37 protein-coding genes and 2 pseudogenes are annotated in these 46,189 nt (G+C 42.0%); 24 read left to right on the top strand and 15 right to left on the bottom strand.

What is annotated here, in order from left to right:
* Window positions 1-283 precede the first annotated feature (283 nt).
* The 3 genes from purD to IM507_RS20915 all read left to right on the top strand — a co-directional run bounded on the left by purD (window position 284) and on the right by IM507_RS20915 (window position 4,709).
* Window positions 284-1,549: a phosphoribosylamine--glycine ligase gene (purD, locus tag IM507_RS20925; protein WP_103113118.1), complete on the top strand. Its 1,266-nt coding sequence runs from the start codon at window positions 284-286 to the stop codon at window positions 1,547-1,549.
* A gap of 198 nt (window positions 1,550-1,747) precedes the next feature.
* Window positions 1,748-2,974, top strand: coding sequence for a glycosyltransferase family 4 protein (locus IM507_RS20920; RefSeq protein WP_287637680.1), 1,227 nt, complete (start codon window positions 1,748-1,750; stop codon window positions 2,972-2,974).
* 178 nt (window positions 2,975-3,152) lie between these two features.
* Window positions 3,153-4,709 carry a CPBP family intramembrane glutamic endopeptidase gene (locus IM507_RS20915; protein ID WP_123231258.1) on the top strand — a complete coding sequence of 519 codons (1,557 nt, stop codon included), beginning with the start codon at window positions 3,153-3,155 and terminating at the stop codon, window positions 4,707-4,709.
* A gap of 46 nt (window positions 4,710-4,755) precedes the next feature.
* On the opposite strand, the gene sufR is transcribed toward IM507_RS20915, so the two are convergent.
* Window positions 4,756-5,394, bottom strand: coding sequence for an iron-sulfur cluster biosynthesis transcriptional regulator SufR (gene sufR / locus IM507_RS20910; RefSeq protein ID WP_287637678.1), 639 nt, complete (start codon window positions 5,392-5,394; stop codon window positions 4,756-4,758).
* Between the two features lie 223 nt (window positions 5,395-5,617).
* Here sufR and sufB point away from each other — a divergent pair, with 223 nt between their 5' ends.
* From sufB to rpsU, 6 genes are all read left to right on the top strand, one after another.
* Window positions 5,618-7,060, top strand: coding sequence for a Fe-S cluster assembly protein SufB (sufB, locus tag IM507_RS20905; protein ID WP_002738588.1), 1,443 nt, complete (start codon window positions 5,618-5,620; stop codon window positions 7,058-7,060).
* A gap of 136 nt (window positions 7,061-7,196) precedes the next feature.
* A complete protein-coding gene (sufC, locus tag IM507_RS20900; RefSeq protein ID WP_002795094.1) occupies window positions 7,197-7,967 on the top strand; it encodes a Fe-S cluster assembly ATPase SufC in 771 nt (256 codons plus the stop codon).
* A 173-nt stretch (window positions 7,968-8,140) separates the two neighbouring features.
* On the top strand, window positions 8,141-9,466 hold the full coding sequence (gene sufD / locus IM507_RS20895; RefSeq protein WP_287637677.1) for a Fe-S cluster assembly protein SufD: 1,326 nt from the start codon (window positions 8,141-8,143) through the stop codon (window positions 9,464-9,466).
* 55 nt (window positions 9,467-9,521) lie between these two features.
* Window positions 9,522-10,784, top strand: a complete 1,263-nt coding sequence (locus IM507_RS20890) for a SufS family cysteine desulfurase (RefSeq protein ID WP_002739176.1) — start codon at window positions 9,522-9,524, stop codon at window positions 10,782-10,784.
* Between the two features lie 33 nt (window positions 10,785-10,817).
* The gene (locus tag IM507_RS20885; protein WP_002739333.1) at window positions 10,818-12,323 is read left to right on the top strand and encodes an RluA family pseudouridine synthase; all 1,506 of its coding nucleotides are present in this window, start codon (window positions 10,818-10,820) and stop codon (window positions 12,321-12,323) included.
* A gap of 382 nt (window positions 12,324-12,705) precedes the next feature.
* A complete protein-coding gene (gene rpsU, locus IM507_RS20880; protein WP_002738938.1) occupies window positions 12,706-12,888 on the top strand; it encodes a 30S ribosomal protein S21 in 183 nt (60 codons plus the stop codon).
* A 168-nt stretch (window positions 12,889-13,056) separates the two neighbouring features.
* Here rpsU and IM507_RS20875 read toward each other — a convergent pair whose 3' ends face one another.
* Together IM507_RS20875 and murD are read right to left on the bottom strand one after the other, a co-directional pair.
* Window positions 13,057-15,684, bottom strand: a complete 2,628-nt coding sequence (locus IM507_RS20875) for a glycoside hydrolase family 10-like protein (protein WP_287637674.1) — start codon at window positions 15,682-15,684, stop codon at window positions 13,057-13,059.
* Window positions 15,685-15,840: 156 nt separating this feature from the next.
* Complete coding sequence (gene murD, locus IM507_RS20870) at window positions 15,841-17,190, bottom strand: UDP-N-acetylmuramoyl-L-alanine--D-glutamate ligase (RefSeq protein WP_002739189.1); 1,350 nt, start codon at window positions 17,188-17,190, stop codon at window positions 15,841-15,843.
* Between the two features lie 171 nt (window positions 17,191-17,361).
* On the opposite strand from murD, the gene IM507_RS20865 reads away from it, so the two are divergent.
* The 5 genes and pseudogenes from IM507_RS20865 (at window position 17,362) to IM507_RS20845 (ending at window position 20,828) form a co-directional block, all read left to right on the top strand.
* A complete protein-coding gene (locus tag IM507_RS20865) occupies window positions 17,362-17,622 on the top strand; it encodes a ribbon-helix-helix domain-containing protein (RefSeq protein ID WP_002739380.1) in 261 nt (86 codons plus the stop codon).
* A 2-nt stretch (window positions 17,623-17,624) separates the two neighbouring features.
* A pseudogene (locus IM507_RS20860) lies at window positions 17,625-17,924 on the top strand (type II toxin-antitoxin system RelE/ParE family toxin).
* A gap of 203 nt (window positions 17,925-18,127) precedes the next feature.
* Window positions 18,128-19,240: a DUF3747 domain-containing protein gene (locus tag IM507_RS20855; RefSeq protein WP_287637673.1), complete on the top strand. Its 1,113-nt coding sequence runs from the start codon at window positions 18,128-18,130 to the stop codon at window positions 19,238-19,240.
* 139 nt (window positions 19,241-19,379) lie between these two features.
* Window positions 19,380-20,505, top strand: a protein-coding gene (gene prfB / locus IM507_RS20850) for a peptide chain release factor 2 (protein WP_193745196.1) whose coding sequence is annotated in 2 segments (ribosomal slippage) — window positions 19,380-19,451 and window positions 19,453-20,505 — 1,125 coding nt in all. Because the reading frame shifts where the segments join, the coding sequence is not laid out codon by codon here.
* A 71-nt stretch (window positions 20,506-20,576) separates the two neighbouring features.
* A complete protein-coding gene (locus tag IM507_RS20845; RefSeq protein ID WP_002739055.1) occupies window positions 20,577-20,828 on the top strand; it encodes a hypothetical protein in 252 nt (83 codons plus the stop codon).
* A 95-nt stretch (window positions 20,829-20,923) separates the two neighbouring features.
* Here IM507_RS20845 and hemH read toward each other — a convergent pair whose 3' ends face one another.
* On the bottom strand, window positions 20,924-22,087 hold the full coding sequence (gene hemH, locus IM507_RS20840; protein WP_002738693.1) for a ferrochelatase: 1,164 nt from the start codon (window positions 22,085-22,087) through the stop codon (window positions 20,924-20,926).
* A 119-nt stretch (window positions 22,088-22,206) separates the two neighbouring features.
* Between hemH and IM507_RS20835 the strand changes: the two genes are divergently transcribed.
* From IM507_RS20835 to IM507_RS20820, 4 genes are all read left to right on the top strand, one after another.
* Window positions 22,207-22,830 (top strand): class I SAM-dependent methyltransferase, encoded by a 624-nt coding sequence (locus IM507_RS20835; RefSeq protein ID WP_002738717.1) that lies wholly within the window; start codon window positions 22,207-22,209, stop codon window positions 22,828-22,830.
* 116 nt (window positions 22,831-22,946) lie between these two features.
* Window positions 22,947-23,501 (top strand): YqeG family HAD IIIA-type phosphatase, encoded by a 555-nt coding sequence (locus tag IM507_RS20830; protein ID WP_069474266.1) that lies wholly within the window; start codon window positions 22,947-22,949, stop codon window positions 23,499-23,501.
* 252 nt (window positions 23,502-23,753) lie between these two features.
* Entirely contained in the window at window positions 23,754-24,509 is a 756-nt protein-coding gene (locus tag IM507_RS20825) for a class I SAM-dependent methyltransferase (protein ID WP_002747785.1), read from the top strand.
* Between the two features lie 298 nt (window positions 24,510-24,807).
* Entirely contained in the window at window positions 24,808-25,803 is a 996-nt protein-coding gene (locus IM507_RS20820) for a LysR family transcriptional regulator (RefSeq protein WP_002747787.1), read from the top strand.
* 40 nt (window positions 25,804-25,843) lie between these two features.
* Here the strand turns inward: IM507_RS20820 and IM507_RS20815 are convergent, their stop codons facing one another.
* Both IM507_RS20815 and IM507_RS20810 read right to left on the bottom strand, forming a co-directional pair.
* Window positions 25,844-26,509, bottom strand: a complete 666-nt coding sequence (locus tag IM507_RS20815) for an ImmA/IrrE family metallo-endopeptidase (RefSeq protein ID WP_002738822.1) — start codon at window positions 26,507-26,509, stop codon at window positions 25,844-25,846.
* 5 nt (window positions 26,510-26,514) lie between these two features.
* Window positions 26,515-26,871, bottom strand: a complete 357-nt coding sequence (locus IM507_RS20810; RefSeq protein ID WP_002738811.1) for a helix-turn-helix domain-containing protein — start codon at window positions 26,869-26,871, stop codon at window positions 26,515-26,517.
* A gap of 175 nt (window positions 26,872-27,046) precedes the next feature.
* On the opposite strand from IM507_RS20810, the gene IM507_RS20805 reads away from it, so the two are divergent.
* From IM507_RS20805 to IM507_RS20795, 3 genes and pseudogenes are all read left to right on the top strand, one after another.
* Window positions 27,047-27,838, top strand: a complete 792-nt coding sequence (locus IM507_RS20805; RefSeq protein ID WP_002756102.1) for a PD-(D/E)XK nuclease family protein — start codon at window positions 27,047-27,049, stop codon at window positions 27,836-27,838.
* A gap of 3 nt (window positions 27,839-27,841) precedes the next feature.
* A complete protein-coding gene (locus IM507_RS20800) occupies window positions 27,842-30,085 on the top strand; it encodes a Piwi domain-containing protein (RefSeq protein ID WP_002738866.1) in 2,244 nt (747 codons plus the stop codon).
* Window positions 30,086-30,155: 70 nt separating this feature from the next.
* Window positions 30,156-30,621, top strand: a pseudogene (locus IM507_RS20795) (IS4 family transposase); the annotation flags it as partial.
* A gap of 178 nt (window positions 30,622-30,799) precedes the next feature.
* Here IM507_RS20795 and IM507_RS20790 read toward each other — a convergent pair.
* From IM507_RS20790 to IM507_RS20755, 8 genes are all read right to left on the bottom strand, one after another.
* Window positions 30,800-31,804 carry a hypothetical protein gene (locus IM507_RS20790; RefSeq protein ID WP_002738824.1) on the bottom strand — a complete coding sequence of 335 codons (1,005 nt, stop codon included), beginning with the start codon at window positions 31,802-31,804 and terminating at the stop codon, window positions 30,800-30,802.
* A gap of 272 nt (window positions 31,805-32,076) precedes the next feature.
* The gene (locus IM507_RS20785) at window positions 32,077-33,099 is read right to left on the bottom strand and encodes a CobW family GTP-binding protein (RefSeq protein WP_069474267.1); all 1,023 of its coding nucleotides are present in this window, start codon (window positions 33,097-33,099) and stop codon (window positions 32,077-32,079) included.
* Window positions 33,099-34,364 (bottom strand): metal-dependent hydrolase family protein, encoded by a 1,266-nt coding sequence (locus IM507_RS20780; RefSeq protein ID WP_069474268.1) that lies wholly within the window; start codon window positions 34,362-34,364, stop codon window positions 33,099-33,101. Before IM507_RS20780 ends, IM507_RS20785 begins: the two co-directional genes overlap by 1 nt.
* Window positions 34,365-34,494: 130 nt before the next feature.
* Window positions 34,495-34,953 carry a hypothetical protein gene (locus IM507_RS20775; RefSeq protein WP_069474269.1) on the bottom strand — a complete coding sequence of 153 codons (459 nt, stop codon included), beginning with the start codon at window positions 34,951-34,953 and terminating at the stop codon, window positions 34,495-34,497.
* A 123-nt stretch (window positions 34,954-35,076) separates the two neighbouring features.
* Entirely contained in the window at window positions 35,077-36,357 is a 1,281-nt protein-coding gene (locus IM507_RS20770) for a hypothetical protein (protein WP_190537200.1), read from the bottom strand.
* A gap of 179 nt (window positions 36,358-36,536) precedes the next feature.
* Window positions 36,537-37,961 (bottom strand): phosphatidylinositol-specific phospholipase C domain-containing protein, encoded by a 1,425-nt coding sequence (locus IM507_RS20765; protein WP_002739270.1) that lies wholly within the window; start codon window positions 37,959-37,961, stop codon window positions 36,537-36,539.
* A 179-nt stretch (window positions 37,962-38,140) separates the two neighbouring features.
* On the bottom strand, window positions 38,141-39,181 hold the full coding sequence (locus IM507_RS20760; RefSeq protein ID WP_002738386.1) for a lipase family protein: 1,041 nt from the start codon (window positions 39,179-39,181) through the stop codon (window positions 38,141-38,143).
* A gap of 226 nt (window positions 39,182-39,407) precedes the next feature.
* The gene (locus tag IM507_RS20755; RefSeq protein ID WP_002738520.1) at window positions 39,408-40,193 is read right to left on the bottom strand and encodes a hypothetical protein; all 786 of its coding nucleotides are present in this window, start codon (window positions 40,191-40,193) and stop codon (window positions 39,408-39,410) included.
* Window positions 40,194-40,729: 536 nt separating this feature from the next.
* Between IM507_RS20755 and IM507_RS20750 the strand changes: the two genes are divergently transcribed.
* The 3 genes from IM507_RS20750 (at window position 40,730) to IM507_RS20740 (ending at window position 44,913) form a co-directional block, all read left to right on the top strand.
* A complete protein-coding gene (locus IM507_RS20750; protein ID WP_287637670.1) occupies window positions 40,730-43,105 on the top strand; it encodes a glycogen debranching protein in 2,376 nt (791 codons plus the stop codon).
* A gap of 79 nt (window positions 43,106-43,184) precedes the next feature.
* The gene (locus IM507_RS20745) at window positions 43,185-43,835 is read left to right on the top strand and encodes a TVP38/TMEM64 family protein (protein ID WP_002739208.1); all 651 of its coding nucleotides are present in this window, start codon (window positions 43,185-43,187) and stop codon (window positions 43,833-43,835) included.
* 70 nt (window positions 43,836-43,905) lie between these two features.
* Window positions 43,906-44,913, top strand: coding sequence for a DnaJ C-terminal domain-containing protein (locus IM507_RS20740; RefSeq protein WP_123231264.1), 1,008 nt, complete (start codon window positions 43,906-43,908; stop codon window positions 44,911-44,913).
* Window positions 44,914-45,297: 384 nt separating this feature from the next.
* Here the strand turns inward: IM507_RS20740 and IM507_RS20735 are convergent, their stop codons facing one another.
* The gene (locus IM507_RS20735) at window positions 45,298-45,642 is read right to left on the bottom strand and encodes a hypothetical protein (RefSeq protein ID WP_002756080.1); all 345 of its coding nucleotides are present in this window, start codon (window positions 45,640-45,642) and stop codon (window positions 45,298-45,300) included.
* Window positions 45,643-46,189: the final 547 nt, after the last annotated feature.

Genomic DNA, 46,189 nt, shown 5'->3' with positions numbered 1-46,189 from the left:
GGGATCCCCCCGCCTATCGGCACCCCCCTTATCAAGGGGGGCAGGGGGGATCCCCCCGCCTATCGGCACCCCCCTTATCAAGGGGGGCAGGGGGGATCGAACCTAAAATCCATTTTTAATTTAATTATAACCAGCTACTTATCTGATCACCTCCGTAGGACTAGGGTTATTGCTCAACAGGTGGGGAGCGAGGATTAAAAAGTTAAGTAATCTCAACTTCTAGCCAATGGCACCCCAGAGCTAGGGGATAATTAAACCATCGTCATTTAGGCTGCGTCTATCCGTGAAAATTATCGTTATCGGCAGTGGTGGTCGAGAACACGCTCTAGCTTGGAAACTCCTACAATCGCCTCAAGTAGAACAAGTGTTCTGTATTCCAGGTAATGGGGGAACGGCAATTTTACCTCAATGTGAAAATATCCCCCTAGCAATGGAGGATTTTGCTGAAATTAGCCGTTTTGCCCAGGAAAATAGCGTCGATCTGGTGGTTGTCGGTCCAGAATATCCCCTCTCCCTCGGCATTACCGATTATCTTCTCGCCCAGGAAATTGCCGTTTTTGGCCCCACACAAACCGGGGCCTTAATTGAATCGAGCAAATCCTGGGCAAAAGAATTAATGAGCGAAGCCGGAGTTATCACCGCCACTTCCGAAACCTTTACCGATGCAGAATTAGCAAAAACTTATATCCGAGAGCAAGGAGCGCCAATTGTGGTGAAAGCCGACGGATTAGCCGCAGGAAAAGGGGTAATTGTCGCCGAAACCGTAGATATGGCCCTAGAAGCGATCGATGATCTTTTTACCAGTGGCTTTACTAAAGTCGTGGTGGAAGAATTCCTAGAAGGGGAAGAAGTGTCCATCCTCACCCTCACCGATGGGATCAGTTTTCGTTCCCTGCTACCCGCCCAAGATCACAAGCGGATCGGTGAAGGCGATACCGGCAAAAATACCGGCGGTATGGGAGTTTATGCCCCCGCACCCATAGCCACCGCCGCCATTATCGAAGCGGTGGACCGAGACATCCTCGCCCCCATCGTCGCCACCCTACAAAAACGCGGCATTGACTATCGGGGAGTCCTCTACGCGGGTTTAATGATTTCCCCCGCCGGAGAGCCAAAAGTTCTCGAATTTAACTGTCGTTTTGGCGATCCCGAAACTCAAGCGGTTTTACCCCTACTGGAAACTGCCCTGGCACCGCTGCTGCTGGCTTGCGCTCAACAAAAATTAACTGATTTCCCCTCTTTACAATGGCGATCTGGTAGTGCCGTTTGTGTGGTGGCTGCCTCTGCCGGTTATCCCGACCACTACGAAAAAGGCCAGTTAATCACGGGAATTAAGGCAGCTGAAACCGAGGGAGCGATCGTTTTCCACGCTGGCACGGTTTTAAAACACGGCGATATCTTCACCGATGGCGGCCGGGTTTTGGGTGTCACGGCGATGGGAGCCAATTTTAATCAGGCGATCGAACTTGCCTATCAATCGGTGAACAGGATACACTTTCAGGGCATCTATTATCGTCGCGATATCGGCCACCGGGTAAGGGAAAAATAAGGGTCAGTATTGAGGCAGGGGTAAGGGGGTTTTGAGGATTAATTTAGCAGCCAATTGCCCCTTTTTTCCGCATCTCTCACCGCTAATCCTCACATCTTTCTAGGATAATCCCTGACAAAAGCCAATCTGATTTGTCAAAAAACCAGTAACTATTGATAAAATCATGAAACTGAATCGCCTAACCAAATTGCCATCCCTATGCGAATTTTGCTCTATTCTTATAACTATTACCCCGAACCGATCGGCATCGCTCCCCTGATGACAGAATTGGCGGAAGGATTGGTTAAAAGAGGTCATCAAGTCAGGGTTTTGACGGCTTTTCCTTGGTATCCTAATAGTGAAATCGATCCCGAATACCGAGGAAAAATCTATCTGGAAGAAGAACGAAATGGTGTTAAAATTCAACGTTCCTACGTTTGGGCGCGCCCCGAAAGAAGTTTAAAAAATCGAATTTTCTTTGAATTGAGCTTTGTTTTTTTGAGTTTCTTTCAGGCTCTCAAAGGTGAAAAACCCGATCTAATTTTCTTAACTGTACCCGGATTACCCGTTTGCGTTCCTGCCGCTTTATTGAGTAAATTATATGGGATACCGATTATTCTAAATTTACAGGATATTCTGCCCGATGCGGCAGTTCATGTGGGATTATTAACTAATCAGAAAATGATTAAGGTTTTTAGTAGTCTCGAAAAATTTGCCTACAAAACTGCCAGTAAAATCTCAGTTATTGCCGATGGTTTTACCAAAAATCTCCTCACTAAAAATGTGCCGAGTCAGAAAATTATTGAGATTCCTAATTGGGTGGATGTGAGCTTTATTAAACCTCTGCCGAAAAACCATAATTATTTTCGCCAAGAAAATCATCTTGAGGGCAAGTTTATTGTTTTATATTCTGGCAATATTGCCCTAACTCAACCCTTGGAAACTTTAATCGATGCCGCAGTTCACTTAGTTAATATTCCTGAGATTCAAGTGGTAATTGTTGGTAAAAAAGAGGCCCTTGATCGCCTAGAAAAGTATCGCCAACAACAGGGGGCCAGTAATGTGCTTTTATTACCCTTTCAACCCCGGGAAAAATTACCAGAAATGTTAGCCGCCGCTGATGTGGGTATGGTGATGCAAAAACATAACGTGATTTCCTTTAATATGCCGTCCAAAATTCAGGTATTATTAGCTAGTGGCCGTGCTATTATTGCTTCTGTTCCCGCCGCTGGAACTGCTGCTAGGGCGATCGAGCGTAGTGGTGGTGGTTTGGTGGTTAATCCTGAAGATCCGGAGGCATTAGCTACGGCTATTTTAAAGCTATACAAAAACCCAGATTTAGCAAATATACTAGGAGAAAAAGGACGACAATACGCGGAGGAAAATTATGCCTTTGAAAAGACTTTGGATCAATACGAAAATCTTTTTTCTCAAGTAATTAGTTAATAATTAGGGTAAGTAGTTATAATTAAATTGAAGATAGATCCCCCCTTAATCCCCCCTTGATAAGGGGGGTATCTGACAATTTTTAATACCTACCTATAGGGAATGGGGGAATTTCAACTAAAACCCTAAAACCCTAAAACCCCATCAGCTAACCTCTAACTCCCACTTAACTATTTTCATGTTTGATAATTTCTCAAAAAAACTCCCCTGGCAAAGTCTCAAACAAGCGATCGCTTTTGTCTTAACAATTATTGCCTTAACTCCAGTAGTTACAGCTTTAATTTCTAGCGTTAATCAGCCTCAAATCCAATCGAATATTCAACTATATCAAACCAATCTCAACCTACAAGTCACGACTCTCAGCAGCGATGCTGACCCTAATAGCGAGGAATTTGCTAATCTTAAATTAATGCAAACTTCCCTGATCGGTGAAGCTCCTTATACCACTGCCGAGGAACAGTATTTATCAGCCCAGAAAAGTGCCAAAAAAACAATCACCGAACTAGAAAAATCAGCAGTTAATCCCGAACAAAAAAAATCTCTTGAGCGCGAAATCAATTCCTTAAAAGATTTAGAACTGAAATTAAGTCTCATTCAAGCTAGTCAAGGTGACTTGGATTCGGCACGGAAAATCTGGCAAGAGATCAAGGAAAAATCAGCATTTGAGAACTATAAACCTGCTGTTTTAAAAAATGCGCTGCTGTTAGAGGGATTGTACAGTGAACCCCCCCAAATTGCTGCCGATGCTGAAGCGAGAATCGAGCGCAATTTTCAAGGATGGTTTCGTTATACCATTCTGGAAAAATTATATAGTCTCGAAAATCGTCAAGAGGATTTACTCGCTTTAGAGGAAGAACAGAGTGAAGTGGCGGCTAATGCCTTAATTAAACTAATTTTAGTGGCTTTGTTGCCTCTTATCGGCGGTTTAATCGGTTTTGTGCTGTTGATATTTTTATTAGTGCAGTGGCTGCTCCGTAAACAGCGATCGCTGCTCTTTTTAGATGATAGTCTCGCTTGGCAAACTAAGTGGGGAGGAGAAACCCTCTGGTGGGGAATAATTATCGGTTTCTTTTTCGTCGGACAAATTGTTTTACCGGTAATTTTCGGGATTTTATCGAGTTTCTTGAGTCTCAATCCCGAACAATTTAACCTAGAAGCTAAAGCAATATACGTTGTAGTTAGTTATTTAGCCTTAACATTGAGCAGTTTATCGGTTTTATACCTAGCAATCAAGCCTTTTCGCCCTTTACCTCCCGATTGGTTTCGTTTTAAACTCTTTAGTCCTTGGCTTTTCTGGGGATTAGCCGGCTATTTTGTCGCTTTACCCCTGGTTATTATCATTTCTTTGCTCAATCAACTAATTTGGCAAGGACAAGGAGGCAGTAACCCGCTGCTGACTTTAGCCCTAGAATCCCAGAATACCTTCGCTTTAATCTGTTTTGGCTTTACTGCTTCCCTTGCCGCTCCTTTTTTCGAGGAAATTGTCTTTCGCGGCTTTTTACTAGCTTCTTTGACTCGTTATCTGCCTGTTTGGGGTGCAATTGCGCTTAGTAGTTTGATTTTCGCCCTTGCTCACCAAAATTTGTCAGAAGTGCTGCCTTTAACCGTCCTAGGTTGTGTTCTTGGCTTTGTTTACACCCGCTCGAAAAATTTATTATCCTCGATGTTGGTTCATAGTCTCTGGAATGGTGGCACCCTGTTAAGTTTATTTTTATTGGGCAGCGGTGCGGGTTAGGTGAGGTAAAAAGTCTCTTAGTCTAGAGATAACTAATCTTCCCCTTTCAACCCTTGCACTTAATTAGATAACCACATCGTTGCTCACCTTGATTGATCCAGTGAGTCCGTTCGATCGTACAATCGGGAAGCAGCAGCGCAAACATTTCTAATTCATGGCCACAGATACTGGGATAGGAACCAGCCACCTCAGCAATAGCGCAATGATGCTCGGCCAGGATATAACTATTTTCTGCTTCCAGTGCCACTAATTCTGCCATATAACCCTCCTCTTGGCGAATTTCCAGCAATTTTCTCATTCTTTCCCCTAAAGACCCCTTCCCGAGGCGCAATTGATATTCTGCCGCTTTGCGTTGCCACTGTTTTTTGAGAATTTCCCCCACCTGTTGCTCTCCCACCGTCTCCACGAGAGTATTGAGGAAAGAAACGGCGAAATTATCGTAATTATGGGGAAAACGGCCACGACCTTGACGACTGAGACGATAAATGTGCTGGGGCCGTCCTATCTTATTTTGTACGGCAAAATATTCTATCAGTCCTTCCTCCTCCAAATCCTTAAGATGGCGGCGCGTCGCTTGCGGACTAATACTTAACTCTTCAGCCAAGTCTTGGGCGGTAGATTGACCGTTTTTGAGCAAATATTGCAGAATATCGTCTTTCGTCGAGGCGGGTTGAGTCGTGGTCATGATACCAAAAACAGAGGCTTTAGCGTACAATTGCTGAGGGTCAAGGAGCGGCCGATTACCCCTACAGAGTAACTTGAATAACAGAGGTTTATCAGCATCCTCTCAAATTTTCCCTGACTTTGACAACAGCTTTGTTGTTAATCTATTATATAATCAATTTAAACAACTTTATTGTTGTTTAACTGCCTCCCCTGCCTACCGCGTAGAGAGAACACTAACCCCCATGAGTGCAACCACCGTTAAAAACCTCGTTAACCAACCCTACAAGTACGGTTTCATCACCGATATCGAATCGGAAACCATCCCTCGCGGTTTGAATGAGGAGATTATTCGTCTAATTTCAGCGAAAAAGAAGGAACCGGAATTCATGCTCGATTTTCGTCTTCGGGCCTACCATCAATGGCAAAAGATGACCGAACCCAGTTGGCCACACGTTTCCTATCCTGCCATTGATTATCAAAATATTATCTACTACTCTGCACCCAAACAGAAAAAAGCAAAACTCAACAGTCTTGAAGAAGTTGACCCCACTTTAATCGAAACCTTTGAAAAATTAGGCATTCCTCTTTCGGAACAAAAACGCCTTTCTAACGTCGCTGTCGATGCTATCTTTGATAGCGTTTCTATCGCCACAACTTTTAAAGAAAAACTAGCAGAACAAGGGGTTATTTTCTGTTCTATTTCGGAAGCTTTACAGGAACATCCCGACTTGGTGCAGAAATATCTCGGTACTGTGGTTCCCGTGGGTGATAATTATTTTGCCGCTCTTAATTCTGCAGTTTTTAGCGATGGTTCCTTTGTTTTTATCCCCAAAGGTGTCGTCTGTCCGATGGAATTGTCCACCTATTTTCGGATTAATAACGGTGAGACAGGACAATTTGAAAGAACTTTAATTGTCGCTGAAGAAGGGGCATCGGTAAGTTATTTAGAAGGTTGCACCGCTCCGATGTACGATAGTAATCAACTTCATGCCGCCGTCGTGGAATTAGTCGCCCTCGATAATGCGGATATTAAATATTCGACCGTACAAAATTGGTACGCTGGCGATGCCAATGGTAAGGGAGGTATATACAATTTCGTCACTAAACGGGGTCTGTGTAAAGGAGTTAATTCTAAGATTTCTTGGACGCAGGTGGAAACCGGTTCAGCAATTACTTGGAAGTATCCCAGTTGTGTCTTAGTCGGCGATAATTCCGTCGGGGAATTCTACTCAATTGCCCTAACTAATAACAAACAACAGGCCGATACAGGTACGAAAATGATTCACATTGGCCGCAACACCAAGAGTACCATTATTTCTAAGGGGATTTCTGCGGGTAACTCCCAAAATAGCTATCGCGGGTTAGTGAAAATGGGGCCGAAAGCCAAGGGAGCAAGAAATTACTCCCAGTGTGATTCTATGCTGATTGGAGATAATGCCGAAGCTAACACTTTCCCCTATATTCAGGTGGATAACAACAGTGCTAAGGTAGAACACGAAGCTTCTACTTCTAAAATCGGTGAAGACCAATTATTCTACTTCGCACAACGGGGTATTTCCGAAGAAGATGCTGTCTCTATGTTAGTCAGTGGTTTCTGTAAGGATGTCCTCAGTAAATTACCGATGGAATTCGCTGCTGAAGCTGATAAACTCCTCAGTCTCAAGCTAGAAGGAACCGTCGGATAACAGTTATCAGTTATCAGTAAAGTAGGGTGGGTTAGGCGATAGCCGTAACCCACCAAAAGCTAAGACAATTTATCCATCAATTGATGATTCGCCGTCAACCACCAAAACTAATATTTTTGTTCTAGAAAAACATCTCATGAGTGAAGTAATTTTATCGGTAAAAAATCTGACCGCTAGTATTGATGGAAACCAGATTCTTAAAGGAGTTAACCTCGAAATTAAAGCAGGGGAAACCCACGCAATTATGGGGCGCAATGGCTCAGGAAAAAGCACCTTTTCCAAAGTAATCGCTGGACATCCCGATTATGAAGTAACTGGGGGAGAAATAATTTATAAAGGTGAAAATCTTTTAGACAAAGAACCCGATGAACGAGCGCTTATGGGTATCTTTCTCGCTTTCCAATATCCCTTAGAAATCCCCGGCGTTAGTAACCTTGATTTTCTTCGCGTTGCCTATAATGCCCGACAAAAATATTTAGGTTCGGAAGAATTAGATAGTTTTGACTTTGAGGAATTAGTCGAGAAAAAACTAGAAGTTGTTCAGATGAATCCTAGCTTTCTTGGTAGAAGTTTAAACGAAGGTTTCTCCGGTGGTGAGAAAAAACGTAATGAAATCCTCCAAATGGCTTTATTAGAACCCACTTTAGGAATTCTCGATGAAATTGACTCCGGTTTAGACATCGATGCTTTGCGAATTGTTGCCCAGGGAGTCAATCACTTAGCTACTCCCGATAACGCTTTTTTACTTATCACTCACTATCAGCGTCTGCTCAACTACATTGAACCCGATGTTATTCATGTTATGTACGATGGGCGCATTGTCACCAGTGGCGGTAAAGAATTAGCTCTCGAATTAGAAAGAACTGGCTACGATTTCCTCGACGAACAAGTATTAGCCGTTAAGTAATCTAGCTATCAGTTATCAGTAGTCTGGGGAGTCAGGAGTCAGGAGGCAGGAGTCAGGAGATTATTTTTACTTATTCTCCCCACACCCCACACCCTACACCCCACACCCCACACCCCACACCCCGCACCCCACACCCTACACCCCAACCCCCAACCCTCCAACCCCTCCTACCAATGACAGCCATAATCACGAAACCTGAACAATCAGGAGAATTATTGTTAAAATTGTCGCGAGAAACGGTTCCCACTATCGATAACGGTAAAATTCTCGAATTAAGAGAATCGGGAGCCAGTAAAGCTCAAGAATTAGCCATCCCTGGCAGAAAAGATGAAGAATGGCAATTCACCGATTTAAGTCAACTCTGGGCGATCGATTTTCGCGCCCCCCAAACCGTTACAATCGATAAAAATGCCCTCGCTACTTTTTTACTGCCCGAAGCCAAAAACAGCCGTATAGTCTTCGTTAACGGCATTTATCAGCCTGAATTGTCCGATATCTCCGCTTTACCCCCCGGTGTCAGCGTCAGCAATCTCGCCAATGCACAAAAAGATGTTCTTGTCAACTATCTAGGGAAAGAAAAAACCCCCGAATTTTTTACCGCACTCAACCAAGCTGGTTTAAGCGATGGGGCAGTAATTCACGTCACCGCTAACACCGTTGTCACAACCCCGATACATCTCCTATTTATCACCGTTGTGGAGGAAATTCCCCGCTTTTATCAGCCCCATAGCCTAATCGTGGCGGAAACGGGAGCCAGTGTCAATATTATCGAGAATTACGGAGCTTTAGCCGAATATTGCTCCGATTTACCTGTAAATTACTCTTATTTCACCAACGCTGTCACGGAAATTTACCTCGAAGCCAACGCCGAGGTCATCCATACCAGAGTACAACGGGAATCGGGAGATGGTTTTCACATCGGACGCACGATAATTGAACAAGCGCACGATAGCCGTTACACTCTCAACGAGATAAATCTAGGAGCTAAACTCTGCCGTCATAACCTCGATGTCCTGCAAAAAGGAGCACAAACCGAGACAAATCTGTACGGATTAGCCATGATTACCGGACAACAAACCGCCGATACCCACAGCGCCATCTATCTCAACCATCCCCACGGCATCGCCAACCAACTGCATAAATGTATCGTTGATGGTAGCGCTCACGCCATCTTTAATGGTAAAGTGTTTGTTCCCAAACCTGCCCAATTAACCAACGCCTCCCAGTTAAATCGGAATTTGTTAATTTCTAACAAGGCACGAGTCAACACCAAACCGGAATTACAAATTACCGCCGATAACATCAAATGTTCCCACGGGGCAACCGTTAGCCAACTGGAAGCAGATGATTTATTCTATCTGCAAAGCCGGGGCTTAAGCGCCGACACCGCCCGCAGTTTGTTAATTGATGCTTTCTCGGCCGAGATTTTAGCTAAAATTCCTCTAGAATCCCTCCGCCAAAGATTGGGGCAATGTGTCGCCTGTCGCAGTGTGGAATAACTCTGCCGGGGTGGGTGTCAACCTGCCCAAAGTACCCCTCTGACTCCTGACTAAAATGACAATTATCCAAGAAAAAACCCTCGCCCAAAAAGTCCGCGCCGATTTCCCTATCCTCCATCAAACCGTACACGATAAACCCCTTATCTATCTCGATAGTGCCGCCACTTCCCAAAAACCCATTCAAGTCTTAGAAACCCTGCGAAACTATTACGAAAAAGATAACGCCAATGTGCATCGGGGGGCGCATACTTTAAGTGTCCGGGCAACGGAAGCCTACGAAGGGGCCAGAGATAAGGTGGCTAGGTTTATTAATGCCGCTTCTCGTCAGGAAATTGTCTATACTCGCAACGCCACGGAAGCGATTAATTTAGTCGCCTACAGTTGGGCATTAAATACCCTGAAAGCAGGGGATGAAATTATTCTCTCGGTGATGGAACACCACAGTAATTTAATCCCCTGGCAAATTGTCTGCCAAAAGACGGGGGCGGTGATTAAATATGTGCCATTAACCAGCGACGAAAGCTTTGATTTAGAACAATATAAATCCTTGTTATCTGAGAAAACTAAATTAGTGGCTGTCCTCCATGTTTCCAATACATTAGGCTGTATTAATCCCGTTGCCGAAATAGTCAGCCTTGCCCATCAAGTCGGGGCGAAAGTATTAATTGATGCCTGTCAAAGTGTCCCCCATTTAGCCATTGATGTGCAGTCCATAGATTGTGATTGGTTGGTGGCTAGTGGTCATAAAATGTGCGCCCCCACCGGTATTGGATTTTTGTACGGCAAAGAGGCGATTTTAGAGGCAATGCCGCCCTTTTTTGGTGGTGGCGAAATGATTGCAGAAGTCTATTTAGACCATTTTACCTGTGCGGAACTGCCCCACAAATTTGAAGCGGGAACCCCCGCTATCGGCGAAGCGATTGCTCTCGGTGCTGCGGTAGAATATTTAATGGGTTTAGGTATGGATAATATTCATGCCTACGAAGAAGAGTTAACCGCCTGTTTGTTCAAAAAATTAGGAGAAATTGAGGGTTTAAGAATTTACGGGCCATCACCTAGTTTAACGGGCCAAGGTCGGGCTAGTTTAGCCGCCTTTAATGTGGAAGGGATTCATGCTAGTGATTTAGCTACTTTATTAGACCACGAAGGAATCGCTATTCGTTCCGGTCATCACTGTACCCAACCTCTACACCGCCTTTTTGATGCTTCCGGCAGCGCGCGGGCAAGTCTATATTTTTATAATACCCGCGAAGAAATTGATAGCTTTATTGTCGCTTTACAGGAAACTATCGATTTCTTTGCCAACTGTTTTTCTTAGGGGTATCTCTAGCCCTTTTCCTGTTCTTAAAGAGTGAAGGAAGTTACCTATTATTATCAAGGAATTTGTCCCGAAACGGGCGAGTTATTGCGCTTGCCCCGCACTCTTTTGGCTGAAAAAATTGCCCGAGATTTGATGACAACTATCACCAATCCTGAAGGCAAAATGTATGGCATTTTGTTAGGAGAAAATGCCGCTGGCGAAATAGAAATTTTAAAAGCTTTTTCTGGACAGGGAGAAGCCACCGGCTGGGTTCCGTCCCTAGTGGGCAGAGAAAAAATTGTGCTGGAAGAAAAGCGAGTTTTGCAACTTTTAGAAACAATTAAACAGGAAATTATCACTTTAAAATCAATTCCCGAACATAATTTATATCGACTCAATCAAGCAAATTTTGAGCGCAAAATACAAGCTTTACAGCAACAACATCAAAACCATAAACAGGAACGAGATAGATTAAGAAATTTAGGTAATTTAAAACCAGAAGAATTAGAAAATTTAAATAATCTCAGTCGTCAGGAAAAAAGAGCAAGAAAGCAATTAAAACAGGAACAAAAACAAGTTTTAGAACCCTTAATTGAGAAAATAAACTTAGCCAATCAGAGAATTATTGAACTTAAGCAACAGCGTAGAAACCTCTCCAAACAGTTACAGGAATTGCTGTATCAATCCTACTGTTTAAATAATTTTTCTGGACAATCTCTCTCCTTAGCTAAATTGATGGGCAGTAATTTGTTACCGACAGGAACAGGGGAATGTTGCGCCCCAAAATTATTAAATTATGCCGCTATGAAAGGATTAAAACCTGTCGCCATGGCCGAATTTTGGTGGGGAGAATCGAATCGAGATAGAAAACAGGGAGAATTTTATGGCGCTTGTCAAGAAAGATGTCAACCTCTCATGGGTTTTTTACTCTCTGGTTTACGTTCATCTCTAGAAATTATCTACGAAGACGAGGGAATAATTGCTATTAATAAACCCCCAGGATTATTATCGGTAGCAGGACGTTATCAAGATAGTCAAGATGCTGTGGTTAATCGGTTTCGTCGTCAGGGAAAAAATGTCATTCCCGTTCATCGTTTAGACCGAGAAACTTCTGGTATATTATTACTAGCTAAAAGTTTAGATATTTATCGTTGTTTATCCCAACAATTTCAACGGCGACAAGTGGAAAAAATCTACGAAGCTATATTATCAGAAATTATTGAGCGAGAATCGGGTATAATTGACCTACCTCTCTGGGGAAATCCGCAAAATCGACCCTATCAAACTGTGGACTGGCAAAGGGGAAAACCTAGTCAAACCTATTTTAAAGTTATCGGTAAAGAAGGCAATTATTCTCGCCTCGAATTTATTCCCTACACGGGAAGAACCCATCAAATTCGTGTTCATAGTCAAGCGGGATTAGGGATAGGAATTTTAGGCGATCGCTTGTATAATGGTAAGCAGTCCGACCGTTTGTACCTACACGCTAAACAATTATCTTTTCGTCATCCTCAGACCGAAAATAAACTTGATCTGATCATTCCCACTCCCTTTTGAGAGCTATAAAATCTCAACTTCTTGCGGAGCCAAAAATTTGCTGGCTCTCTTCGGTTTGGTGGGTAAAATGTATTCTAAGATGCAGTTATCCTGGCGAGCGAGTCGAACAAACCACAAAGACACAAAGGACACAAAGATCGCTCTCTCCTATATAAGTTAAACTGATCACACAAAGAATAAGAGAGCCATTTGCTGGCATTGACAATTATGAACTTGCTTTAGGCTATCATCAGGTGGCTGAATAAGACTTTTGCAGGATATCTCTTAAGATGCCTTCGCCCTAATTAAAGGCGGCCTTGATCGCTTTTTACGCTAGATTGTGCTATAATGAGAAGTTGGCATTTTTTAGGCAGAGAGCAGTTACAGGAGGTGAATTAGGTTAATGACCCAAGTGGTAGTTGGTCAGAACGAGGCGATCGAATCAGCCCTACGTCGTTTTAAGCGACAGGTAGCGAAAGCGGGAATTTATGCGGATATCAAAAAGCATCAATTTTTTGAAACCCCTCAAGAAAAGAGAAAGCGTAAAGCAGTAGCCCGAAGACGACAAAGAACCCGTCGTCGTTAAATTCCACCAGTCAGAAGCTGAATAAAGGCTTCTGGCTGTCTTTTATTTTGATCGGGTTTTGGGGGTTGGGAAACAGATTAGGGAGTGGGGGAGTAGGGATAAAACAACTGATGGCTGTCTCTTGCCAGAGTGCCTATCTCTACTGGGAAATTAATTCTGCACGACTACTTAAAACTCAACCCTTTGACCATAACTTAGGAGACTTTGTAGGGTTGCGAGGCGATTTTCCCAGACTTGTATTTGATAGGCAGATAAATCTTTTTGTCTGGACATCACAGATTTAAATTGATAGCTAAATCGCTTTAGAGCATTTTGAGTTAAAGTCAAATTGCGAGGGCTGGGATTATTAGCTAATTGCTCTAATAGATTAGCCATTTCGTCCACTTCTTGCCCCCAAGTTTTTAAGGTTCGCTCCTCCATTGCCCATAAATTATTAACTATTAAAAAACTCCACTCTTGACGCAGAGAATTAAACCGCGCTGCTGCCGTTTTAAAGGGTTGACGGTGGGGTAAAGGTTCAGCTTTTTTCGTAATTATCGATCCCTGAATGCGATTAAGAATTGTTTGCAGGTTGGGATTGAGATTTTCTGTGGCAAAAAGAGCGAATCCCGAAGTGGGAAGATTGCGAATAAATTGTAGTTGATCGATGGTGACTTGATCGGGTACTTTTAACAGACGGATACCGGGTATAATCAGAGCATTTACTGCAATTTGGCGATCAAATAAAGACTGGGTTTTATCTTCTAAAGTCCCAGTATCGAGAGCATAAGTCATTAAAAATATTATATCTATCCATTGATTTTGTCCCCATTCTTCCCAGTTTTGCTGAATACGATATAACCGTTCTTTTTGTTCTAGGGGAAACACCGCCGCCGACATTTTTAATTGGGGGCGAATCTGTTTTAAACGAGTAGAAACCTGGGAGACAAAAGTATCAACCTGACGGATTTTAAAGCTAGTCCATTGTTCCCATAAAGCACCCCGGGGATTTAAAGTAATGGGATCAACTCCTGTCATTTGTTTAAATAACCAACGGCTGGATTTACCATAACCATAGGTTTGATTAGAATCTTGACTCTGGAAAGGATAACGAATATAATCTAACTGCAAGCCATCCACATCGTAATTCTTGACAATTTCCTCGTAAAGAGATAAAAGATAGTTCTGTACTTCGGGATTAGCAGGATCAAAAAAGGCCTTTTTTGTGCCTTGACTGTAATCAAAAGAACCACCACTTTTATTAGTTGCACCCCAATCGGAATTACGCGATAAAACTGGACCGAGATAATTTAATGGTTGCTCTAATACTTTATTATGAGCTTGATTAGCCGCCGCAAAAACCCACACCCAGGCGTGGATTTCCATATTGCGTTCATGGGCTAATTTAACGGCAACTTTGAGGGGATCCCAACCTCTAGTTAAAGGGTTTTGTTCGGGGGCAACTTGACTGGGATAAATAGTATAACTAGCATTAACTGTCTCGAAAAAGACCACATTAATACCCGCTGCCGCCATGCGATCGAATACTTTAGCTAAATCCTCCTCGTTTTTAGCTTGTACGATCGTGCCTCGATCTAACCACATTGCTCGTATTTCTGGTTGGGCAAATTGTCGATTAGTGGGATAATTATCCCAAAGATTTCGCCGCGCTTGTAACCAATATTCCCGCGCTTGGGTATAGTCCCCCTGAGCGATTAAATTCTGAAAATTATTTAAGGTTCCTTGGGCATTTTCTAGGGCTAAACGGAATCGTCTCGCCCCATCCGAGGTGGGGGAATTTTTTGCCCGATTATGAAATGCTTGTGCTAGGGATTTATCGGTAGTTAAAGTGTTATTATTACTGGCTTCTAAAGCTAAGAGAGTCGCCCCATAACGCCCGATTAATCCCTGCAATTCTGCCGTCATCTGGCTAATTTGTTGAGAAGTTAGGCTCGCTCTGGGGGGAATTGCCTCGGTACTCGGACTTAATCTCGCCGTTTCCCTGGGGGGATTTTCTGCAATCTGGGGTAGAGGGCGACGGGGTGCGGTCGCCATTGGTGTATTATTAATATTATTAACTATTGTTGATTGCCCTTGACAATAGGGCGCAATTGTGCTAGGAGAAGAACTGCGATTAATGCCGTAGCGTTGCAGAGCGGTTTCTAGCCAAGCGCTATCGAGGGCGAGATTAGCCACGGCATCGCTGCCCCAGCGCCAACCGAGAAAGATCGAGTTATTATTGAGGACAACGGCAGGGGGATTATTGCGTGCCCCCCAGACGGCAACGGTTTGGCTATTAATTCCCGTGGGGATAACCACACCACCGAGGAGACTGCTGGCTAAAGGTTTTTGGTTTTTCAGTTCACCTAAATTAGTCGGCCGCAGGGTGTAAGCTTGGGAGTGAGGATAAGCCCAGTAAGCCCCAAATAGCGATCGCAGTTGATTCCGCACAGCAGGTTCCGAAAGATTTCCCGCCGGACCGGTGACGATAATTTTACCACCGCGATTCAGCCAACGACTCAAGACATCAGCTTGTAAACCGGAAATAGTCTCGACGTTGGGGATGATTAGAACCTTAATTTTATTCAAATCCGCGTCGCTTTGCCACTGATTACTCTGGAGAATACAGTAATTAACCCCGACATTTTGCAAACGATTGGTTATATCTGTCCATTGATTGGCATTTTCTTGACTTTTTAACACTGCCACCGGTGTCGCTAAAACTGGGATTGGTAGCAAGACACTCACACAGGACAAAAGACAGACAATTAGGGGCTTGTTAAAAAGATGATCACGACGGAAGGACGATCCCAGCACGTTTTTTTCTCTTAATTTTTTTGGTTAACTCCTCCTGATCTTACCCAACTTAGCCAAAAAATAGTATCTTTGGCAACAAAAATTACGTCTTAGCCGTCCGCAACGGGGTTTTAGGGTTTTAGTTGAGTTTCCCCACTTCCCCATTCCCCCATCTCCCTACAACTGTAAGGACAATTGCCGAAAGTGATCGCCGCGATGTTCAAAACTTTGGTATTGGTCAAAACTAGCGCAAGCTGGGGATAATAACACCACTTTAGCCTCTTTTGCCAGTCCTAATTCAGCCGCACGTTGAACTGCCCTGTCCATCGTCTCTACACATTCATAATCTTGATAACCTGCTGACTGTAAACGACGGGCAAAATCGGCGGCAGCGTCACCAATCAGCAGCACAGTGGCGACTTTTGCCTTAATTTCAGCGATCCAAGCCCGATCATCCCCTGCTTTCGCTTCTCCTCCCGCGATTAAAATCGCTGGACTAGGGACTGATTGTAAACCCACGGCGGCGGCATCGTAGTTAGTTGCTTTACTATCATTAATAAAGTCTAGTCCTTTATAAGTACAAATGTACTCTAGGCGATGGGCAACCCCGGGGAAAGTGGCGATCGCTTCGGTAATGGCTTTTTTCTCGATTCCTGCCAATCTAGCGGCGGCCACAGCCATAAGCAAATTCTGCTGATTGTGACTACCCACCATTTTCAGGAGATTAACCGGGGCAATTAACTCCCCAAAAGCCACGATCCAGTTATCTTGCAGATAAACACCACGACTAGGATCGCCCAAAAGCGCCTCTTTGCCTTTCACAGAAGTCCAGTAAGCTTGTTGCCATTGACTAACACCGATTTGACGCAGATAGGGATCATCACCGTTGAGGATTTGGCGATCGCTTCTTTGCAGTAAAGAGGCTTTAATCTGATAATAATTTTCTAGGGTTTGATGACGACTGAGGTGATCGGGGGTAAAAGTTGTCCAGATGCCGATTTTCGGCGCTAAATCCCGACTGGACTCGATCTGATAACTACTAATCTCCGCAATAATCCAATCGTATTTATCGGCTTTTAAAGCCAATTCACAGGCAGCATAGCCGATATTACCGCAGGAAGGGGCATTTAACCCCGCTTTTTGAAAAATAGCGGCACAGAGGGCGGTGGTGGTGGTTTTACCGTTAGTTCCCGTAATCCCCAACCAAGGGGAAGATTGCAGATAACGCCAAGCTAATTCTAATTCTCCGATCGTCTCGATGCCTTTTTCTCTGGCAGTAATTAAAATCGGGGCATCCCAAGGCACACCGGGGCTAACCACGATAAGATTAGGCAAGTCTGAAGCCTCTAGACTGAGATTTTGACCAAGATTGACCATAATTCCTTCTCTTTCCAGATTGGTTTGCAGTGCTTGTAAACTGGGAGAATCAGAGCGATCGCTTAATGTCACCTGCCAACCATCCCGTTTTAAGCATCTTGCCGCTGCTATTCCCGATCTTCCCAATCCAATAATCGCCGCTTTCGCCATCTTGTTGCCACTCTACTCAAGAGTCAATTTTTCGCAATCTCTATCCTACTGTGGATTGTTACCTTATTTCTGCCCCTAGATCAGCGATAATCTTAGTCTATTCTGTCTGCTCCTTGCAGTATAATAAAATGGAATGCTTATAATTTAGTCCTTAAACTAACAAAAATTAGTATGAATATTCAACTAAAACCAAATCAAGAAAAATTTATCGAAGAACAGTTAAAAAGTGGCAGATTTGATAATGTAGAGCAGCTCATAGATACCGCTTTACACTTGCTGTCCAACATCAATGAAGATTATTTAGAATGGCGAGAAGAAACCGGTCATCAAATTGATATTGCTGTAGCTGAATTAGACAATGGGGAAGGATTAGAGGTCGAAACAGTTATCAACAATATTTTAAAAAAATTTCAGAAAGAGCGTCAATCCTAATCATGAATCGTTATATTATTGCCCCATCAGCCAGTCAAGATTTAAACAAGATTGCTGATTATTTTTTAGCGGTAAACGTGGAAGCTGGGGAAAAACTATTGATAAAATTTTCCCAAAAGTGTCAACAATTAGCACAATTTCCCAATTGAGGACGTAGTTACAGTCATATTAGACCGTCCTTGAGAGGGTTGCCTTTAGATGGATATATTATTTTCTATCGAGTTACTGATGACACAGTAGAGATTTTAAGAATAGTTAGCGGTCGTCAAGACTTAGAAGCTTTATTCTCCGAGATAAAATAAATCCCTAGCAAAAATCCAGCAGAATTGAGCAGACTCCAAGACCTTTCAATTGGCCTGATTGCCTTTCCTAGCTGATGGCTGACGGCTGACGGCCGACGGCTGAATTATAAAACTATTTCCCCTAGGAAAACAAAATTCTCTGACTTGCGTCTAAATCGATAAAATAAATGCAAGTACGATCCCCATAACAAGGCTCCCTATTTATGAATCTAAAATCATCCCTAAAATTTACCCTACTGTTTTCACTTCTGGGGGGTTGTCTCCTGACGACACCCAGTCAAGCAACTCTCTTTGAACAACGAGAAGTTAATCAAGAGGATTTTATCGCTATTGCCCGTCCCTACGGTAACGGTAAATACGATTTGCTGATTTTGCAACAAATTCCCAGAAAACGCCAATGTTGGGCGGTAAATGGCAGAGAACCGACCATTGTTCAGCCTCTCCTCCTCGATTTCGATTTTACCGGCAGTTGTGAACGAGCCACCGACAGTAACGGTTATTCCCTTCGCATTCAGGGCAAAGATTACGGTTTAGAATACCTGCTGCGTATCGTACAACGCAACGGGGAATTAGTCCTCGTGGGAACTCCCCGCAATCCCAGACAATCAGAGGTAATTATTGGACGGACAAAAGGTTTAGGGACCGGTTTAATCCAAATTTATCTCATCGATGGCTGGCGCTTTACTAAACGCAGTCTAGCCGGTCAAAATCTCAGTCATATCTATCTAACTGCCGATAGTCCCAGTTTCAATCCTCCCCCGGAATTACTCGCGGGTAATAGTTATTCCCCCCCCAGAGAATCCGTCAAAGCAGAAACACCGGTTAATCCTTCCGGTGATCCCGAAGTGCGAGAATATACCTTTACCGCTGCAGAAACAGCAGTAGAGAGCAATCCTCAGCCAGTGGCCACTAATCCAGTACCAGAGCCAAATTTAACCCCACCGTCCCCAGTTACCCCTAATTTACCCCCCCTAACTCCTCCCAATTCCCAGAATACTAATGCAATTGTACCACCACCGCCGCCGCGCAACCTAGGCAATCAGAGAAGTTTATCGGATGTGATTACTTTTAATCGACCGGCTGCTAATCCCAGTAGTGGTAATATGAGCAATAGTGGCCGCCAAGGTTTTAAAGTAGTAATTGAAGCTAAAACCGATAGCGATCGCACTAGGGTTCGTTCTCTCTATCCCGACGCTTTCCCCACTTCCTACAAAGGTCGTTCCCTCTGGCAAATAGGCGCTTTTAGCAGTCGTGATAAGGCTGAAAACGCTTTACAAAGTTTTGCTCCCCTGCGCGGATCGATCGTACCATTTTAGCCGTTAAAAATTGTTAGATGCCCCCCTTATTAAGGGGGGATTAAGGGGGGATCGGCCCCCCGTTTATCAAGGGGGACGGGGGAGATCAAAGGCAAAATCTATCGTCTATTTAATTATAACCACTTACTTAACTGATAACATGGAAATATCGGAACTAAAAAAAGGTATCGAGATAGTAGGATCGCGCCTGGGTAAAACCCAGGACTATCTTTGACTTACCCACTTTAAGGGCTAAAATTAAAGACTTAGAACAGGTGGCAGCCGTCCCCACTTTTTGGGATAATCCCGATACTGCTCAAAAAACCCTGCAAGAACTAAATGAATGTAAATCTTCTTTAGAAACCTATCAGGGTTGGTGTGAACAATTAGAAGATACTAAGGCAATTATCGAGTTATTAGAATTAGAATCCGATCGAGCTTTACTAGAAGAAGCAACGGACAATTTAACTCATTTACAGCATGACCTCGATCGCTGGGAATTGCAACAGCTTTTAAATGGTCCATACGACGCAAAAGGAGCGGTTTTAACGATTAATGCGGGGGCCGGGGGAACCGATGCCCAAGATTGGACAGAAATGCTCCTGAGAATGTATTCTCGCTGGGCCGAGAAACAGGGTTATAAAGTCACTTTAGCAGAAATATCAGAAGGAGATGAAGCGGGAATTAAATCGGTGACAATTGAAATTGCTGGAACTTATGCTTACGGTTATCTAAAAGGAGAAAAAGGCACCCATCGGTTAGTCAGAATTTCCCCTTTTAATGCTAATGGTAAACGTCAAACCAGTTTCGCTGGGGTGGAAGTGATGCCAATTTTGGGCGATGATGCGGTGAGGGTAGAAATTCCCGATAAAGATTTAGAAATTACCACCACTAGATCGGGGGGAAAAGGTGGACAAAATGTTAATAAAGTGGAAACTGCCGTGCGTGTAGTTCATCTTCCCACAGGTATCGCTGTACGTTGTACCCAAGAGCGATCGCAATTACAAAATAAAGAAAAAGCCCTAGCTTTATTAAAGGCGAAATTGTTAATTATTGCTCGGGAACAACAGGCTCAAGCGATCGCTGAAATTCGCGGCGATATGGTGGAGGCCGCTTGGGGCAATCAAATCCGTAACTATGTTTTTCATCCCTATCAATTGGTTAAGGATCTCCGTAGTAATGTGGAAACCACCGATGTTACTGGGGTAATGAATGGGGATTTAGATAGCTTTATTGAAGCCTATTTACGTTTAGGGGGGAACAGTGCGGGTTATACTGATTCCTAAGATGAGAGCAGCTCTATTTTCTTACAAATTCTGTTCTTATGCTATTTGTCCTCTACTAAGAAGAAAAATCAATGGTTATTATCGAGATTACCAATGTGGAAGAAATATTGAGCGCAAAAATTGGCTCTTTCGCTGCTAAAATCGTCCAAGCTCTAGCAGATGATGAGGGGAAAGTGGAAGAGGTTCTCATCAAAGAATTACAGGCTAATTTTCAGGAAAGGGGGATTAAAGCTAATCTGTTTAGCGTCACTGGGTTAGATATGCTCGGCAATGGTAGGCTAGAAGTTAACGTTAATGTTCGTTCTGCGAATATGATGTCCTAAGAGAAGATAAAATCGCCAAAGGTTGGGTTAAATATAGTTAAACCCAACCTTATTTTGGTAGTTACCATCAAAAGCAATGGCAACGAAGCTTGAGGTTATAATAAACCAACAAAATGTAACGGTCCTTGACCGGTAATTAATTCGATAATAATTGCCAGAAAACCGATCATCGCTAATCGACCATTCCACACCTCGGCTGCCGTTGTCATCCCCCATTCCCAACGTTCCTGGGGATACATTTTCATATTCGCTTTCGGATGGGTAATTTGCTCGAAAGTGGTGGGTTTTTCCTCTAGGGATTTGACCACTAACTGGGAGAGAGATTCGATAAACATCGGGTGAGTGTTAAGAGCCGGTACTCGCTGAAAATGTTCAATTCCCGCTTCTTCCGCCACTTCTCGGTACTCTATATCGATTTCTTGCAGGGTTTCGATGTGTTCCGAGACAAAGCTAATCGGCACGACCAATAAATTCTTAATTCCCTGCTCTCCCAACTCTTTTAAAGCATCTTCAGTATAGGGTTTTAGCCATTCCACCGGACCGACGCGACTTTGATAGGCTAAAGTGTACTGATTGGGTCGGTTTAGAGTACGCATGATCGCCCTAGTACATTCTTCAATTTCCCTTTGATAGGGATCTCCCGCTTCCTCCACATAACTTTGGGGGACACCATGGGCGCTAAAAAAGATATGTACTTGGTCAGGATTAGCACACTGTTCTAACTCTCGCGCAATCAGATCGGCCATAGCACTCAGATAAGTGGGATGATCGTACCAAGAGGGGATGAGAGTATATTCCGTTAAACGCAGATAGGGATCCTGCTGCCACATTTCCTCCAGCACACGAAAACTGGAACCACTGGTGCTGATGGAAAATTGGGGATAAAGGGGGAGAATAACTAATTTTTTGATATGGTCTCGTTTAATCCGCTCGATCGCTTCTTCGGTGAAGGGATTCCAGTAACGCATCCCAATATAAACGCTCACCTCGCGGCCCATTTCCGCGAGACGTTGTTGCAGTGCCGTGGCCTGTGCTTCCGTAATCTTGAGTAAAGGGGAGCCACCACCAATCTGACGGTAATTTTCCTGGGATTTACTCGCTCTTAGCGTCGATATTAACCAAGCTAACGGTTTTTGTAATCCTTTGATCGGTAAACGGATGATCTCTGGGTCAGAAAAAAGGTTAAATAGAAAAGGACGCACATCCTCTAACCGCTCTGGCCCACCCAAATTTAATAATAAAACCCCAACGCGACCCATAGTGTTAACAGATAATTTTTAAATTTTCAGATTCTTTACCAAGTTTAACAATATATCGGTGGAACCGTTAAAACAAATTACAGGCTACAGAGAACTTAATCAAATTTTGGAGGTTGATCTTGGCTACTATTTTACGTCCCCTCAGTTATCAATATCAATGGCTTTACGATGGTATCTCCCGTCTGGCTGCCCTAGCAGTGGGTGGGGAGTCCTGTTTTCGGCAATTGGCTCTAGAAGGTTTAAAAATCGCTAAAAATGACCCTATCCTCGATCTCTGTTGTGGTGCGGGTCAAACCACCCGTTATTTAGTCCCCCTATCCGATCACTGTACCGGTTTAGATGTCTCTCCTGTGGCTCTGGAGCGAGCTAGTTTAGCGGTGCCGCAAGCGCATTATGTGGAGGGATTAGCCGAAAAAATGCCCTTTAATGCCGGAGAATTCGCCTTTGTGCATACTAGCGCCGCTCTCCACGAAATGGAACCAGAGCAGTTAGAGGAAATTCTTAAAGAAGTGTATCGAGTTCTCAGACCGGGGGGAATTTTTGCCCTCGTGGATTTTCATCGACCCACTAACCCGCTTTTTTGGCCTTCTTTAGCCCTATTTTTGCAATTATTTGAAACCGATACCGCTTGGCAGTTTATCGATCGGGACTTGATCCGATCTTTACAGGCGATCGGTTTTCGTGATTGTCAACAAAAATTATACGCTGGTGGCAGTTTACAGGTGATTCAAGCGGCCAAGTGAAGAGATAGGCCAGGCAAGATTTTCAGGGGCAGTCGGTCATTTATACTAAATAAGGCAACGGTTTTTTAATCAAGCTGAGTTCGATCGACTCGCTGCCAGTTATTTTTGAGAAGTTAATGACTAGAGCAAAAATTCTACAACCCGATTTAATTTTAGGGGATACGATTCTCGGTCTCACTCTGGAGATTTTGAGTCAGCATCAGATTAAGGGATTGATTCTCGATGTGGACGATACCCTTGTTCCCCTTCAGGAAACGACGGTTTCTGACGATTTACAGCGTTGGGTCGATTCCTTGCGTCTTTATCTACCGATTTGGTTGGTAAGCAATAATCTCAGTGAAAATCGCATCGGTGCGATCGCTGATAATTTACAACTTCCCTACCTTCTCGGTGCGGTGAAACCCTCTCGACGCAAACTCCGGCAAGCGATGGCAGCCATGGGACTCCCCCCCCAACAAATTGCTATGGTTGGCGATCGCTTGTTTACCGATGTTTTAGCGGGAAATCGTCTGGGAATGTTTACCATTCTGGTGAAACCAATGGTAAATCCCTTGACGGGGGGGGCAGCTTATCCAATCCACGATTTTGAGGTGTGGATATCACAAATTCTCGGCGTTTCCCTCCATCCGCAGCATTACTTCATAAAACCTGACCAATCCTCACAAAAGTAAATATTAAAAAATACTTAAGTATAGAGGTAAATGGCGAAAAGTAGAAAATACTATATATGATTTGAAATGAGGTCAGCCGAGATAAAGACCTTAAATATATGAAAGTCAGTAGATAGACGGTGCCAGTTTTTGCGGATATACGCCAAAAGCTGGCACTACTGTTTTAACGAAAACTTGCTGCTATAATTTGGCCAAACTGTGGGATAATGAGAAGCTGTTTCTCAGTTAATTCTCCCCGCCCTCACTGTATATATGAATCTAGATTCTTCCCTGCTATCATCCTCCTCGGTCGCGGAATTCGAGCGCAATTGCTTTGATTTGGAGTCACACCTACAAGACTTTTTACAATTAGACCAAGAAATTTTACAAGCAAAACTAGCAACAGCAAAAGATTCCTTAGCGGCCTTAGCTCATCAAGACTTTTCTTGGACAGATCCAGATTATTTCTATCAGGAAAAAGTCAAAGAAAACTATTTATTTGAATTATCGGCTTGGCATTTATCCAGTCAAGAATATATCGGGGAAACCCTGAAATTAATTGACAATTACGGTAGCGGAAAAGTCTTAGATTTTGGTGGCGGAATCGGTACTCATGCCCTGGCTGCCGCAATGAATTCTAAGGTTGAACAGGTGATCTATTGTGATCTTAATCCCCTACATCATCAATTTGTGCGCTTTCGTGCCAAGCAATTAAATCTCGATGCTAATAAGCTCTCATTCTATACAGAAATACCCGATCAGCTAAAATTTGACACGATTATCTGTTTGGATGTCATCGAGCATTTGCCCTCACCTAAAGCCCAACTCAAAAAGTTTTATGACTGGTTAAAACCCGGAGGAAAACTAATTATTAACTGGTATTTTTTCAAAGGTTTTAATCAAGAATATCCCTTTCATATCGACGATCCCAAAATTATTGAGAACTTTTTTCAAACCCTACAAAAAGATTTCCTAGAGATTTTTCATCCCTATCACATTACCGTGCGCTGTTATCGAAAAAATCAATAATTGCTTGAAAACAATCAAAGCAGCGGATGATAGAAAAATTAGAATTAACCTTGCCACTATGACCCTAATTATTAATTGGGAAGTGGCGAGAGGGGAGTGGTGAGAATAAATAAAAGCAATCTCCAGACTGTTGACTGTTGACTACTGACGGCTGAGGACTAAAATAAGCGATCATCGAACTAGCTGAAGTATTGATCCCCGTGGTGTGGTACTGTCAATTCAGTGTATTTATCTGCACTGACTTAAGATTTGTCGCTGTTGTCATCCCCTTCTCCTGTCGATGTTTTTGAGGCTTTCTATGACCGACATTCCTTTCACCCTAGACCAACTGAGAATTCTCAAAGCGATCGCTGCTGAGGGAAGCTTTAAACGGGCGGCAGATACCCTGTATGTATCCCAGCCGGCGGTCAGTCTTCAGGTACAAAACCTCGAAAAACAGCTAAATGTGCCGTTATTTGACCGAGGCGGTCGGAAAGCTCAATTAACAGAAGCGGGACACCTACTCTTAAACTACGGCGAAAAAATTATCACTCTCTGTCAAGAAACCTGTCGGGCGATCGAAGATCTACAAAATCTGCAAGGGGGAACCCTAATCATCGGTGCTTCCCAAACCACGGGGACTTATCTTCTTCCCCGCATGATCGGACTGTTTCGGCAAAAATACCCAGAAGTATCCGTACAGCTACAAGTTCATTCCACCCGTCGCACCTCTTGGGGTGTTTTTAACGGTCAAGTGGATTTAGCCATTATCGGGGGAGAAGTTCCCGCCGAATTACAAGAAACCCTGCGGATTATCCCCTACGCAGACGATGAACTGGCTTTAGTCCTGCCTATTTTTCATCCTCTGTCTAAGGTAGAAATGATTCAAAAAGAGGATTTATATCGACTAAAATTTATCACCCTCGATTCCCAATCGACGATTCGCAAAGTCATTGATAAGGTTTTAACTCGTTGCGAGATCGATACCAAACGCTTAAAAGTGGAGATGGAACTGAACTCGATCGAGGCGATTAAAAATGCCGTACAATCCGGTTTAGGGGCGGCTTTTGTCTCGGTGACAGCGATCGAAAAAGAACTACAAATGGGCGTGATCCACGCTACCAGAATTAAAGATGTGGAGGTACGTCGCACTTTGTCGGTAATTATTAACCCGAATCGTTATCGCTCAAAAGCGGCCGAAGCTTTTACCCTAGAAATACTACCCCAATTCTCCACCTATCCGGAATATCTGGCTGACGACCACAACTTTGAACCGATTCCTAACTCACAAACCGCCGAAATTATGAGTAAATAAGTCGATCGAGATGGGCAAAATCTTCCTCGGAACATTGAAGCTATTTCTTGGGAAAATTACTGCCGGGATAAATTACTTTTTTATCGACTTTGATCCAATGGAGACTTTCTAAACGACTTCTAAGATTAGTAATAGTTACTCCCAACTCGTCGGCGATCGCATACAGATGTCCCCATTTAGTCAAGTCACGGCCCTTGATGGCTTTCTCTAACTCACTCATCGCCATTAGTAAACAACTGGCAAAATATTGGGCTTGCCATTCAATTCTTTGGCTAGAATCAACTGTCCGACATAGAAAAGGTTGAATTGTCTCTAGGGAATCTCCCTGATTGATTCGATCCAAAAAGTTAGAGACGGCTGTTTGATTAATATGAAGGACAAAATGACCAATTTCATGGGCTAAACTCGAATTTTTAAAACCTTCTTTTGCTAGGGATGAATTGTGAGAATCTTTTAAGAATTTTACATCTTCATTGAGAATAATTTTCTTTTCTGTGGGAATAATCATTGCGGCGATTTCTCCCTCTTGATCTGGCTTTATGTCCGTCCATTCAATAGCCAAATCAAAATAATCAGCCACTGCTTCCGCAATATCGCAATTTCTTAAGGGACGACGACGATTAGCTTTTACTTTCTTGAGAATATTGTCTGCCTGAGCTTCAATCACTGTTTTGGGAATAAAACTATAGGGTTTAATAATATCCAAGATATTTACTCCTCTGGTTCTAATTTTGTCGCCTCAGAAATAATTTTTTGGGCAAAATTGGGATTGTCTTTCATGCGACGCAATAAAATTGGCATTTGCTGGTATTTTTGAACTAACTCTTTGAAGACTTTTTGATCATCTGAACTCAGTCGTCCTGCTAATTCTCCTAGAGTTTGAGCATTTAATTTTAAATGAGTCGCTAAGGACTCAATAACCTGCTGACTAGGAGGATAACCCGCATGATCATTTTCTAGCTTCGATAGATAGGTATAGTCCACCCCAATCAACTTAGCTAGTTCTCTCTGACTATATTCCTCCTCTCGACGAGCTTTGCGGATAACCTGTCCAAATGTTTCTGACACTGCTTTTCTCCCAACCGCTCAAAAAAATTATATCAAGGGTTGACTATTTCAGTCAACATAGGCTAAAGTTAGTTCATTGGCGTTGATTATTTTAGTCAATGTCATCCTAGCATTATCCTGACCGAGGGAAAAAATCTTGTCCTGCCAGTCCCCCAAAAAGCCTTGGTATCCTCCGATGAGCTATAGTCTTTGGCGATCACTAAAACCAGCGATTGGCTATGAGAATTGGCATTGTCAGACAAAACGGGGGTTTGAAAAAGCGCGAAACAAAGAACCAGAAGTCCAAAGATTATTATCAGAAGATAATCAACCGCAAAAAATTGGTAAGTTGGCACAAAGGGGAGTTTTTGAGTTTCATCAAGAGCCAGTGAGATTATCAGGTTCTCATGGGGTGGAACAAGTGGCAAAAATCCTGCAATTAAATCAAGAATCGCCAGAAATTCAAGCTAGGGTTTTAGTAATTTTAAACAATTACTATCAACAACCAATTTTATTGAATCAAGAGATTATTAATTTATCTAGAGGCGATGAAGGTTATCCAGAACCTATTGTTATCGAGCAAGGCAAATATCGGTTTAATTTGTCCGCTGCCTTTGATTGTATTTTCAGAGAAGCTGATGACACTATACATATTTTAGATTTGAAAACTGGTCAATCTAATTTTGATCGTCGTCAGGCTCATGTTTATTTACTGGCGGCTAGTTACCGTTATCCTCAGAAAAAAATTGTCGCTTCTTTTTACAATTTAGAAACCCAAACAAGCTCAGAAAAAATATCCCTGTCTTCTGAGGCAATAGAAGCAGTTAAAATCGAACTAGCTTCCCTGGCCAAAAAACATCAGCAACAACTACAAAAATATAAAGATCACCCCAAAGATTTTTATCATATTTTTCCGCCTCAAAGTGGCTATGTCTGTCGTTATTGTCCGTTTACATCGATTTGTGATTATGCAAATAAGGAGGTTTAGATCATGAATTACACAGAAACTAAAACAGCCAACTCTCCAATATTTTTGAGTGAAATTAGTTCCTTAACTCTCAAGAATAATTGTTTAAATTGTTTTAAGCTTAATCATCAAGTTACTAGAAAAATAGGTAATCGTTTTGGTTGGCAATTCAGTCGGAAGTTTCCTGCTGTGGTGGTTATTTTTGAAGATAATTGTTTTTGGGTATTAGCTAAAGATGAAAAATCTCTTCCCTCTCCACAACAGTGGAAAGAAGCTTTATCAGATATTCAAGAGGTTTTACGAGAAGATATTGGCGATCACTATTATTCTATTCATTGGCTAAAAGACTTTCAGATAACAGCTTTAGTTACAGCACAATTAGCAGTTAGAATTCTGAAAATATTTGGTAAATTTTCCTATCCAATAGTTTTTCCCAAAGATAGTCAGATAAGTGAAAACCAAGTACAGGTAAGGAGAGAAGTTAACTTTTGGGCAGAAATCATCAATGACACCGATCCAGCTATTTGTTTAACTCTTGAAAGTAGTATTGTCTATAGTGGAGATTTAGAACAGTTTTATGAAAATCATCCCTATAGACAAGATGCGGCTAAATTATTAGTAGGTTTAAAGGTTAAAACTATAGAAACTAATGGGACAGCTAAAATTATTAGAATAGCGGGTACAATTGGGGAAAGAAGAGAATATTTATTAAAAAAAGCTACGGGTTCAATTAGTCGAAGAAAATTAGAAGAAGCTCATCTTGGGCAGCCAGTGGTGGCGGTACAATTTGGCAAAAATCCCAAGGAGTATATTTATCCATTGGCAGCTTTAAAACCCTGTATGACAGATAAAGATGAGAGTTTATTTCAAGTCAATTACGGAGAGTTATTAAAGGAAACAAAAATCTTCTATGCTGAACGACAAGAACGATTAAAATTGTATAAGCAGGAGGCACAAAAGACTTTAAATAACTTTGGGTTTCAGTTAAAAGAAAAAAGTATTAACAGCCAAGAATACCCCGCATTATTTTGGACTCCTTCTATTTCTCTTGAGCAAACTCCCATCTTATTTGGTAAGGAAGAAAGGGGAGAAAAAAGAGAAACTCTCAAAGGATTATCGAAGGGGGGTGTATATCAACGTCATCGAGAATATGAGGATCCTGCTCGTAAAATTCGTTTAGCTATTCTGAAACCAGCTAATTTGAAAGTGGGAGATTTTAGAGAACAATTAGAAAAGCGATTAGAACTTTATAAATTTGAGACCATTTTGCCAGCAGAGAATCAAATAAATTTCTCTGTTGAAGGTGTAGGATTTGAAAAAAGAGCTAGACTGGAAGAAGCAGTTGATCAATTAATTGGAGGAGAAATTCCTGTAGATATTGCTTTAGTATTTCTTCCTCAAGAGGATCGCAATGCTGATAATACTGAAGAAGGAAGTTTATATTCGTGGATTAAAAAAAAGTTTTTGGAGCGTGGAGTTATAACTCAAATGATTTATGAGAAAACTTTAAATGATAAGAGCAACTATAAGAATATTCTCAATCAAGTTGTCCCCGGAATCCTAGCCAAATTAGGAAATTTACCCTATGTCCTTGCTGAACCTCTAGAAATTGCCGATTATTTTATTGGTTTAGATGTGGGAAGGATGCCTAAAAAAAATCTTCCGGGGAGTCTCAATGTTTGTGCAAGTGTGCGACTATATGGAAAACAGGGAGAATTTGTTCGCTGTCGGGTAGAAGATAGTTTAACCGAGGGAGAAGAAATTCCTCAACGTATTCTGGAAAATTGTTTACCGCAAGCTGAACTAAAAAATCAGACAGTTCTCATTTACAGAGATGGTAAATTTCAAGGAAAGGAGATTGAGAATTTACTAGCAAGAGCTAGAGCGATTAATGCTAAATTTATTCTCGTAGAATGTTATAAAACTGGCATTCCTAGACTTTATAATTTTGAGCAAAAACAGATAAATGCTCCCTCAAAAGGATTAGCTTTTGCTTTATCAAAGCGGGAAGTTATCCTGATAACGTCCCAAGTGTCTGAACAAATAGGTGTTCCTCGTCCCTTGCGCTTAAAAGTTCATGAATTAGGAGATCAAGTAAATTTAAAACAGTTAGTTGACACTACGTTAAAATTAACTTTACTTCACTATGGTTCTCTCAAAGAACCCCGTTTACCTATCCCTTTGTATGGAGCGGATGCTATTGCTTATCGACGCTTACAAGGAATTTGTCCTAGTTTATTAGAAGATGATTGTCAATTCTGGCTTTAGAGAGGAAAATTATGTAAATTCTCCTAAGTACAGGACAAAAAGCTGGAAAAGTAGGCGGGAGTAGGGTTTTATCAAAAATAGCACTAATCTTGAAACCCCTAGGAACCAATATAACGCATTGAAACAAGCTCTCAAACCTCCTCAAGGGATGGCACGGAGCAAGACTCTCTTTCCTCGCTTTCTTCTTACTGGCTCTGTTGAAAGTAAAAACCGTCAACCTCAAGGAATTAGCTCTAGGTTTTGACGGTCCGGTATTGGTAGAGTCCCATTACAAACGATGACAACGCTTGTTTGGGGACTTCGAGAGAGATTACTCTCAAATAGCTCCCATTGTAGTCCAGTGGCTCCATATCTCTCAACCCTGGGTATTGAGTATTGACCGCACCAATTGGTCATTTGGTAGTCATCACTACAACATCCTCACAGTCGGCATTGTCCATGAAGGGGTAGCTATACCCATTCTCTGGTGGATGCTCAAGAAGAAAAAAGGCAACTCAAACAGCGATGAACGGATGCGAACGGTTACTTTCTTGATCTCCGCAATTATTTTGCCCACTGCTGTTAAGTACCTAAGCAAAATTAATTACACATTTCGATAAAGCTTTTGCCTCTTGCCTATTGCCTCTTGCCTGTCTTCACTAGGAAATTTATTTTGCATGACTACTTATTGTATATCTTGAATCCGCAAAAGTCCCTATAATTTAGCCAATAACATTATTTTTCTTTTTCTTCAATTAATTCCGATTCAGTTTTTTTCAGTAAATCTGAGGCAAATCTTTCACTAAATCCCACTAAAAAAGCACAGGAGAAGATAAATAAATCCTGACGGGCTTTGTTTGTTATTAAACTAGAAGAATTTTGATCCTGGGTAATCATAAAATCAATTTTAATCAACGTATCTGAGCTAATTAAACTAAAGATAAAAATACCGAAAATTAGACCAATTAAGGGTCTAAACAAACCAATAAAAAGAGGAATGAGGGGGTCGTCATATTTTTTGTCTGTAAAGTCGATAATTCTGAGTAAAATACTCGCAACACTTCCCAACACTCCTGCTGTTGCCGCATAAACTAAACCATAAAATATATGCCGATTAGGATTTATCGTATCACTCGATGATTTTAACTGTTCTGAATAACTACTAGAAGGAATGGGTACTGGGGAGTTTGCTTGAGGTAATGGTTTTGAAATAAGTGCCTCCTTTTGAGAGGATTTCTGGTGTAAATTATCATCAAATATGTAAATTTCTTGAGCAGAAAATTTGAGGGCAATAATAGATAAAAAAGTTGTAATAGATAAACCTAAAAATATTTTGAATGGGACTGATCTTGTAGAATAGATAGAACTAAATCCATTTAGAATATGTCCCCACAAAAAATAGCGACTATTATTAATTTCCTTTTCTAGATTAACTCTGAATCCTCGAATAGCATCAACCCCGACTTTATTAGTTTTTGCCATGAGCAATATATATTTAATTTCCTCTAATAACAAAATCAATTTAGTTGGATCATTGTTAAAAATAAACCAACCAATTTTCCAGCTATTACTTTTTTTATAAATCAAATAATTCAGATGATGAATCTGTTGAACTAAGTTAGCAATTTCTAGTTGTAATTCAGGAGAAATTATCGGCAAAACCTCTAATAAAACTTCCCGAATATCCGCATTTAAGGCGTTAATATCGTCATTTTTTTTGACTGGAGTGGAAGTTATCATATTTTTTGGGGACTTTTTAGATTGATTAATAGAATGAAAAGGCTATCTCTGCAGCTTCCCCTTACTCGACGTTGACCCTTCGGCTACGCTCAGGGTCAATCCGTTGCAGGACTTTCTCTAGGATAGGGCGGGTTTTCTAGATTACTAAAATTCTAACATAAAGTCCCCCTAGAAGGAGGAGGTTTTAAACCCAGTTTTTTGATAACTTTCTAGCCACTTTCTCGTTGTCACATTAGTAAAACGTTTGACCCTGGATAATTGTGATATATTTGTTACATTTCGTTACTTAAAATAAAATTATCCTTAGTTTGAGTTTTTGAATTTACCTCAAAATCCTCTACTCTTAAACAGCTATCTAATTGATCTTGTAATATGTTTGTATTAATTGCCTCCTTGCTAATTAATACCAATTGGGTAAAGGGTGGATTATTACCCCATTCTTCGCCTATTTCTAAGGTAATTCTCGGCCCCACTTGTTGCAAAATTACTCCTCTATTGGGATGTTCAACAGTAGATAAAATACCCTTGGCTCGCAATACAGTTACGGGTAATTTCCCTAATATTTTTCCCAGGGTTAATAACTGAAAAGGGCGAACACTTTCATAACTCCAAGTATGAAAGTTATCCGAGGGATTAGATTTTAATTGACTAGATACAGAACGAACGGGAAATGAGTCCCTAAATCCTAATAATAAATCTAGGGAAACATCCCCATAACTCCCTTTTAACAAACGCACCCAAGGTGCTATTTTTTGGATAATTTGACTAGCATTAATTTGTGCTTTTTCATCAATCAAATCAATTTTATTGAGAACCACAATATCAGCAGCCGAAATTTGATCAATTAGCAAATCTTGATAGTTAATTTTTCCAGATGGTTCACAAATTTGGGGTAGATAGGTAGCATCAACTAGGGTAATAATGCTTTCCAAGCGAATTATTCTACTTAAAACTGGACGCTTTAGGGTTTGTAACAGGGTATAAGGGTTAGCAATTCCACTGGCTTCAATTAATATCTGATCTGGACGGAGAGATAGGATTTTGGGAAGAGAATTAACCAGATTATTTTGTAAATTACAACAAACACAACCTCCCTCAAGAGTGATTAGATCATCGTCTCTATTTTTAATTAACATCTGATCAATATTAAGACTACCAAAATCATTGACAAGTATGCCGAAACGGCGATCACTTTTACCCTTAAGAATGGAGTTAAGTAAAGTAGTTTTACCCGCACCTAAAAAACCCGTCAGCAGTGTTACTGGTGTCTTCCAGAGATTTGATGACAAAACCATTATACTTGTCCTCCCGATGGTTGTTTATAGATGACTCCCCGTTTCATGACAAAATCAACTTTACCAGTAACATTAATATCCTCAAAAGGATTACCCGGCATAGCGATAATATCAGCAAATTTCCCCACCGCTAACGCACCAATATTCGGCTGCATTAATAATTCAGCCGCTACAGTAGTTGCTGCTTTTAAAGCGCGTAAAGGAGTAATCCCATTTTGAACCATCGCTGGAAACTCTTTCCAGTTATCTATATGAGGAAAAGTTCCCGCATCAGTACCAAAAGCAATCTTAACGTTACTTTTAGCTAAATTATCAGCACAAGCAATCAGTTGAGAGGCATATTTTTGATATTTAGCGTGTTGCCAAGGAGAACGATTTTGCCAATATTCAGGATTATTAGCATTGCGAGCTTTTTCTAAAACAGTGTATTGAGTTGGTACCAGATAAACTCCTTTCTCTTCCATCAATTGCAAAGTCTCGGAACTGGCAAGATTACCATGTTCAATGGAACGTACCCCCGCATTAACAGCACGTTGAACCCCTTCCCCTCCATAAGCGTGAGGACAAGCAGAAATACCGAAATCTTTGGCGGTACTAACCAGAATATTCATCTCCTCTTGGGAATAGGTGGTTTGACTCGGATCATCCGTAGGAGAGCTAAAACCCCCTGTGGCACAGAATTTAATCCAATCTGCTCCTGAGCGAATTTCTTCCCGTACTATGCGGATAATTTCTGCTGTTCCGTCTGCTACTTCAAATTTTTCTGGTCTGAACTGAAAAGCAACTAAAGAGGTAAAATCACCATGTCCTCCTTGGGCTGAAATCAGGTGAGGTGCTACCAATAGATCTGGTCCAATAATCCAGCCATTGGCGATCGCTTTTTTGAGATCGACGGTAATAAATTCTGGATCGGGACAACCCACTTCCCGTACAGTAGTAAAACCGTTCATTAACAGTATTTTCAGGGGATTTAAGCTATAAAGGGTCATTAATGGCACTGTCACCATATAAGGATTTTCTGGAATTGTAGGATCCCCTTCACAGAAGGTAATATGAACATGACAATCAATGAAACCAGGGGTAACGGTGTGTCCTTTTAGTTCAATAATTTGAGCGTTGCTGTGATCAACTGTTGTAGCGATCGCAGTGATATTCCCATTTTCGACGCGAATTTCCGTGGCACCAAGGGGATTATCAGCCAAACCATCCCAATATTGATCGGTGACGATTACATAATTTGGGCTAGTGGAATTAGTACCAGTCATCGTTGTTTCTCCTGTTGTTAATTTTTTCAGCGTTTTTATTAGTCTTGAGCTAGGCGATCGCTTAATATCTCGACTTCCACTGGATGAATAGGCCAATTCAAGTTGATAGTTAGCGAATCCGCTTTAATGGTTAGTCTTGATAGACATTCATAGTATGTAGCCAAATGGTATCCGTATCCGCGTTTTCTTGTGTACTACCTAACAGAATTTCAAAATAGGAACGACTATTATAGACATGACGAAGGATGTTACAACGTTCGCTGTCTTCAATTACATCAAAACCCGCCGTTTTATTGGGGATTAAAGTAATCGACTGCATCCCATTATCAGCGGCAAAGCAGAGATGAATATCTAAGGGACTTCCCACCCAAGAGGGATCATCAAAACCCAAGACAGAAAACAATCTAGCATTGGCAACCACTAGAGGTATATTGTAGGGTTTAAACTCAAAAGGAATAGCTCCCATATCGGCTTCACCCCGTCTGTCTCCGACAAAATCGCAGGGAAAGTTATTAAAATTCCATAAAAAAGATCCATCCTCATCTTTGACGGTGATGGTATAGCTTTCTTTGCATCGGTATAAAACCATAAATTGATGACCTCCTTGAATATTTGATTAAGTTTTGTTGATTCAAGAGATTGTTAGGTTGGTTGAGGAAAGTTTGTTTTTTTTTCTCACACCAACCAACTGGTACTATAGCGTCCTATTCGCTTAATAACCCGTTTTGGAATCGATTGCCGCAGCATCAATACCTGCAACTGCCCAACCGACAGCAACGGGATCCTCTGTCACCACGCCAAAAACCAACGCGGCGGCGGAAACAAGATCACTGATCCAGGTATGCCCAACACCGCTAGTCACCTGATTTGGTACTAACATTCCATTCTCAGGAATATTTGATTCTGGATTATAAGCTGCCAAGGTACTTAGGAAAACACCACATGAACCAGTTGCACACATATAAGTCAGATTGGCATCAGCAATGATCGCCCAAGGGGACCCTGAGATGGTTGCATCCTGTTGGGCGGCATTGCCCACCGTATTACTCTTGACATCAACAACCCAGATACTGCCCATAGAGGAATTAGAGGGGTTGGACGGAGCCGTGGCAATAAAGATTGCTCCCTCTGGATAATTTCCCGGATCTGCATTACCGGCGTTTGGTGAGTAGGCCAAAGATAAAATGACCTGTCCACTGGGTACTGTCCAAATAGGACTTAACGAGGCATTGAACCCACTATAGGGCTGATAGTGTAAACCGCCAGCCGGGGTTGCCCAGTAAATGCCATTTGGTCCTTTACAAACGTCAGTTGCAGTACATCCGCCGTGATAACCGTAAAGGATAGGAGTTGAAGATGGGTTCTGAGCATTGAAGATAACCCCCGTAGCTTCTTTCACACCGCCGAGTAACAGACAATCGTAATTAGTTAGCGTGTTCGCAGGGAAAAAGGTCAGAGATACGGACGCTCCAGACGCTCCATCTTCGTTATAAGATGTGTTTGAACCCACATAAGACAAGCTCGGCACGCCGTTAGACCAAGTGACTGAATACCAGTAGAGGTTGCCATTAGACGCTGCCACGTAAAGAAGGCTTTCGGGGAAATAATAGAAAAGTCCGGCAATTGGCGCATCGGGTTGTTTTTCCGAAGCGATCTGAGTCGTGACATTACTACTTGTGAAGTGGCTGCCTCCAGTAGCGGGATTAATGCTATTAAGCCAAATATTCTCGTCTTCAGATCCGTAAACAAAATAGTAAGGTGGTGAATAGTCAGTGTTGCTGTAATCAAGCAGAAACTCAATAGCAGTGGTACTGGCACCATTATTATCAAGATTACTCACCCCCCCTAAAGTATAACTTGGTGGGGTTGGATTCGGTGAAAATTGCCCAACCGAGATCCCACTTTGGTAAGCAGCGACGACAAAAGTATAGTTCTTATATTCACCAGCAGGAATAGTGATTGCCGAAATACATTGAGTGTAGGGAAAAGACATGATTATCTCCTTTTGAGTTGAAGTTAAAGAGAATTACTTGAGAGGTCAGAAGTAAATAATTTAATTATTTTCCCTTTCTTTCCCTCCCCATTTAGAGTCGTGCCGATTCCCACTGCCGACTGTATCAGAGATTTAGGATAACTAGGCTCAATTAGGGGCGATCGCCTATCTAATGGCAGTTACCATAGGGGTAAGTTATTTGCCCGTCGATACCCTTTTAAAATGTTTAAAGGGACTCCATTAATGAGAGCAGAAAAATTATTGACAGTGGTTTCTAGTTGACCTGTACTGGTATTGACGCGATTCCACCAATCAGTGGCAATAATGTTAGATTTGATGCCATTTAAACCAGCGAAAAAGCTAGAGAGTTCTTTAGGCACATTAGCTGGTACTCCATAAGCACCTTCATAATTATACTGAGCCATTAATGACCAGAGAAAATTATTAGGTTGGTTGATAGCGTCAATTTGTTGTTGTAAATAACTCTGCACGTCTGACCAAAGAGTTACACTTGTACCACACCAATATTGTTTAATAGAACTGCTCCAAAAGGGTGTATTTTGTGCTAACCAATCAGACATACTATCAGGAAATTCGAGAGAACCAACTACAACTCGGCCAGTAGTTTGCCAAAGGTCTTTTAAGGGTTGAGAAATACCAGAGGGCGGAATTAATTTATCCTGTCCAATAGTGTTGATAATCAGATTAGATAAATCTTGATAGGTTTGGCTTGTCCAATTTCCCTCAAAATCATGTAAGTCAAGAATAACAAATTCTTGGGGATTATCAGCTAAAAATTGCGTTACTTGATTGAGAAAATCTACTAAAGTCAGGGGGAGAGCAAAACTCCCGTGACACATAACAAATTGATTATCCCCTGAGCCACTACTAAGCATTAACCTGAGATCAAGGGCACGAATACCTTGACTAAGTTGCTGATTGATGTTTTGGTATTGAGTTTGTACCCACGTTTGGCTAATACTACCAGCGCAATAAGTTGAGGCATCGTGAGTGCCTGGCAGGGTTAACTCATTGAGACAAAGGTTTTGAATACAAGGGGCAAATAATTCCATCCAATTATTAGCCCAGTGTAATACGGAAGGACGTAACACACTTTGATCATCTGCTAATCCGCCACTGCCATAATTAGGGGTTGGATAGGAACTAATTGGGTTTTGGGTATTACTAGGGAAATAACCAAGGGCGATCGTTACTACTCCATCATGAATCCATCCTACAGCAGATGTATTAGTAGTATCTGGAGTAGGATAAACAAAAAGACCATTGGGAATATTTTGCCATTCAACTAAAACCCCATAACCTGCTTCTGAGGGGACAGGCGTTGATAGTCCGTGAACTCCACTCTTTTTAGCACTAATTGTAAAGTTAAAGTTACTTACCCCCTCAAGGGTATATTCAACATCACCCGCATCATCTATACTGTCATGACCTACTGTTTCTTTAAACTCAGCATAAAATTGAGTAAAGGAATTAGGACTAATCTGAGAAGATGGATCCCACTCCATCTGGTAACTGTGGGATTTTACTTGATTGATGTTATATGGCGTAGCGTTGACAATTTGTATGTGAAATCCAGCACCCATAATAATTTTCTCCTTGATGAAGATGAGTATTGTTGACTTTTTAAAGTCGTTAATTGAGTTACAGTTAAAGATAATTACTTGAGAGGTCAGAAGTGAATAATTTAAATATTAGCCCTTTCTGTTCCTCCCCATTTACAGTCGTGCCGATTCCCACTGCCGACTGTTTAGCGATAGAATAATTAGCTTAACTTAGTGGCAATATCATCTAAATCTTGCTCTGTTAGCGTGAGAGCATTAGCCACATTTTCCGTCAGCGGCCAGTCAATTTCCAGAAGATTGAAATAAGCTTGAATGTGCTGAAAATAGGCTTCTTGCAGAAATTGCTTCAGGGGAGTTGTTTGCGGTTGAGAAAAAACGCCACATTCACCTTTCATGGCAAAAGTGCTGGGATTTAAGGCGAGATAATTACAGTTTTTTACTTTTTGAATTTGACTATCAACTAATAGTGCAATTCTCGAAGATTTAGGAATATTACAAGATTGATACAGGGTAGGAATCTGCTGTAATTGCTGAATATTCCAAGCATGGGGAACAATATCCAAACTATTCCAGAGTCGGCTGCTTTGATTGAGACCTGGCTCCGTATTTCCGTAGTAATCAGAAAAGGTTTGATCCCCTGGGGTTGCTCCCGCAGAAAATTGGGTATTGACGGTGATTTGTTTACCGGTAGGGTTCCAGGTTGCTTGATTTTCGTACAGCCATAATGCCATTACCGGAGATAATGCACCACCTAAACTATGGCCGGTGGTAATGATTTCAATAGGTTGGTCAGATTGGCTGGGAATTTCCTGGGTCAAAAATTCTAACAGAGAACGGTTAGAGGAATCTTTCAGGTTTTGCAGAATAGTAATTCCGGTATTTGTTCCTTGGGAAATTTTTCCGCGTTCGGGGAATTGCGTTGACCAGGAAACCATGTTATGGGTAGCAGCATCCTCCTGTAACCAGTCAAAAACTGATTTGGGATTCGTAGCGGCGATCGCAACTACATATTGAGGGTTATTGGTTTCGGCATTTTCTCCCTTTGCCACATACATAATATTATCCCAGTTCTGATTTTTAGGATCATGATAATAAATAACAGGACCCCAAAGAATTGTCCATTGACCAATTTTTGCTTGAACCGTAGGATTGGCTAAATCAGTAATAACTTTCTCGCTATTACTGATATTAGCGAACATAGAAAGACAGAAAAGCGTTTGTTGTTGATCGTAAGTAGGCATTGAAATTTTCTCCCTCCGATTGTGAATTGATTAGGCGTATCTTAGACAAATCCAGGTAATTGAGTCACCAGAAAATTGTTAATGGTTTGGTCACAAAACAAATTTCACAAAAAAGGGATGACCGCTCTTTTTAACTTGATTAAGTTGACCCCAACTTACCCCATCATTAGAGGTGTAAAAATTAGCACCAGAACAGCTATTGACGGAAAATGTAGGACAAGCATTGCTAAACAGGAAAAACTTTGATCGCTTTTTCGTAGTAAGCTTGACGATCAGCTAGTCCGTTAAGACCACCATTGACTCGTCGGGTGATTTCTTCCACTGTTGCACCGCGATCACAAAGAGCATTCATGTTATTGTTATGCCACCAAAAACCGCCACTGGTAAAAGGATAGGTGGTACTAACATAGTCAACTCCATCCATCACTTTCGGATCATGAATATAATTCGCAAAAGCTTGATAGTTACTGCGTCCCGTTAGTTGAATAACGCCTGCTCCCTTATATTTGGGACCATCTCCCGGATAAATATTTCCCAGGTCTTTCCGACCGTTATACTCCTCACCGCTACCGAGTTCTTTCATCCATTTCAAGCCACCACTTTCATGGGCAGTTTGGCTTAAAAAATGACACATTCGGGGGTGAGTGTTAATTTCAAAGCGATTTAAGCAAGAATTGAGATCTGCTAATTGTCCATCGCTAATGACATTACCATAGATAGATTCGGCTTGAGCTTTGGAGATTAAATTATTACCCCCCGGTAATTCTTTAAGTTCTAGTAAAAATTTTGCCGAAGATGCTCCCAAGGTATCCAATTCGCCTTCTTTGATTTTTTGTTTGAATTGTTCAAAGGCTTGTTTTGTTTGGGGTCCATAAATGCCATCAACACCATGAGCAGGAAGTAATCCGAAAACTTGCAAACGGGTCTGAACTTCTCGGCAAAGTTCCGAGTCTCCAGCTAAGGAATCAATGGGTTTAACGAGGTTTTGTTGAATGATGTCTTCTAATTTCATGGTGTTTATTTCCTGGTTCAGATTTTCCGATGGTGATCGCTGAGTTAATCAAGACTAAAAAACTAAGATAGTTGAGCATCCATTGTATCTAAATCCTGATCAGATAGGGTTAGAGTATCAGATAAATTGTTAGTCAGTGACCCCTCAATATTGGGGAACAATGTCTAAACTATTCTATAATTGGCTGGAAAGATTGAGTCCTGGCTCTGTCGTTTCATAGTAATTAGCAAAGTCTTGATCGCCAGGGGTTGCACCGGCAGAAAATTGCGTATAAACCTTGACTTGTTTGCCTTTTGGATTCCAGCTTGTCTGATTCTCATAATTAGATAGAGGATTGTCGGGAGGAGCAACTTTATGAGATGCTTAAGTTCTGCAGCTAAAAGTTATTCCTATGTCAGCCCCCCCATCTTCAACTATTTGAGCAACTAAGTCAATGAATTAAGCCCAGAAACGTTGAATCTCGTCATAAAAATTTACATTCAAGAGCATACTAAATCTATACTTTAGACAGTCATAATCTGAGATTTATGAAACTTATGAAATCGGAGAGTGAGATCGGTCAAAATCATCCCCAATCTGGTAATTATGCCCCCCTAGATAGCCATCTTTGGGCCGATGCCACCTATCCCCTCGGAGCGCATTATCGGGGCGATAGCGTCACCTTTGCCGTCTATTCTAAAAATGCCAGTCAGATTCTTCTGGAAATCTACGAGCGCCCGACGGGAGAAAACGCTAAGTATGATTACTGGTTGACAAAAAACCCCAATGATGATATATGGCGGGCAAAAATCGCCGGTATTGGCCACGGCAGTTACTATGCTTTTCGCTGTTGGGGTTCCAATTGGCAATTTGATCAAAAATGGCAAAGAGGTCACAGTAACGCCGGTTTTCAGGCAGATGTGGACGATTTCGGCCATCGTTTTAACCCCAATAAAGTCCTCTTCGATCCCTACGCGCGAGAACTTTCCCACGACCTTGAAACCCCGGCCATGATCGCGGCCGGAGAAAATGCTGGAATCTATGCCACGGGAGAAGGGGACTACAAAGGAGTGATCCGGCGGCAATACGATACGGGTAAATGGTCGCCCAAAGGCATTGTGATCGCGCCGGATGGGACTTCTACCGGTACTCGTCCCCGTCTGGGGTCCGAAAAAGCGATCATTTACGAGGCCCATGTGCGCGGTTTAAGTCATCACCCCTCCGCTAGTCGTTTAGAAGATATTCTCAAGGGAATTACAGGTTTTGAGGAAGTGGCCAACGTTCCCGACCAGTACAGAGGAACTTATGCGGGGGCCAGCTATATGGCCAAATATCTGAAAGCGCTGGGATTTACCACGATCGAACTCTTACCGGTCCAGGAAACCGCTAACGATAATAACCCCGACGATCGCCCCGGCGGTAACTATTGGGGTTACATGACCTTTGGTTATTTCGCTCCCGATCGCCGTTATGCTTATGATCGCTCCCCCGGGGGACCCACCAGAGAGTTTAAGGCCATGGTCAAAGCTTTCCACGACCAAGGTATGGAAGTTTATCTCGATGTGGTCTATAATCACACCGGAGAAGGGGGCAATTGGGGCAGCAACGATGTCACCGGATTTGTTAGTTTTGGTGGTTTTGATGTGGTGGAATACTATCAACTCACCGACGAACATTATCTAGTCGATGGGGCCACTGGCTGCGGAAATCAATTAAACTTTTCCCATATTGTCACCTGTAATCTGGTTCTTGATTCCCTCATCTATTGGTTAGAAACCATGGGAGTTGATGGTTTTCGTTTTGATCTAGCCCCCGTCCTCGGTCGAACTCCTTCTAGTCATGAACGAGAAGATTGGGGCAAACAAAAACAATTCTTTCCTAAACATCCTTTGTTAGAAAAGATCGAGCAATTAGGCAAGAAATATGATGCCGAAATGATCGCCGAAGCTTGGGATATCTGGGGTTACGAAGTAGGTAATTTCCCAACGGGTTGGGGCGAGTGGAATGGCCGTTATCGCGATGCAATCCGGCGTTTTTGCAAGGGAGATGGTAATACTTTTAAATTCATCGAACAGGTGAACGGAGATTATCACAATTTTCATGACCAAGGCGGACCACACAAATCGATCAGTTTTATTGTTGCCCACGATGGTTTTACCCTGATGGATTTGGTCAGTTATAACAATAAAAATAACCTCAATCCCTGGCCTTTTGGTCCTTCCGATGGCGGCAATAATAATAACGATTCTTGGGATTCTGGCGGTAATCAGGCCTTACGTCGCCAAAGATTACGCAACTTTTGGACGATTCAATTTTTATCTCGCGGTGTTCCCATGACTGTCTGGGGTGATGAATTTGGCCGCACTCAAAATGGTAATAATAATCCCTACAATATTGATAGTCTGGCCACTTGGAATAATTATGATATGATTGCCACCCGTTCACCCCATCTACTGCCCACCGGTTATCGGGAAGCTTATCACAATAATTTTGGCAGGGGAACTAATCAAGAAGAACGCAATCCTTTATTTATTTTTGCCGCTTATATTGCTCACTTAAGAAACAATCATATAGCACTCAAACAGCGCCGCTATGGCGATATGGTTCTCAATGCGGGCAATAGTGTCACCTATTTATTTAAAAAACCCGATGGGGTTAGCGATTTAACTGCCCATGCTCGCTCTATTTGGTTTTTAATTGATGGTAGTGCCGTCGGTGATCACGATTTTTTGGTGTTAATTAATATGTATCATCTGCTGGTGGATTTTCGTCTTCCCTCCCCAGGCAATAATTATCGTTGGGTAAGACTTATTGACACGGCAGCTTGGGCAGAAACCAATTATAATTGTTGGTCTGTGGAGCAAGGAGCAGTAATTGCCGATCGCTATAAAGTCAATGGTTTTTCGATCGTGGTTCTCGAGGAGATTAACTGAATTTTTGGCAATAGGGAAATATAAACCCCTATTGCATCTTATGTTTTATAACCCGCACTTAGCCCAAAATTGCCGTTAAATGTCTAAAACTAAAAGTAGTGTTATTATCCTAACCATAATTTGTATTATCGCCACAGCGATGGGAGTTTATCTAATCGGTGATATCGACTCCCAACAATTACAGATCTGGTTAAAACAAATGGGAATTATGGCCCCCATTTTGTATATTATTGTCTATACGATCGGGACAATTTTAATCCTACCTTCTACCCCCTTAAACCTCAGTGGTGGCGCGATCTTTGGGGTAGTTATGGGAACAGTTTGGACAACGATCGCCGCTTTGGTGGCCGCTATAGTTGCCTTTGCTTTTACCCGTACTATTGGCCGGGAATATACCGCCAAAAAATTTCAGGGAAAATGGCAAGCGATCGATGCAGAAATGCAGCAAGGCGGCCTATTTTATATGTTTGCTATCCGTCTATTACCGATTATTCCCTACGGTATCGTTAACTTTGTTGCGGGATTAACTTCTATCCGTTTTCGCGATTATTTCATCGGTACTTTATTAGGCACTGTCCCCGGAATTTTACCCTTTGTCATGATGGGTGCGGGTTTAAAATCTTTGGGAAAAGGCGATATATTGCCCCTAATGGTGGCTTTTACCCTCATTGCTCTGTTAGTAGGTGTGGGAACTTGGTATCGTCGTCGTCGGCAATTTCCCTTTCAGTGATCAGCGATAAAATTAAGTTAGATTAGGAGTATCCCGACTGAATCCCCATTGCTAAGGAGATAGCGTATCGATGCCTGCCGCAGATTATAAAGATTATTATGCCGTTCTGGGAGTAGGTAAAACTGCCAGCGCTGAAGAAATTAAAAAAGCTTTTCGCAAATTAGCTGTCAAATATCACCCCGATCGCAATCCTAACAATAAAAGCGCCGAAGAACGTTTTAAAGAAATTAGCGAAGCTTACGAAGTCCTCTCCGATAGCGAAAAACGCCAAAAATACGATCAATTTGGACAATATTGGCAACAGGCCGAGCGATCGAATTGGCCAGGTGGTAATGGGGGGGTTGACTTTGGTTCCGACGGTTTTGACTTTAGCCAGTACAGCACCTTTGATGATTTTATCAATGAACTGCTCGGTCGCATGGGGCGCTCCGGCGGTACTCGCCCCAGTTCCCATTCCTACGGGACTCCGGGGAGAGGATTTGGCGATTTTAGCAATTTTAACGACTTTGCCGGCGCTCGTACTGCACCGCAATCCGTCACTTCTGGTGTCTCCACCGCTAAACTGCGTCTGAGTTTTGGGGAAGCTTTACGAGGAGTACAAAAACGGGTTAATTTAGCCGGAGAAATGATCGATATCAAAATCCCCCCAGGAACTAAAACCGGTAATCGTCTCCGGGTACGGGGTAAAGGACTAATCGATCCCTTGAGTAAACAACGGGGAGATCTATTTCTCGATGTGGAATTAGAACCCCATCCTTTCTTTACTTTTGAAGGCGATAATTTAACCTGTGAAGTGCCGATTACCCCCGATGAAGCGGTTTTAGGCACAGCGATCGAAGTTCCTACCCCCGATGGCCTGGTGACGGTAAAAGTTCCCGCCGGTATTCGTTCCAGTCAATCCCTGCGCTTACGCGGCAAAGGTTGGATCGATAATAAAGGACAACGCGGCGATCAATTAGTCAAAATTGTCATCGATACTCCCAAAGAATTAACGGCGATCGAACGGGAATTATACGAGAAAATTAAATCTCAGCGTACCACCGATCCCCGTCGTCATCTCAGACAGGTGCAAATTTAAGTCCCTAGCTAGGGTTTGCCAAAACAGTTTTTCTTGGTCCTGATTACTGTCTCTGGGGTTTATAAGTGGTTAGGTGTTAAAAATGGGTGCATCTCAATATTTCTGATTTTCTCTCACCTATAGGTGAGCAGCAGAAGTTGTTCAAAGAGGGCGAATGCAATTCGCCCCTACAATAATATTATTGCGCCAATGGTAGGGGCGCACTGCGTGCGCCCAAAATGTCATCTAGATATTTCGACCAAATTGAGATGCACCTGTTAAAAATCGTCAGTTCCCCCCCTTATCAAGGGGGGATTAAGGGGGGATCGGCACCCCCCTTATCAAGGGGGGATTAAGGGGGGATCGGCACCCCCCTTATCAAGGGGGGATTAAGGGGGGATCGATCTAGAATTTAACCTTACTAGCCAACCAATTAGTAATTAATTTGGGGCTATTTTTTTTCACCCAATAGAGAGCATAAATTCTGAATATAGGCTTAGAAAAACGAGCGATCGCTTTCATAATAAAATTTAAGTAACGACTATGAAACTTTTTATTAATTAAATTTAACGAACCCACATCGTAAAGACAGTCGATGATAATCCTAAAAGTCGTTTCCTCTCTTTGGAATAAACTATCTATTAACAATAGCACTTCCTGAATCCGTTGCTGTTTAAGCTGTTCCTCTTCGGAAACAGCCGAGAGAATCTGCTGCTGCTTAGATAATTTACTATCCGATGGGGTTAACATGATATGGTAAGGAAAAAATTAACTTGTTTTGATTTTATCCCTATTTGCCGATTTTGCAAGACCAAACCCCCCATCTATCCCCATTTTTACGATAACACGGATCTTTCCTCTCCCATGCCGTCTTGACTGTGATTGTCGTGATTGTGTCATGGACTGTGACTGATTAAGAAAAATAGGGCAGAATAAAATTATGAAAGCTAAAATGAGGACTAAATCATGAATGCTCCCTTAACCACAAGTTTACTTTAGCAGTACAGGAATTTACCACTGAAGCAATCTCTAAAATCCCTATATTGTGGCAAAGAATCAAAACCCAATAATATAATAAACTCAACCCTCATCACCCCGATTTTATCTATGGACCCTCTTACAGGAGCAGCGATCGCAGTTGGTTCGATTATTGCCACTAGAACTCTTGCAAATTAATTATATGTTATAATGATGGGTTAACTAATTTTCCCCAAAAAAATAGTTAATCAGTACATTCGTCCTGAATGAAAACTTGAAGTTTAACTTTTAACTCAAAACTCTTTAGAGCTGCTTTAAT

Source organism: Microcystis sp. M20BS1 (assembly GCF_020245305.1).
Classification (GTDB): domain Bacteria; phylum Cyanobacteriota; class Cyanobacteriia; order Cyanobacteriales; family Microcystaceae; genus Microcystis; species Microcystis ichthyoblabe_A.
This window is presented reverse-complemented; position numbering and strand designations above follow the sequence as displayed.

What these genes read in the sequence shown, in the direction of transcription:
- IM507_RS20920 (WP_287637680.1), top strand. Translation starts at nt 1,748, where the DNA reads ATGCGAATTTTGCTCTATTCTTATAACTATTACCCCGAACCGATCGGC.
- IM507_RS20915 (WP_123231258.1), top strand. Translation starts at nt 3,153, where the DNA reads ATGTTTGATAATTTCTCAAAAAAACTCCCCTGGCAAAGTCTCAAACAA.
- sufR (WP_287637678.1), bottom strand. Translation starts at nt 5,394, where the DNA reads ATGACCACGACTCAACCCGCCTCGACGAAAGACGATATTCTGCAATAT.
- sufB (WP_002738588.1), top strand. Translation starts at nt 5,618, where the DNA reads ATGAGTGCAACCACCGTTAAAAACCTCGTTAACCAACCCTACAAGTAC.
- sufC (WP_002795094.1), top strand. Translation starts at nt 7,197, where the DNA reads ATGAGTGAAGTAATTTTATCGGTAAAAAATCTGACCGCTAGTATTGAT.
- sufD (WP_287637677.1), top strand. Translation starts at nt 8,141, where the DNA reads ATGACAGCCATAATCACGAAACCTGAACAATCAGGAGAATTATTGTTA.
- IM507_RS20890 (WP_002739176.1), top strand. Translation starts at nt 9,522, where the DNA reads ATGACAATTATCCAAGAAAAAACCCTCGCCCAAAAAGTCCGCGCCGAT.
- rpsU (WP_002738938.1), top strand. Translation starts at nt 12,706, where the DNA reads ATGACCCAAGTGGTAGTTGGTCAGAACGAGGCGATCGAATCAGCCCTA.
- murD (WP_002739189.1), bottom strand. Translation starts at nt 17,190, where the DNA reads ATGGCGAAAGCGGCGATTATTGGATTGGGAAGATCGGGAATAGCAGCG.
- IM507_RS20865 (WP_002739380.1), top strand. Translation starts at nt 17,362, where the DNA reads ATGAATATTCAACTAAAACCAAATCAAGAAAAATTTATCGAAGAACAG.
- IM507_RS20855 (WP_287637673.1), top strand. Translation starts at nt 18,128, where the DNA reads ATGAATCTAAAATCATCCCTAAAATTTACCCTACTGTTTTCACTTCTG.
- IM507_RS20845 (WP_002739055.1), top strand. Translation starts at nt 20,577, where the DNA reads ATGGTTATTATCGAGATTACCAATGTGGAAGAAATATTGAGCGCAAAA.
- hemH (WP_002738693.1), bottom strand. Translation starts at nt 22,087, where the DNA reads ATGGGTCGCGTTGGGGTTTTATTATTAAATTTGGGTGGGCCAGAGCGG.
- IM507_RS20830 (WP_069474266.1), top strand. Translation starts at nt 22,947, where the DNA reads ATGACTAGAGCAAAAATTCTACAACCCGATTTAATTTTAGGGGATACG.
- IM507_RS20825 (WP_002747785.1), top strand. Translation starts at nt 23,754, where the DNA reads ATGAATCTAGATTCTTCCCTGCTATCATCCTCCTCGGTCGCGGAATTC.
- IM507_RS20820 (WP_002747787.1), top strand. Translation starts at nt 24,808, where the DNA reads ATGACCGACATTCCTTTCACCCTAGACCAACTGAGAATTCTCAAAGCG.
- IM507_RS20805 (WP_002756102.1), top strand. Translation starts at nt 27,047, where the DNA reads ATGAGCTATAGTCTTTGGCGATCACTAAAACCAGCGATTGGCTATGAG.
- IM507_RS20800 (WP_002738866.1), top strand. Translation starts at nt 27,842, where the DNA reads ATGAATTACACAGAAACTAAAACAGCCAACTCTCCAATATTTTTGAGT.
- IM507_RS20790 (WP_002738824.1), bottom strand. Translation starts at nt 31,804, where the DNA reads ATGATAACTTCCACTCCAGTCAAAAAAAATGACGATATTAACGCCTTA.
- IM507_RS20785 (WP_069474267.1), bottom strand. Translation starts at nt 33,099, where the DNA reads ATGGTTTTGTCATCAAATCTCTGGAAGACACCAGTAACACTGCTGACG.
- IM507_RS20780 (WP_069474268.1), bottom strand. Translation starts at nt 34,364, where the DNA reads ATGACTGGTACTAATTCCACTAGCCCAAATTATGTAATCGTCACCGAT.
- IM507_RS20775 (WP_069474269.1), bottom strand. Translation starts at nt 34,953, where the DNA reads ATGGTTTTATACCGATGCAAAGAAAGCTATACCATCACCGTCAAAGAT.
- IM507_RS20770 (WP_190537200.1), bottom strand. Translation starts at nt 36,357, where the DNA reads ATGTCTTTTCCCTACACTCAATGTATTTCGGCAATCACTATTCCTGCT.
- IM507_RS20765 (WP_002739270.1), bottom strand. Translation starts at nt 37,961, where the DNA reads ATGGGTGCTGGATTTCACATACAAATTGTCAACGCTACGCCATATAAC.
- IM507_RS20760 (WP_002738386.1), bottom strand. Translation starts at nt 39,181, where the DNA reads ATGCCTACTTACGATCAACAACAAACGCTTTTCTGTCTTTCTATGTTC.
- IM507_RS20755 (WP_002738520.1), bottom strand. Translation starts at nt 40,193, where the DNA reads ATGAAATTAGAAGACATCATTCAACAAAACCTCGTTAAACCCATTGAT.
- IM507_RS20750 (WP_287637670.1), top strand. Translation starts at nt 40,730, where the DNA reads ATGAAATCGGAGAGTGAGATCGGTCAAAATCATCCCCAATCTGGTAAT.
- IM507_RS20745 (WP_002739208.1), top strand. Translation starts at nt 43,185, where the DNA reads ATGTCTAAAACTAAAAGTAGTGTTATTATCCTAACCATAATTTGTATT.
- IM507_RS20740 (WP_123231264.1), top strand. Translation starts at nt 43,906, where the DNA reads ATGCCTGCCGCAGATTATAAAGATTATTATGCCGTTCTGGGAGTAGGT.
- IM507_RS20735 (WP_002756080.1), bottom strand. Translation starts at nt 45,642, where the DNA reads ATGTTAACCCCATCGGATAGTAAATTATCTAAGCAGCAGCAGATTCTC.